The sequence below is a fragment of the Kitasatospora sp. NPDC036934 genome (assembly GCF_055608425.1).
On sequence record NZ_JBVJQR010000020.1, the window covers coordinates 1 to 57,671 of the forward strand.

The following is a 57,671-nucleotide window of genomic DNA, read 5'->3' on the forward strand; positions in this document are numbered from 1 at the left end:
AAGGTCGTTGTGTTGGGGATGAGCCTCTCCTCCCTTCTCCGGGTCGTCGACTCCCAAAAGCGCCGTCGCTCCGCCGCTCTTCCCCAAGACGATGCCGGCCCCCGGCCCCGGGACCGGCGGCCGGGACGGCCACTCCTCAGCCCGCTCCCCGCGGACCCGGGTGCGCCGGGAGGTCCTCATGGCCGCTCCGAGGGCTCGGGGTGGGGGCGTCGACGATGACGACGACCAGGGCCCGCGGACCGTGCACGCCCTCGACCCGGGTGAGTTCGATGTCGCTGGTCGCGGACGGGCCGGAGACGAAGGTCAACGGCCGGCGCGGGTCGAGGCGGGCGAGTGCCCCGGGGACGTCGTCCACGATCTGCTCCGCGCGCACGATGCACAGGTGGTAGTCGGGCACGAGGGTCAGGGCGCGCCGGCCCTGGCCCGGGCCGGTGTCCAGGACGACGGTGCCGGTGACGGCGATGCCGACGGCGGCGAGGGTGACGGCGCCGTCCAGGGCGTCCAGCGCGGGGACGTCCAGGGGCTCCCGGTGCCACTCCCGGTCGCCGGAGGGCAGCAGGCCGTCCGGAAAGCCGTCGGGCACCGCCAGCCGCAGGGCGCCGCCTGCGGTGAGGGCGGCGTCGATCGCTCCGGGCAGTCCGGCCGGGTCGGTCCGGACGACGGTGGCGCGGTAATCGGCGACCCGCTCGGCGAACAGCGCCACCAGGTCCTCGCCGTCGGCGTGACCGCGCCGGTAGTCGCGCGGGACGGGCAGGTCCTCCGGGCCCTCCTCGGCGGGGACGTCGGCGAGCGCGGCGCGGATGCGGCCGAGGACGGCGTCCCGGGTGTTCGCCGCTTTCGTGTTCGTCACTGCCCCTCCCGGTTCTTGCGCCACCAGGAGCGGAAGGACTCGGCGGGTGGCGCCGGGGTGTCCCGCGCCGCGGACCAGCCGCTCAGCGGGCCCGGCAGCCGGCCGATCCGGCCGCCCCGGGCCAGCGCCCGGCCGCCGAGCGAGGCCGCCCGCTGGGCGGCACCGAGCAGGGCGGGGGAGCCGAGGACGGCGGCGGCGGCCCTCATCGCCAGTGCCTCGCCGGTGGGCAGGCCGCCCGGTCCGCGCTTGGCCTCGACGGCCGAGGACCGCAGGTGCACCAGCAGCTTCGGGATGTCGATCTTCACCGGGCAGGCGTCGTAGCAGGCCCCGCACAGGGTGGAGGCGAAGGGAAGGGAGGCCGCACTGCTTTCGACGTCACTGGCCACACCGACGAGTTGTGGGGTGAGCACGGCGCCGATCGGCCCGGGGTAGACCGAGCCGTAGGCGTGTCCGCCGGTGCGCTCGAAGACCGGGCAGACGTTGAGGCAGGCGGAGCAGCGGATGCAGGCCAGGGCCTGGCGGCCGACGGTGTCGGCGAGGGTGTCCGTGCGCCCGTTGTCGAGCAGGACGAGGTGGAACTCAGACGGTCCGTCGGCCTCCGTGGTGCCGCTCCAGGTGGAGGTGTAGGGGTTCATCCGCTCGCCGGTGGAGGAGCGGGGGAGCAGCTGGAGGAACACCTCCAGGTCCGCCCAGGTGGGGACGACCTTCTCGATGCCCATCACGGTGATCAGGGTCTCGGGCAGGGTGAGGCACATCCGGCCGTTGCCCTCGGACTCCACCAGGACGACGGTGCCGGTGTCGGCGACCGCGAAGTTGGCGCCGGAGACGGCGACCTTGGCGCGCAGGAACTTCTGCCGCAGGTGCCGCCGGGCGGCCTCGGCGAGCGCGGCGGGGTCGTCGGTCAGCCCCTCGGGGGCCGGCTGCCCCCAGTCGCCCATCCGCTCGGCGAACAGCTCGCGGATCTCGGTCCGGTTGCGGTGGATCGCCGGGACCAGGATGTGCGAGGGGCGGTCGTCGCCGAGCTGGACGATGAGCTCGGCGAGGTCGGTCTCGTAAGCGGTGATGCCGGCCTCGGCGAGCGCCTCGTTGAGGCCGATCTCCTGGGTCGCCATGGACTTGACCTTGACCACCTCCGCCTCGCCGGTGGCCCGCACCAGTTCGGTGACGATGCGGTTGGCCTCGGCGGCGTCGGCGGCCCAGTGGACCGTCCCGCCGGCCGCGGTGACCTCCTCCTCCAGGCGCACCAGGTGCCGGTCGAGGTGGCGCAGGGTCCGGGTCTTGATCGCGTCGGCGGCGGTGCGCAGGGCCTCCCAGTCGTCCAGCTCCGAGGCGACGGCCAGGCGCTTGTCGCGGATGACGGTCGTGGCGTGTTTCAGGTTGGCCCGCAGCCGGGTGTTCCCGAGGGCCTCGCGGGCGGCGTCGGGGAAGGACGGCGAGCCCAGCCAGACCACCCCGCGTCCGGCCGGGGCGGTCACGGCCGCACTCCTTCGGTGGCGGCGAGGATCTCGGCCAGGTGCATCGTCCGTACCCCGGCGGCCTGCCGGGAGAGCCCGCCGCCGATGTGCATCAGACAGGAGTTGTCGACCGTGCACAGCACCTCGGCCTCCGTCTCCCGCACCGCCCCGACCTTGTCGGCGAGCATCGCGCCGGAGGTCGCGGCGTTCTTGAGGGCGAAGGTGCCGCCGAAGCCGCAGCAGGAGTCGGCGGCCGGGAGCTCGACCAGGTCGAGGCCCTCGACCGCGCGCAGCAGCCGCCGCGGCCGGTCGCCGAGCCGCAGTCCGCGCAGCGAGTGGCAGGTGGGGTGGTAGGTGACGCGGTGCGGGAACCGGGCGCCGACGTCCGTGACACCGAGGACGTCGGTCAGGAACTCGGTGAACTCGTGGATCCGGGGAGCCAGTTCGGCGACCTGGCGGCGCAGCTTCGGGGGGCTGTACTGCTCCGCGAGGACGGGGTGGTGCTCCCGGACCAGCCCGGCGCAGGACGCGGACGGGGTGACGACCGCGTCGTAGTCGGCGAAGGTCCGGGTGAACCGGGCCATCATCGGGACGGCCTCGGTACGGTAGCCGGTGTTGACGTGCATCTGCCCGCAGCAGGTCTGCTCCTGCGGGAAGTCCACGGTGTGGCCGAGCCGTTCGAGGACGGTCACCACGGCGCGGCCGGTCTCGGGGAACATGGTGTCGTTGAAGCAGGTGATGAACAGCGCGATGCGCATCAGTGCGCCTCCTGCGGGGCCGGGACGTCCGGCGGCAGCAGCCCGCGCTCCTTGAGGTCCGCCCACAGCGCGTCCGGCACGCGGTGCCGGAGCATGGTGGCGGCGTCCCGCGCCTCGGCGGCGCTGCGGGTGCCGACCAGGACGCTCGCCACGGCGGGGTGCCCGAACGGGAAGCGCAGCGCCGCGGCGCGCAGCGGTACGCCGTGCTCCTCGCAGACGGCCTTGAGGTCGAGGGCGCGGGTGAGCAGTTCCTCGGGCGCGGCGGCGTAGTCGAAGGTCGCGCCGGGGCGGGGGTCGGCGAGCAGACCGGAGTTGAAGACGCCGCCGATCACGACGCCGACGCCGCGTTCGGCGGCCAGTGGCAGCAGGTCGGTGAGTCCGCGCTGGTCGAGCAGGCTGTAGCGGCCGGCCAGGAGGACGGTGTCGAGGTCGGTTTCGCGGATGAACCGGGCGAGCAGCTCCGCCTGGTTCATTCCGACACCGATCGCGCCTACCGTCCCTTCGGCGCGCAGCCGGGCCAGCTCCGGATAGGCCTCGGAGATCGCCTGGTCCGCGTGCTCGTCGGGGTCGTGCAGGTAGACGACGTCGATCCGGTCCAGCCCGAGCCGTTCGAGGCTGTCCTCGATCGAGCGGCGGACGCCCACGGCGCTGAAATCCCAGACCCGGCGGTGGGTGGCGGGGACGGCGAAGCCGTCGGCGAGGTCGTCGCCCTCGGGCTCCGGGACCGGTCGCAGCAGTCGGCCGACCTTGGTGGAGAGGACGTACTCGTCCCTGGGGCGGCCGCGCAGGGCCTGTCCGAGCCGACGCTCGGACAGGCCCAGGCCGTAGTGCGGGGCGGTGTCGAAGTAGCGCACCCCCGACTGCCAGGCGGTGGCGACGGCTGCTTCGGCTTCGGCGTCGGTGACCGGGGTGAACAGGTTGCCGATGCCCGCCGCACCGAAGGCGAGTTCACCGACCTCCACCTTGCTGCGCCCCAGGGGACGACGGCGGCGCGAGGTCATGATCCAGCCTCCGTCCGCAGCCGCAGGTTCGCCATTCCGCCGTCGACCTGGAGGGTCGCGCCGGTGGTGCTGCCGGCGGCCGGGGAAACCAGGTAGGCGATGGCGGCCGCCACCTCGTGGGGGGTGACCAGGCGTCCGTGCGGCTGACGGGCGTTCAGCGCGGCACGTTCGGCGGCCGGGTCGTCGGCGGCGTCCAGCAGCCGGCCGACCCACGGGGTGTCCACGGTACCGGGGCTGACGCAGTTGACCCGGATGCCCTCGCGGACGTAGTCGGCGGCCATGTGCAGGGAGAGCGAGTGCACGGCGCCCTTGCTCGCCGCGTACAGCGCGCGCTGCGGCAGACCGGTGGTGACGCAGATCGAGCCGAGGTTGACCACCGAGGCCCGGGCCGACCGGCGCAGGTGCGGGAGGGCGGCCCGGGTGGTGCGGACGACACCGAGCAGGTTGACGTCGAGGACGCGGTGCCACTGCTCGTCCGGATTGTCCTCGATGGTCCCGATCGCGCCGATGCCCGCGTTGTTGACCAGGACGTCTATCCCGCCGAGGGCCTCGGCCGCCGCCCCGACGGCACCGGACACCGAGGTGTCGTCGGAGACGTCGGCGGTGAAGCCGAGCAGCGGCTCCGGCACCGCCGACGGGTCGAGGTCCAGGACGGCCACCCGGGCGCCGCGTTCGGCGAGCAGGGTGGCCGTGGCCAGCCCGATGCCGGAGCCGCCGCCGGTGACGACCGCGGTGAGTCCGTCGAGTTCCGGGACCGTCATGCGGTCGCCTCCTTCAGTGCCGGCTCCTCGGTCGGGAAGGAGCCGTGGTGGTGGGTGTCCGGGGAGACCCGGTCGTCGTAGGTGTCGACTGCGTTCATCCGCGCCGTGGTTGCGGACGAGGAGGCGCCCCTCACGCGTCGCGGAAGGTCTGGCGCTGGGTGCCGAGGCCTTCGATGGTCAGCTCGACGGTGTCGCCCGCGCGCAGGTAGGGAGTGTCGGGCAGGCCCAGGGCCACGCCGGCCGGTGTGCCGGTGTTGATGACGTCGCAGGGGCGCAGCACCATGTACTGGCTCAGGTACCAGACCAGGTAGTGGACGTCGAAGACCATGTTCTTGGTGCTGCCGTCCTGGCGCGGCTCGCCGTTGACGGTCAGGCGCAGTCCCAGGTTCTGCGGGTCACCCACCTCGTCCGGGGTGACCAGCCAGGGGCCGAGCGGGTTGAAGCTCTCGCAGGACTTGCCGATGTCCCACTGGGCGGAGAACTCCAGTTGGAACTCGCGCTCGGAGACGTCGTTGCTGATCGCGTAACCGGCGATGCACTCCGCCGCCTCCGCGGGGTCGGTGAGGTAGCGGGCCTCCCGGCCGATGACGACGGCGAGTTCCACCTCCCAGTCGGTCTTCACCGAGCCGCGCGGGATCAGCACGGGGTCCAGCGGGCCGACGACGGTGGACGGGTCCTTCATGAAGACCACCGGTCGCTCGGGGACGGCCGCGCCGGTCTCCTCGGCGTGGTCGCGGTAGTTGAGGCCGATGCAGACCACCTTGCCCGGACGGGCGACGGGTGCCCCGACCCGAAGACCGGCCGGGTCGATGGCCGACAGTGAACCCTCCGTCAGCGCGGCGCGGACCCGGTCGATCCCGCCGGAGGCGAGGAAGGGGCCGTCGATGTCGTCGGTCAGGCCGGTGAGGCCGAAGGTCGTGCCCTCCTCGTCGCGGACGGCAGGCGTCTCCGCTCCGGGCTCGCCGAGTCGCAGCAGCTTCATCTGGTGGCTCCCATCAACACATCGGTGTATCCGCGGTGCCATGACCATATGAGGCCCGAACCGGCGCCCGCAAGGATTCCTCCGATGTTTACTCGTCGAACGTGCCGCCGGCAGAGTGCTGGGCCGATCAATTGGCTGGACTTCTCCCGCGTTCGCGAATTCCGGTTCAGAATCGTCCGAGCTTTTTTCGGTCCGGGGATCCCGGTGGAGGCGCGTGCCGGGGCCGGGGGTGAACTGCCGAGTGCGACAGGGGCGTTACGGCAGGCCGAGGGTCTGGGCGCACCAGATCGTCTTGCCGCTGGTGGTGTGCCGGGTGCCCCAGCCCTGGGTGAGCTGGGCGACGAGCATCAGGCCTCGGCCGCCCTCGTCGAAGATGCGCGCCCGGCGAAGGTGCGGGGCGGTGGCGCTGCCGTCGGAGACCTCGCAGATCAGCGAGGTGTCGCGGATCAGGCGCAGCCTGATGGGTGGTTGACCGTACTTGATCGCGTTGGTGACCAGCTCGCTGACGACCAGTTCGGTGACGAACGCCGTCTCCTCCAGGCCCCAGGCGGCCAGTTGGTCGGCGGCCAGCTGCCGGGCGCGCGCCACCTGTGTGGGGTCGGGCTCGATGTCCCAGTCGGCGACGTGGTCGGGGTCCAGCGCGCGGGTGCGGGCGAGCAGCAGGGCCGCGTCGTCGGTGCGGTGCTCCGGCAGCATGGCCTTCATCGCCGTGTCGCAGAGCGCCTCCAGCGAGGCGGCCGGCTCGCCCAGGAGCCGGAGCAGGTCGGCGGCCCCCTGCCCGCCGTCGCGCTCGCGGTTCCGCACCAGGCCGTCGGTGTAGAGCGCGAGCAGACTGCCTTCGGGCACCTCGATCTCGGTCGCCTCGAACGGCAGCCCGCCGACGCCGAGCGGCGGACCCGGCTGCGCTGCGATCGGGGTGCTGGTGCCGTCGGGTGAGATGACCAGCGGCAGCGGATGGCCCGCGCTCGCCAGGGCGCAGCGCCGGGAGACCGGGTCGTACACGGCGTACAGGCAGGTGGCGCCGGTCTCGCCGGTGGGCTCGAAACAGCCTTCGGGTCGGTCGTCGTCGGGGAGGTGGAGGACCAGGTCGTCCAGGTGGGTGAGCAGTTCGTCCGGCGGCAGGTCCACGTCGGCCAGGGTGCGGACCGCCGTGCGGAGCCGGCCCATGCTGGCCGAGGCGTGCACGCCGTGGCCGACGACGTCGCCGACGACCAGGGCGACCCGCGCGCCGGACAGGGCGATGACGTCGAACCAGTCACCGCCCACGCCGACGCCGGCCCCGGCGGGAAGGTAGCCGGAGGCCACCTCGATCGCCCCGTGCTCGGGCAGTCGCTGCGGCAGCAGACTGCGTTGCAGGGTCAGTGCGAGGGCGTGCTCGCGGGTGTACCGGCGGGCGTTGTCGACAGCGACGGCGGCCTTGGCGGCCAGTTCCTCGGCGAGGATCAGGTCGTCGGCGGTGAAGGCCTCCGGCCGGTCGCGGCGGGCGAAGGCGACGACGCCGAGCACGGTGCCGCGGGCCAGCAGCGGCACGGTGATCCGGCCGGTCAACCCCTGCGCGGCGATGGACCGGTCGATCAGCGGAGTACCTGGCGGCCAGTGGGCGGGGTCGGCGGCGAGACCGGGACCGAATGCCCATTCGCCGCCCTCGTCGGGCTCGGCGGCGAGCTGAGCCAGGGACCTGCCGGTGGACATGCAGCGGGCGACGACGGAGCCGGGCGCGTAGCCGACCGGCACCACCGGTGCGAGGGGTCCGTCGGGGTCCTCCTTCGCGCTGTTCCGGGCGGCGCGGACGAGCGTGACGGTGCCGCCGGCGGCGACCGCGGCGGAGGCGGGCGGCTCCTCCCCGCGCAGGACCTCGTCGAAGAGGTCGACGGTGACGAGATCGGCGAAGCCCGGCACGGGGGCTTCGGCCAGTTCGCGGGCGGTGCTGACCACGTCCAGGGCCCGGCCGATGCCCCGGGTGGCCTCGTTGAGGATGAGCAGGCGCTGGCGGGCCCAGTACTCGGCGCTCATGTCGAAGCCCCAGTTGGCGACCGCGCGCACCGTGCCGTCGGCGTCCCGGACGGGCCAGATGCTGGTGGCCCAGGCATTCGCGTAGGCGCTGCCCAACGGCTTGAAGATCGTGATCAGGCGCGCGGGCTCGCCCGTCCTGGCCACCTCGGAGAGCTTGTCGGTGTACGGGACCCCCTCCAGCTCGGGGAACAGTTCGCGGTACTGCTCACCGCGGATCTGCTCCTCCGTGTGCGCGATCACCCGGCACGCGGCGGCGTTCACCCAGAGGAACCGCAGTTCGGGGTCGTAGACCCCCAGGGCGAACGGGCACTGCTCGAAGGCCCGGTCGGCGATCACCGGGCGGCGGTCCCAGCGCTGGAAGGTCAATGCACGACCGAGTGGCCGCCCGTCGGCGCCTCCGAGCAGGTGGGCCGTCACCACGGCGTCCATCCTGGAACCGTCCCGGCGGCGCACCGTGACCGACGTGGAGCCGGGGCCGCCTTCCCCGGGACCGTCGTTCCCGGGGAAGGCGGGCGGGGGATCGATCAGGAAGTCGGCCACCGGGCGGCCGACGGTCTCCTCCGCCGTCCAGCCCAGCAGCAGCACCCCGCCCTCGCTCCAGCCGGTCACCACGCCGTCCGGGTCGACCACGACAACGGCTGTGGGTGCGTCCCGCTCGCCAGTCGTCTCCACGCGCGCCTCCGTCCGGGAAGCCGGGCGCGCCGGACGGGGGGCCGGCGCCTGGCTCCAGGCTATGTCGGGCTTGTACGACCCGCGCCCTCGGCCGGAGGACGGGCGGGGATCACGGCAGGATGACCAGCTTCCCGCGGGTACGGCCGGTACGGCTGGCGTCGAAGGCCTCACCCGTGCGCTCCAGCGGGAACGTCTCGGCGACCTCGACGGTCAGTGCGCCGCGCTCCACCACGGCCGCGAGCTCGGCCAGCTTCGCACCGTCAGGGCGGACCCAGATCCAGTGGCCGCCGTGCTGAGTCACTCCCGGGTCGGCGACGGAGATGTGCCGCCCGCCGTCGGCGAGCACGGCCAGGGTCGTCTCCAACTGGCCGCCGACGAAGTCCGCGACGGTCGAGACGCCGTCGGGTGCCAGCGCGCGCACCCGCTCGGTCAGGCCGTCGCCGTACGTCACCGGTTCGGCGCCCAGCTTGCGGAGATACGCGTGGTTGCGCTCCGAGGCCGTGCCGATCACCCGGGCCCCGAGGTCGCGGCCGAGCTGCACCGCGAGGCTGCCCACGCCGCCGGCGGCCCCGTGCACCAGGAGCACGTCGTCAGGGCCGACCGCGAGCCGCTCCAGGCTGCGCTGGGCGGTGAGGCCGGCCAGCGGCAGCCCGGCGGCCTGGGCCCAGTCGAGCCCGGCGGGCTTGCGGGCCACCGCGGGCGCGGCGACCGCGACGTACTCGGCGAAGGTGCCGGCCTGCACCACGTCCTTGCGGGCGTAGGCCATCACCTCGTCCCCCGGGGCGAACTCGGGCGTGTCGGGGCCGGTGCGGGTGACCACCCCGGCGACGTCCCAGCCCGGGATGGCGGGGAAGACGGTGTCCATCATGGCGTCCAGGCCGCCCGCCATGACCTTCCAGTCGACCGGGTTGACGGAGGCCGCCTTGACCTGGATCAGCACCTGGCCGGGGCCGACCTTCGGTTCGGGCACCTCGCCGTACTGGAGTCGGGAGTTGTCCGGGGCGTACGAGTCATAGGTCACCGCGCGCATGAATCGACCTCCATGGATCCGGGTTGCGGCCTCGCGCACCGCCCCCGGGCGGGCGGGCGCCGTCGGCCACGCTATGCCGGGCGCGCGCGCCCGGCACGCCCGCACGGCCGTCGGAGCGGTGCCGTGTCGGGCCGGTGCGGGGCCCGGCACACCCGTGGGTGCGCCGGGCCCCGGCCTCCGCGCGACGTCAGTCCAGTCCGCCGCGACCGATCACCCCTGCGTACCACTGGGCGCTGCTCTTCGGGGTCCGGACCAGGGTGTCGTAGTCGACGTGGACGATGCCGAAGCGCTTGTCGTAGCCGTACGCCCACTCGAAGTTGTCGAGCAGGGACCAGAGGAAGTAGCCGCGGACGTCCGCGCCGGCGGCGATCGCGTCGGCGACGGCGTCGAGGTGGCCGCGCAGGTAGGCGGTGCGCTCGGGGTCGTGGACGGTGCCGTCGGGCGCGACGGTGTCCTGGAAGGCGGCGCCGTTCTCCGAGACCAGCAGGGGCAGGCCGAACTCGCGGTGCATCGCGAGCAGGCAGTCGGACAGCCCGGTCGGGTCGATCGGCCAGTCCATGGCGGTGAGGTCGTCGTTGGCGCGGTGGAAGGCGACGTCCTCGGCGCCCGGCCAGGGCGAGGCCGTGCCGCCGCCGTGCCCGTCGTCCCGGGGGAGCGCCTGGCCGGGCGCCGAGGCGGAGACGACGGTCGGGTTGTAGTAGTTGAGGCCGAGCAGGTCGATCGGGCGGGAGATCTCCGCGAGGTCGCCGTCGTGGACCAGGGCGTCCCAGTCGACCAGGTGGGCGGTGTCCTTGAGGAGGTCGTCGTCGTAGCGGCCCTTGAGCATCGGGCTGGTGAAGATCCGGTTGCCCACGGCGTCGATCCGGCGGACCGCCTCCAGGTCCTCCGGGCGCTCGCTCAACGGCCGCACGACGTGCAGGTTGAGCGAGACGGCCAGCTGGGCGGCGGCGGGCAGCGCGGCCCGCAGGGCGCCGACGGCCAGGCCGTGGCCGAGGTTGAGGTGGTGGGCGGCGCGCAGCGCGTCCGCCGGGTCGGTGCGGCCGGGGGCGTGGACGCCGGCGCCGTAGCCGAGGAAGGCGCTGCACCAGGGCTCGTTGAGGGTGGTCCAGGTGGACACCCGGTCGCCGAGCGCCTCGGCGACGAGTCCCGTGTACTCGGCGAAGCGGTACGGGGTCTCCCGGGCGGGCCAGCCGCCGCCCGCGGCGGAGCCGTCGACCGGCGGGGTCTCCAACGCCTGCGGGAGGTCCCAGTGGTAGAGCGTGGCCACGGGGGTGATGCCGTGGCCGAGCAGCTCGTCCACCAGCTCCCGGTAGAAGTCCAGGCCGCGCTGGTTCGCGGGGCCGCGTCCGGTGGGCTGGACGCGGGGCCAGGCGATGGAGAAGCGGTAGGAGGTGAGGCCGAGGTCGGCCATGATCCGGACGTCCTCGCGGAAGCGGTGGAAGTGGTCCACCGCGGTGTCGCCCGTGTCGCCGTTGGCGACCTTGCCGGGGATGCGGCTGAAGGTGTCCCAGATCGAGGGGGTGCGGCCGCCCTCGGTGACGGCGCCCTCGATCTGGTAGGCGGCGGTGGCGGTGCCCCAGGCGAAGCCCGGCGGGAACGCGCGTCGGGTGCGGTGGTTGTCCGGTGAGACCACGGTCATGACAGAAGGACTCCAATGAATGCGGTGGGGTGGACGGTGGGCATCGACCTGATGGGCCGTCAACCCTTCAGCGCGCCCTGGGTGATGCCGCCGACGATCTGCCGTCCGAAGACGGTGAAGACCAGGAGCAGCGGTACGGTGCCGATGAGCGCGCCGGCCGTGATGACGGACCAGTCGGTCGACCAGCCGGTGCCGAGTCCGGCGAGGGCGACCTGGACCGTGGGGTTGATGGCGCCGTTCATCGCGATGACGGGCCACAGGAAGTCGTTCCACGACTGGACGAAGGTGAGCATGCCCAGGACGGCCATGGCGGGCCGGGCGATCGGCAGGACGACGTGCCAGATGACGCGCAGCGAGTTGGCGCCGTCGACCCTGGCCGCCTCCAGGAGTTCGGTGGGCAGGGCCTGGGTGAGGTACTGGCGCATGAAGAAGACGCCGAAGGCCGTCACCAGGGAGGGCAGGATCAGGGCGCCGAGCTGGTTGCCGAGCCCCAGGTGCCGCATCAGGATGAACAGCGGCACCACGCTGACCTGGGCGGGCACGGCCATGGTGGCGACGACGAGGGCGAGCATGGCGCCCCGGCCGCGGAAGCGCAGCTTGGCGAACGCGAAGCCGGCCAGGACGGCGAACGCCACCGTGCTGACCGCGACGGCGCCGGCGACCAGGGTCGAGTTGAGCAGCGCGACGCCCATGCCGCGCGCCCCGGCGTTGTCCCACGCGTAACCGATGTTGTGGAACAGGTTCGACCCGGGCACCAGCGGCGGGGGTGTGGCGACCACCCGGTGGCCGTCGGTCGACGCCGCCACGAGGGTCCAGTACAGCGGGAACAGCGAGGCGAGGGCGACCAGGGTCAGCGTCGTCAGCGCGAGCGGCCCGGCCCGGTGCTGGTCGCCCGCGCCCGGGGAGCGCAGCCGGCTCCGGCGCGCGATGGCGCGCGGGGCCGGGGAGTCGGGGGCGGGGGTGGTGGTCATGTCGTCGTCCTTCTCGGTCACTTGGCGGAACGCAGGCGGCGGGCGATCAGCGTGTTGGCCAGGCCGACCAGCAGGAGCAGGACGAACATCAGCCAGGCGACGGCTGAGGCGCGGCCGAGCATGCTGTAGTGGAAGCCCTGGTCGTACATGAAGACGCCGAGCGTCTCGTACTGGTGCTGGGTGCCGCCCTGGTGGCCGCTCTGGCCTCCGAACAGGTAGGGCTCGCCGAAGAGTTGGGTCGCTCCGATGAACGAGACGACGACGGTGAACAGGATGGTGGGCCGCAGTTCGGGGATCGTGACGTTGCGGAACTGCTGCCAGCGGTTGGCGCCGTCGATCGCGGCGGCCTCGTACAGCTCGCGGGGGATGGCCTGCATCGCGGCGAGGTAGATCAGCGCGTTGTAACCGGTCCAGCGCCAGATGACGATCACCGAGATGGCGAGCTGGGAGCTCCAGGTGCCGGATTCCCAGCTGACCGGCCCGATGCCCACCAGCCCCAGCAGCCAGTTGGCCATGCCGCCCTCGGGGCTGAAGATCAGGGCGAAGACGAGCGTGGCGGCCGCCACCGAGGTCGCGTACGGCGCCAGCAGCGCCGTGCGGAAGAAACCACGGGCCGGGAGGCGGTAGTTGAGCAGGTGGGCGAGGCCGAGCGCGATCAGCAGCTGCGGGACGGTGGACAGCAGGCCGAGGGTGATCGTGTTGCGCAGGGCGTGCCAGAAGAGTTCGCTCGGCTGCCCGAACAGCAGGTCGGCGTAGTTCTGGAGACCGACCCAGTCCGCCTGGTCCACGTTGTAGAGGCTGACCTGGTGCAGGGAAAGCCAGCCCGTGTAGACCAGAGGGAAGAGCCCGAAGACCGCGAACACCAGGAAGAAGGGCGAGACGAACACGTAGGGCGAGACCTTGTGGTCCCAGCGGTGCAGTCGGCTGCGCAGGCCCGTCGGCTCTCCGGTGCGCTTCGGCGGGCTCGCGCCGGGTGGCGGTTCGGCCGGGTCGCTTCGGTGGGTGCGGGTCGAGGTGGCCACAGGTTCCTCCGTGCCGGGGCGACGGCCGGGCGGGCCGTCGGGTCGCTCTGGACTGGACTTGGGTTCGGTCTCGGCTGCCGGACGCCGGTACGGACCGCGCGGGGATGGAGCTGCCGCGCGGTCCGTACCGGCGTGGCCCGCGGCTACTGGATGGTGCTCGCGATCTGCTTGGTGGTGTCGGCCCAGGCGGCCTCGGAGCTCTCGTGGTTCTGCTCCATCAGCAGCACGCCGTTGCTGAACGCCCCGTGCAGGTCACCGTGGTGCGGGCCGGTCTCGGCCGGCTGGATGGCCTTGGCCGCGGTGGAGAAGATCTGCCCGGTGGGGGCGTTCGGGCCGATGTACGGGTTCTTGAAGTCCATGACGCCCGGGAGCGCGTACGCCTTCTGGTTGGCCGGGATGGTGCCGACCTTCTGGAAGACCTTGGCCTGCTGTTCGGGGGCGGTGAGCCAGACGACCAGTGCCTGGGCCGCGGCCACGTGCTTGCCGGAGGCCGGTACGGCCAGGAACGAGCCGCCCCAGTTGCCCGCGGTGGGGGCCTGCGCGACGTTCCACTTGCCGGCGTTGTCCGGGCCGGAGAACTTCTCGATGTTGGCCTGCTGCCAGGACGGGCAGACGGTGGTGGCGAACGTGGAGTTGGAGAAGGCCGTCTGCCAGGGGGTGTCGAACTCCTTGAGACCCTGGGTCATGCCGCCCTGGACCGCGTCGGAGGCCAGCTTCCAGCCGTTCTTCACACCGGCGGAGTCCTGGTAGTTCATCTTGCCGTTCTTGTAGTACTGCTCCGCGTTGGAGGAGACCACGCCGTTGTAGAGGCCGGTGGCGGTGTCCATGAAGAAGGTGCCCTTGGGGGCCTTGGCCTGGTACTGGCGGCCGACCTCGACGTACTTCGCCCAGTCACCGGCCCACAGGGCACTGACGGCGGCGGGGTCGCCGGGCAGGCCGGCGGCCTGGAAGAGGTCCTGGCGGTAGCAGATCGCCATCGGGCCGACGTCGGTGCCGAGGCCGACGGTCTTGCCCTGGGCGTTGGTCGCCTGCTTCCACTTCCAGGGCAGGTAGGCGTCCTTGTCGACTCCCTGGACCTTCGACAGGTCGGTGAAGGCGCCGCTGAGCTGGTCGGAGGTGGCCAGCGCGATCCGGCTGACCTCCAGCGCCTGGACGTCGTCGAGTCCGCCGCCCGAGAGCCGGGTCTGCAGCGCGGTCCAGTAGTCGCCCTCCTGGGTGGTGGTGTTCTCCTTGATCGTGATGTTCGGGTGCGCCTTCGTGTACTCGTCGAAGAGCCCGGCCTCCTTGTAGCCGAAGGTGCCGAAGTCGCCGACGGTCAGTGTGATCTTCGCGTTCGGGTCGTCCGAGCCGGCCCCTCCCGAGGCGCATCCGGTGGCCAGGGTCGCGGTGGCGACGGCGGCCGACAGGAGGGCGGCGGCTCTGCGGGAACGACGGCGCAGGAACATGAGGTTCTCCAGGGAGGCGGTAGCGGGGTGCGCGGGTGGGACGCGCGCGGGCGCGGCGCTCTCGCGGTGCCGGGGACTGGGCCGGGCGGTTGCGACGAGGGCGTGGGACCCGGTGTGTGAGAGGCGGGGCGGGATCGGCCCCAGGAGCGCCTCCGTGAACTGGAAGCGCTTCCAGTTCAGCAAACCCTGCTGCCTCGGACGGGAGGATGTCAAGAGGTGTTCCGCCGACGGCCGTTCGAGCCGGTTCGCCGGTCGTCGGCAGGTCGTCGGCAGGTCGGAGGTGAGGCGGTCCGGCGGGCGAGGGGGCGGCGGGGTGGCCCGGAAGCAACTTCGGGGGGCGCCCCGGGGCTCGGAAGCGTGTCCAGGGCGGCCCCGGTGCGCCGCGGAATCAGCCGGTCGTCAGGGGGGCGGACTCCCGGATCGTCAGGCGGGTCGGCAGGACGAGCGGGCTCGGGTCCTGGCCCTCGACGGCCGCCACGAGCATCCGGGCCATCTCCAGCCCGAGCGCGCGCACCGGCTGGTGCACGGTCGTCAGCGGCGGGTCGGCGTACAGGGCGCCGGCCAGGTCGTCGAAGCCGACGACCGCGACGTCCCCGGGGACGTGTCGGCCGTGTCGGCGCAGGGCGCGCAGCGCTCCCAGGGCCATGCCGTCATTGGCCGCGAACACCGCGTCGACGTCCGGGCGGTCCGCGAGCAGCCGCTCCATCGCGGCCTCGCCGCCGCCCTGGGTGAAGTCGCCCGGGACCAGGCCGGCGGGGGACAGTCCGGCCAGGACGAGTGCCTCGCGGAAGCCCTGTTCACGGGCGACGGCGGCCTGGAGGTCGACCTGCCCGGTGATCATCGCGATGTTCCGGCGTCCGCTGCCGACCAGGTGCTCGACGGCCAGGCGCGCGCCGCCCCGGTTGTCCGGGTCCACGTACCACCGGGGCGGGGTGCCGGTGAGCGGCAGACCGCCGAAGACCACGGGCAGGTCCGTCCGCTCGGCCAGCCGGCCCAGGGGGTCGTCGCCGCGCACCGCCATCAGCATCACGCCGTCCGCCCGCTGGGAGCTCAGGATGCGCCGTAGGCGCTCCTTGCCGCGGGGCGTGTTGGCCAGCAGCAGGACCAGCTCCAGGTCCGTCTGGTCGAGGAAGGAGCTGACGCCCACCGTCACCTCGGCGAAGAACGGGTCGGCGAACAGGCCGGGTTCGTCGCTGGACACCGCCAGGACGACCGTGCCCGCGCGCCGGGTCGCCAGTGCTCGCGCGGTCGGGTTCGGCACGTAGCCGAGCTCGCGGACCGCCCGTTCCACCGCGGCGCGCTTGGCCGCGCTCACGTGCGGCACGTTGTTGATGACGCGGGAAGCCGCCGTGCGTGAGACGCCGGCCCGGGCGGCGACCTCGTCCAGCGTCGGCTGGCGTCGTGGAGACGTCTCCATCGCGATCGTTGATCCTCCTGTTGCCGACGGACGTTGCCCGGGCCATGGTTCCACGGACATCCCGTGCCGCCAGGGCGACCGACCAACGCAATGCCTCCGCTGGTCGGAAGCGCTTCCACACTCTACGGCCAGGCGGGTCGGTTGTGTGGGGAGAGCGGCCACTCCGGCGGTTCCCGCTGGATATTGAGAATTGAACGAACTTGCTGCAGGCGTCTTGACACCGGGTTCGACCGGGCCCAATCATCCTCGCATCTGGAAGCGCTTCCAGAGCTCACTTCCACCCACCCCCACCCAGTGGAGGAAGCCCATGCGCAGCTCGCTTCGCCGGCTGTCCCTGCTCCTGGCCCCCGCCCTGACCGCGCTGCTGGTCGCGGTCAACCCCGGAGCCGCCCACGCCACCCCCACCACCCTGACCAGCGGCTTCTACGTCGACCCCGACTCCAGCGCCCAGCAGTGGCTCAACGCCAACCCCGGTGACGGCCGCGCGGCCGCCATCCGGTCGTCGATCGCCGCCGTGCCGACGGCGCGCTGGTTCGGCAACTGGAGCGGCACCATCGGGACGGCGACCGGCGCCTACGTCGGCGCCGCCGCCGCCACGGGCCGGCTGCCGATCCTGGTCGCCTACAACATCCCCAACCGGGACATCTGCGCCGGTCAGTCCGGTGGCGGCGCCGGGTCCGCCGCCGAGTACGCCACCTGGATCGCCGCCTTCGCCAGTGGCATCGGCAACCGGCCGGCGGTCGTCATCCTCGAACCCGACGCGCTCGGTGACCAGAGCTGCATGAGCACGAGTCAGATCACCGAACGCAACGCGATGCTGCGCAACGCCATCGCGCAGTTCAACGCCAAGGCTCCCAACACCAACCTCTACCTGGACGCCGGGAACCCCGCCTGGATGAGCGCCCAGACCATGGCCCAGCACCTGGCCGCGGCCGGGGTGAGCGGCGCGCACGGGTTCTCGCTGAACGTGTCGAACTACATCGGCACCGGGCAGAACACGGCCTACGGCGACGCCGTCAACGCCGCCCTTCAGTCGTCCAACGGCTTCACCAAGCCGTACGTCGTCGACACCAGCCGCAACGGCAACGGATCGAACGGCGCCTGGTGCAACCCGCCCGGGCGCAGGATCGGCACCCCCACGCAGTACGGCGGCGGAGCCGAGATGCTGCTGTGGATCAAGGCGCCCGGCGAGTCCGACGGCAACTGCGGTGTGGGCGCCGGGTCGACGGCGGGGCAGTTCCTGCCGCAGGTCGCCTACAACATGATCTTCGGCTACTGAGCCGAGAACCCGACCGGAGGACCCACCTGTGAGACCACGCATTCCCCGTGCGCTGATCCCCGTCGGCGTGGCCGCGCTGTTGACGGGGATCGCCGCTCCGGCTCAGGCCCAGGGCCACCAGGCCACGGGCCACACGCTGGCGGCCGACACCCGTTTCTACGTGGAACCGGACCGCGACGCCGAGCAGCAGGTCGCCACCGACCTGCTGAACGGCGACCTCGCCGGCGCCACCGCCATGGCGAAGCTCGCCAGTTGGCCCGGAGCCCACTGGTACACCGACGGCACCCCGGACGAGGTGCAGCGCCAGACGCACACCCTGGTCCGCCGGGCGGCCCGCACCGGAACCGTCCCGGTCCTGGTCGCCTACAACGTCCCGGGGCGGGACTGCTCCCAGTACTCCAGCGGCGGCGCCCAGTCGGACGCGGACTACCGGGCCTGGATCGCCGGGCTGGCCGAGGGCATCGGGCGCGACAAGGCGGTGATCGTCCTCGAACCCGACGCCCTGGCCAACCTGCCCCGGGACTGTTCCCCGACCACCGACCCGACGGGCGCTCTCACCGCGGGGCGCATCGCCGATCTCCGGTACGCGATCGACGTCCTGGAGAAGCAGCCCAACACCACCGTCTACCTGGACGCGGGCAACAGCCACTGGCAGAGCGTGGGCGCCATGACGCAGCGCCTGATGGACGCGGGGGTCGAGCGCGCCCAGGGATTCTCCCTGAACGTCTCCAACTTCTTCTCCACCGACCGGTCCGACCGCTACGGCACGTGGGTGTCCGACTGCCTCTGGTACGCCACCAAGGGCCCGGCGGCGGCCCGGGGGCACGCCGAGCAGTGCGCGAGCCAGTTCTACTCCCCGGCCGCTCCCAACGACGGCGGGGCGGGCAACTCCGTCAACGTGGACGACCCCGCCACCTGGCACTGGACCGACCTGTGGTTCCAGCAGAACGTCGGCTCGCGGCCCGCGGAGGAGCTCACCCACTTCATCGTCGACACCAGCCGCAACGGGAAGGGCGACTGGACGCCGCCGGCGGGCAAGTACGCCGGTGACCCGCAGGTCTGGTGCAACCCGCCCGGGCGCGGCATCGGCAACCGTCCCACGGCCGACACCGGCACCCCGCTCGCGGACGCCTACCTGTGGATCAAGACGGTCGGCCAGTCCGACGGACAGTGCAACCGCAGCATCCCCGGTGGAACGGCGGACCCGGAGTACGGCTCCGTCGATCCACCGGCCGGCACCTGGTGGCCCGAGCAGGCCCGCGCCCTGGTGCGGAACGCCGACCCGGCGCTGACCTTCAACGGCTGGGGCTGACCTCGCGGGTCGCTCCGCCTCGGGGAGGTGCTGGAAGAACAATCTGTTAACGCTAACAAAACCTTTGCGGAGAATCTGGCATGGCCTCATAAACGCCCAGTTCAGAGGCCATGTGAGAGCGCATCAGCGGTGTTGACGCGCTCATGGTTCGCCCATACGCTCCGGGCACCGGATCCCGTGGCCGTACTCCGATCGGAGCACTGATGTCCAAGTCCCGCCCCCGACCGTCCTTCGCCCGTGCCGCCCTGGTGGGCGCGCTCACGGCGGCCACCGCGCTGGGCGGCCTGCTCGGCGCGCCGTCCGCGCAGGCCTCGGCCGGTGCGCCGGTCGCGCCGTCCGCGGTCGGGGGCGGGTCGTTCTCCGCGCTGACCTACAACGTCGCCGGCCTTCCGCAGGTGGTGAACAGCTCCGACACCGAGCGGCAGAGCAGCACCACCGCCATCGGCGGCCGGCTCGCGCCGTACGACATCGTGCACGTCCAGGAGGACTTCAACTACCACGCCTTCCTGTACGCCGCCGACTCCCACCCGAACCGCACCGCGACCAGCGGCGGGGCGGGCATCGGCAGCGGGCTCAACACCCTGTCCGGTCTCGCCTACGACGGCGACGACTTCGAGCGGGTCAAGTGGAACGACTGCCAGCTGGACTCCGGTGACTGCCTCACCCCCAAGGGCTTCACCTTCATGCGGACCCGGCTGGCCGAGGGCGTGTACGTCGATTTCTACAACCTCCACGCCAACGCGGGCACCAACCCCGGCGACGAGACCGCCCGGGCCGCCAACCTGGCTCAGCTCACCGGCTACATCAAGACCCACTCGGCGGGGAACGCCGTCGTGGTGATGGGCGACACCAACACCCGCTACACCCGCGCCGACGACACCATCGGCGCCTTCGCCGCCGACAACAAGCTGACCGACGCGTGGGTGCAGTTGGAGCGCGGCGGTGTGGCGCCGGCCCGTGGCGCCGACCCGCTGCTGTGCGACCAGAACGCGCCCACCGACACCTGCGAGATCGTCGACAAGGTGCTCTACCGCAGCAGCGCGCTGGTGTCGCTGACCGCGACCTCGTACGCCAACAAGCACGCCGACTTCCTGGACGCCGCGGGCAAGATGCTCTCCGACCACGACCCGGTCGCCGTGGGCTTCACCTGGAGCCGGAACCAGGCCTACCTGGCGAGCGAGCAGTTCGGCGGCCCGCACGGCGACTTCTACGACGACATCGACCGCGTCCCGGCCGGTGCCCGGGCCACCACGGTCAGCCTGCGGGCCGGCAGCCGGGTCGACCAGGTCGGACTGACCCTCGCCGACGGCACCTCCCTCACCCACGGCGGCACCGGCGGCACCGCCTCCTCGCTCACCCTGGGCAGTGACGAGTACGTCAACTCGGCGACGCTCTGCCAGGGTTCTTTCAACGGGCACACCCGCATCTTCTCCGCCTCCTTCGGCACCAACCTGGGCCGCACCCTGGCCGGCGGCACCACCACCGGCGACTGCGTGACCCGCACCGCGCCCGACGGCTGGCAGATCGCCGGGTTCCAGGGGCGTGCCGGTGACGAGGTCGACAAGCTCGGCTTCCTGTTCACCCACCGCTGATCCCGCACCCCGAACGTCCCCGGCCCGGGCCGCCATCCGGGCCGGGGACGCCCGAACTCCGCTCGCACACCGTTCCGCCCCCGGCGCACGCAGCAGGAAGACCAGCAATGAACGACCAGCCCGCCCTGCACCGCCGCCGTTTCCTGCGCAGTTCCGCAGCCGCCTCGGTCGGCCTGCTCACCGCGCCCACCGCCATGAGCCTGCTGACCGCCCCGCAGCAGGCCGCCGCCGCGCCCGCGGGCCCCGTCCGGGGCGCCGCCTTCGTGGACTCCTACGCCACCAACACGATGGCCGACCTCACCCCGGAGGGGAACGCCGCCGTGCGCATCCTCACCGGGATGAACCGGATCTGGCACACCGGCCAGTCCTGGAACGACGGTTCGCCGCTGATGGCCGACGTGCTGCGCGCCAACGTGCGCTACTGCGTGGAGGTCACCACCGAGCGCACGGCGGATCAGGCCAAGGAGGCGTTCATCTACGACCGCCAGCACCAGGGCTACTCGGTCATCGCAGGCCTCGGCCCGCTCGCCGACCTGTACCGCACGGGTGCCAAGGCCGTCACCTCGATCACCACGGCGCCCGACTCCACCCCGCCCGCGAAGATCGACGACGCCGTCCCGGCCGGCGCGCCCGCCGGATCCGCGATCGGCCCCGGGACCGTCGACTCGGAGCTGGGGCAGGTGGTCACCCTGGTCAACACGCTGCGCGGGCCGTACGCCTCCGGCAACCCCTCCAAGTACGCGTACCGCTACCCGCGCCCGTGGCGGATGAACGAGGACAGCGCGGTGGTCGACACCGGCGCCACGGACGCCCTCGGCTTCCCGGTCTACGCCTCCGACGTCGTGGTCGCCCCGCAGCTGCTGCGCCAGCGCAGCACCTCGCCGGCGGACGACGGCGGCTTCGTGAGCGGTCACACCAACGCCTTCCACCTGTCCGCGCTGGCCCTGGCCTACGCGGTGCCCGAGCGCTTCCAGGAGCTGATCACCCGGGCCTTCGAGCTCAGCCACACCCGGATCGCCGCGGGCATGCACTCCCCGCTCGACGTCATCGGCGGCCGGACGCTCGCCACCGCCCTCGCCGCCGCCGCCCTCGCGGATCCGCGCAACGCCGCCCTCAAGGCCGCCGCCCGGAGCCAGGCCGCCGCGTACTTCCGGGCGAAGACCGGCAGCACCGCCGACACCCTGTACGCCTACGCCCACCGGGCCGGCCTGGCCGAGGACCCGTACGCCGACCGCGAGGCCAACGCCGAGCTGGTCACCCCGAAGCTGACGTACGTCCTGCGACGCAGCGGCCGGAACGTCCCGATGACGGTGCCCAAGGGCGCCGAGGTGCTGCTGGAGACCCGCCTGCCGTACCTGGACGCCGCCCAGCGCCGCGAGGTGCTGCGCACCACCGCGCTGCCCCCGGGCTACGTCCTGCTGGACGGGCCGGAGCTGTGGGGCAGGCTCGACCTGTTCGCCGCGGCCGACGGTTACGGCTCCTTCGAGCGGGACGTGACGGTCGAACTGAACGCCGCCGACGGCGGGTTCTGCGCGGCAGACGCCTGGCGCAACGACATCGCCGGCCCGGGCGGCCTCACCAAGCGCGGCACCGGCACGCTGACCTTGACCGGCACCAACCGCTACACCGGTGCCACCGTGGTGGCGGGCGGGGTCCTGGTGGCCGGCTCCCGCGACGCCCTCGGCCGCGGCGACGTCCAGGTCCGCGGCGGCACGCTGCGGGTGGACGCCGAGCGGGGAGCCGTCCGGCTGCACGGCGACCTCCTCCAGTCGGCCGGGACGCACCTGGAGCTGGCGCTCCACCACTGCCACTCGCCGGCGCTGACGGTCGACGGTCGGATGACGATCAGTCAGAAAGTGGGGCTCGTCCTGGAGTTGGCTGACTCGGTCGGGCTGGCCGACGACCTGGTGCTACCGGTTTTGAGGGGGCGTACGCTGCAGGGCGGGTTCAGCAGCGTCACCGTCGACGTGGACGGCTACGAGGCGACGCCGCAGTACACCCACGACGGCCTCTCGGTGCGACTGACCCGCTGCTGAACGGACCGTCCGTTCCCGGCTCCTAGGAGAAAACGCCCATGACCGTGGCCGCGACCAACTGGGCCGGGAACGTCAGGTTCCGGGCCGAGCGCTTCCACGCGCCCCGCTCCGTCGACGAGTTGCGGCGGATCGTCGCGGCAGGCCGGTCGGTGCGGGTGCTCGGGAGCGGGCACTCGTTCAACCCGATCGCGGACACCACGGGTGACTTGGTGTCCGTGGCCGGCCTGCCCCGCACGGTCGAGCCGGACGGGCGGGCCGGCACGGTCAGGGTGAGCGCCGGGATGCGGTACGGCGAACTCGCCGCGGTGCTGGACCGGGCGGGGCTCGCGCTGCACAACCTCGGATCGCTGCCGCACATCTCGGTCGCGGGCGCCTGCGCCACCGCGACGCACGGCTCGGGGGTCGCCAACGGCAACCTCGCCACGGCCGTCCGGGCCGTCGAACTGGTCACGGCGGACGGTGACCTGGTGGCGATCGACCGGGGCGCCGCGGAGTTCCCCGGCACCGTCGTGTCCCTGGGCGGCCTCGGCGTGGTCACCGGGCTGACCCTGGACGTGGTGCCGGCGTTCGAGGTCCGGCAGTGGGTCTACGAGGGCCTGCCGACGGCCGCGCTGCGGGAGCGGTTCGACGAGATCATGGCGGCCGCGTACAGCGTCAGCCTCTTCACCGGCTGGCGGACGGACCGGATCGACCAGGTGTGGCTCAAGCAGCGGGGCGGCGGCTCCGACGCCCCCGGGACGTGGTTCGGCGCGGTGCTCGCCGACGGCCCGCGCCACCCCGTGCCGGGGTGTGCGCCCGAACCCTGCACCGGGCAGATGGGCGTGCCGGGGCGCTGGCACGACCGGCTCCCGCACTTCCGGCTCGACTTCACGCCCAGCAGCGGCGACGAGCTCCAGTCGGAGTACTTCGTGGCCCGCGCGGACGCCGTCGCCGCCTTCGACGCACTGGACGCCGGGCGGGAGCGGATCGCGCCCGCCCTGCAGATCAGCGAGATCCGTACGGTGGCGGCCGACGGGCTGTGGCTCAGCCCGGCCTTCCAACGCGACTGCGTGGCCTTCCACTTCACCTGGCACCCCGACGCGGCGGCCGTGGCGGAGGCCGTCGCCGCAGTCGAGGGGGCGCTGTCCGGCTTCGCCGCCCGGCCGCACTGGGGCAAGGTCTTCGCCATGGCGCCCGAGGCGGTCCGGGAGTCCTACCCGCGCTGGGAGGACTTCCGCAGGCTGCTGGGCGAGTTCGATCCGGCGGGCACGTTCCGCAACGAGTTCGTGGCCCGCCACTTCGGCGCCGGGTAGCAACTGCCGGGCATCCCGACTCCTTCTTCCGTTAGCGCTAACATGATCCTTGACTATTCAACTACACCAAGTTTGACTGGGGCACATCACGTCGGCGCACATCGCCTCCAAGCGGAACAGCGCCGACGAGATCCCAGGACAGGAAACCCCAACTCCCATGCTGGAAGAGACCGATGCCGTCGTGACCACGCTCCACGCCACCATCACCCCGGGCGAGGCGGTCCGCGGCGGCAGTGAGCGGGTCTACCGCAGGCTCGTCGCCGCGCCGGGTGAGCCCCACCTCCTGCGGGACGATCTGACCGGCCACCGGCCGGAAGCGCCGGACTCCCTGCTGCGCTTCGTGCACGTCACCGACTACCAGCTGGCCGACCCCGCCTCGCCGGGCCGGATCGACTTCGTCCAGCGGTACGCCGACCGGCCGGAATGGGCCGGGATGGTGCCGGCATACCGTCCGCAGGAGATCGTCGCCACCCACGCGTTCGAGGCGATGGCCCGCACCGTGGCCGGGCTGGCGGCGGACCCGGCGGCGCCCGTCCGCTTCGTGCTCACCACCGGGGACAACGCCGACAGCGCCCAACTCAACGAACTGCGCGGTTTCCTGGCACTGATGAACGGCGGTGACACCGTCGACCCGACCTTCGGCGCCGCCGACAGCGGGGACAGCGCGGCGATCCCCTCGTACGCGGTGTCCGGCGACTACTACAACCCGGAGCCGCGGTCGCGGGACCGGTACAAGCGCCGGTACGGATTCCCCGACCGACCGAGCCTGTTGGCGGCGGCGGCCGTTCCGTTTCCCGCCCAGGGCTTCGGCGTCGACTGGCTGGCCTGCTTCGGCAACCACGACTGCCTGGCCCAGGGGCGGGCACCCCTCACCCCGGAGTTCCAGGGCCTGCTCACCGGTGGAGAGCGGCCGGTCGCCGCACCTGCGGCGCTGCCCGGGAAGCCGGGCGACGCGTACCTGGCGGACCCCACGGTGCTGGCGGGCGGGTCGACGCGGTGGATCCGACCGCGGGCGGACCGGCGCCCGATCAGCAAGGCGGAGTACATCCGGGCGCACCTGGACAGCCCGGGCACACCCCGGGGGCACGGGTTCAGCGAGGCCGACCTCGCCGAGGGCCGGGGGTACTACTGCTACGACGAGATCCCCGGTGTGCGGGTGATCGTCCTCGACTCCACCAACCCGGCCGGCCACGTCACCGGCAGCATCGGGCGGCGTCAGCGGGACTGGCTGGAGCAGCGCCTGGTCGAGGTGCACTCCGGTCACCGGGACGCGGCCGGGGCCGAGGTGCGCACGGGCCACCAGGACCGGGTGGTCATCCTGGCCTCGCACCACGGGCTGGAGCTGTTCGACAACACCGTCGAGCGGCCGGACGAGGCTGCCCGGCCCGACGCGGACCTGCCCCGGGTGCTGGGCGAGGAGGTCGAGGCCCTGCTGCACCGCTTCGGCAACGTGGTGCTCTGGCTGGCGGGGCACCAGCACCTCAACTCGGTCACCCCGAAGGGGCGTCCCGGCGGCGGCTTCTGGCACGTCATCACCTCGGGGCTGTGCGAGTGGCCGTCACAGGCGCGTCTGCTCGAACTCCTCGTGGGTACGGACACCCTGGTGATCCGCTCCACGATGATCGACCACGCCGCGCCGCTCCGGCCGGGCGCCGACCTCGGCCTCTGGGACCTGGCCGCCGTCCACCGGGAGCTGAGCGCCAACGAGCCGACCAGGGTCGGCGGTCCGGACTCCGCGGGCACCGTTCGGGACCGGAACGTCGATCTCCTCGTCCCGATCGGCCCCGCCCTCGCCGCCGCCCTGCGGGCCGGCGTCGACGGACGCTGATCAGCAGGTCTTCCTGTGGCGTGCCGCAGTCCTGCGGTAACGACTCGGTCCGTGATTGCTGATGTGGGTACAGTTCCTTGAAGGGAAGGGTTGGGGAATGCTGCTCGTTGACCAGCAACCGCCCCCGGCTCGGAGGTGCCCCTTCCGTGACCGGGCGGCCCCGGCCAGCGGGCAGGCTGAAGGCCACACAAGGAGGACGCATAGATTCCGATGAGCCGATGTACCAGTTCCGGCGCGACGTCACGCGGCAGAAAAGCCCCCCGAACCTTCTGGACGTGACAGGGGCGCACGGTCTGGCCCAAGCCGCCGGCATCGCGAGCTTCTGGATCCGCAAGGGCATCGCTGACCGCGTTGAGGTACTCAACCGGCAACGACTAGTCCTTGCGATCTCACGGTTCGACGTCCGCGTGCTCGATGAGCCGCACGGGCAGAACACCTATCAGGTCCGGACGCTGGACAAACAGCACGCCTTGATCTGCCTCGGCCACGCGGCCCAGCTGCGAGACGCGTTGGTCGTCGCCGACGAGCAGTTGCTGTCCCGAAGTGCGGCCGCTGTGGTGGAGATTCGCAGAAGCCGCTCCATCATCGCACTTCTGACCCGGGCGGACCTGGGCTGGGTGTGGCCCGGACGCGGCGTTCGCACGTGTACGGGGGACGCCAGCGCTGGACTGACAGCTCCTTCGTGACTGCCGTGACGTGACACTGGCCGCACGGGTTCTTCGAGTGTGACCAAGAAGTGGGCCCGTGCGGCCTTGACCCATCCTGCCTTCTGCGGCGTCTCGCGCACACATCTCGGCGATTTGATCGAAGAGTTGGCCGACCCGTGGCTCGCCCGTTGCGAATCGGAGCTCCGTGAGCGCCGTGGTGCCGAGCGGCAACGCGAGGCCGGTGCTGGGCCGAAGCACGACCTGGTCTTCACCGACCGCCTGCTGGTCACCCTGGTCCACCTGCGCACCTGGCTCCCGCACGCCGCGCTCGCCGAACTGTACGGCACCGCCCGCTCCACGATCTCCCGCGCCATCGGCGAGATCCGCCTGCTGCTCGCGGAGCGCGGCTTCGCCGTCCCCGACCGCCCCGGCATCCGACTGCGCACCCTGGCTGACGTGTTCGCCTACGCTGAGGCCGAGGGGATCCGGCTGCGGATCGACGGCGCCGAGACCCAGGTCCGCCGCCCGAAGGCCAACCGGCCCGGGCGGCGGGCCTTCGCCTCCGGCAAGAAGAAGAAGCAGAACACCATCAAGACCACCACCATCAGCGACGGCCAGGGCCGCCTGCTGTGGTCGGGTGCGGACCGCCCTGGCCGTATGCACGACCAGACCGCGATGCGCACCGAGGGCATCGCTGAGCAGTTCCGTTTCCGCCCGAACGTGACAGCCGAGGTCGACGAGGGCTACCGGGGCCTGGCCGACGAGTTCCCCGACCAGATCAGCGCCCCGCCCAAGAAGCCGAAGGACGACGCGCCGCTCGGCGAGCAGTACGCCTGGCGGGAGATGCGCCGACGGCAGTCCTCGGAGCGGATCTGCGTCGAGCACGCCAACGCCGAATTGCGGCAGTGGCGCCCACTCCAGCGCTACACCGGCCGACGCGAGGACTACGCCGAGACCCACCAGGCGATCGCCTCACCGGTCTCGGACCGCTCAGCCCGCCGGCCGACCAGCCGCAAGCCGAGCACTGAACTCGTGCTCGCTCGGCAGACCGCCTGCTGATCATTCACCAGCCGACCCGCCAGGCCGGCACGTCCGGACCCCAATCGCGGACCGAGTCGTAAGCCCGACGTGGGTCGCTTCGGCGCCCGGCCGTACCTGGCGGGCCGGCAGCGGCTGACGGCGAACCGGCACGTGCGGAGCAAGTGGAAGGCCGCCCCCCGGCCACGGTCTACCGGGGAGGAGCTGCTCCGCAGGACTTCCCGACCCTCTTCAATGACGTCCACGCCGCCTACCAGAACACCCTGCGCCGGTGGATCAGCCGTGACGGGGCCCACGGCGATGCCGCCCGGGACATCCTCGACGCCCGGTCGGCGACGGCTGACGAAGGTCGATCGGTCCGCGACGCAAGGGTGCCCCAGCCGACCGGTCGGCTGGGGCACCCCGGGGTGGATCGAGGGGGCGGGTCAGCGCTGGAGGGTCAGCAGGCCCGGCCGCCAGGGCAGTTGGTCGTAGGGGCCGCCCGCACCGGGGTTCTTGCCCTGGTAGAGGAACTGGAGGTTGCACGGGTCGATGGTCATGGTCTGGTCGGGGTTGTTGCGGACCAGGTCGCCGTGGCTGATGTCGTTGGTCCAGGTGGCGCCGCTGTTTGCCTTGCCGGCGAAGGGGTTGCCCTCGGTGGCGGCCTGCGGGGTCCAGGAGCCGTTGAGGCTGGTGGCGGTGAAGGAGCGGAAGTAGCGCTGCTCGTTCGCGCCGCGGGCCTCGACGATCATGAGGTACTGGTTCCGGTCCTTGACCTTGTAGACCTGCGGGGCCTCGAAGAGGTTCTTCACGTCGTCGGTCATGACGGTGGTGTAGGAGGAGCCGAAGTTGCCGGGGAAGTTCCCGATCGGCATGCTCGCCCGGTAGATGCTGCCGTTGTCACCGGCGAAGAACAGGTACATGTTCTGGCCGTCGCCGATCAGGGTCTGGTCGATCGGGCCGGTGCCGGAGCCCGGGACGCTGCCGGTGAACAGTGGCTGGGGTGCGGACCAGCCATTGGGGTTGGTCGGGTCGTTCGACGTGCGGTAGACGAAGGGCCACTGGCCCCACTGGTAGGCCAGAACCCAGATGTTCTTCGGTGCGAAGTAGAACAGCGTGGGCGCCACCGCGTTCTGGTTCATCCCGGTCTGGGGGGCCGAGGCCATGTCCGACCAGTTGGTGAAGGGGGCGAAGGCCATCGAGCCGTACGAGGAGCCGTTCACGTTCGAGGCGTAGACCAGGTGCTTGCCGTTGTAGACGACGTCGGTGAAGTCCTTCACCGAGGCCCACCCGTTCGCAGGCTGGGCCAACGCGCCGCTCGAGGACCAGCGGTAGCTCGACGGCAGGGCGCAGCTGCCGCCACCGTTGCCGCCGCCCGGCGGGGTCGGTGCGGAGGACAGGCCGGTCCACTTCTGGTTGGCGCCGCCGTTGCACGGCCAGATCTCCACCGCAGTGCCGTTGGCGGTGCCGCCGCCCGTGACGTCCAGGCACAGCCCGGACTCCGTGCCGACCACCGTGCCGTCGGAGTTGAGCTGCCACTGCTGGTTGGTGCCGCCGCTGCAGCTCCAGATCTGTACCCGGGTGCCGGCCGCGGTGGCGTGGCCCGGCACGTCCAGGCACTTGTCGCCGTAGACCGTCAGCTGGTTGCCGGACGTCGACGTCCACTGCTGGTTCGCGCCGTTGGAGCAGTCGTATATCTGGAGGGAGGCGCCGTCGCTCTGGGCGGCGTTCTGCACATCGAGGCACCGGCCGGAACCCGAGCCGCGCAGGGCGCCGCTGGTGGCGGCCTGGGCCGTGGTGGTGGCGCCGAGCATGGCCGCGAGGGCTGCCACGGTCGCGAGCAGGGCGGTGAGCACCGTGGGCAGCTGCCCACGGCTGGACGTTCGTTGACGCATGGGGAACTCCTTCAAGACCGGGTGGAGTCGTCGGATGGTGTTGTGAGCGCTCACACGAGGCGCCCGCCGGGGCGCCTCGTGCCCCGCGGCTCAGCTCAACCGAAGTTCCAGTGCTGGTTGGTGCCACCGTTGGAGTCCCAGACCTGGACGGGAGTGCCGTTGCCGGTCTGACCGCCGGGGATCTCCAGGGCCTTGCCGCTGGCGACGTTGGTCAGGGTGTAGGAGCCGTCGTCGTTCCGGGCGGCCCGCCCGTGCTGGTTGGCGGCGCCGCTGGCGTCCCAGACCTGCGTCCGTGTCCCGTTGCTCAGCTGGTTGTTCGGCTCGTCCAGGGCCCTGCCGCTGGCGACGTTGGTGAGCGTGTAGGAGCCGTCGTCGTTCTGATCGGCCCGCCAGCGCTGGTTGGCGGCGCCGCCGCCGTCCCAGACCTGGAGTTGGGTGCCGTTGCCGTTCTGCCCCGAGGGCTCGTCGAGGACCCGGCCGGCCGCCGCGTCGGTGAGGGTGTAGACGGCGCCGGAGGTGATGCCCCCACTCGGCGTGCCGCCGCCCCCGCCGCCCCCGCCGGAGGAGGCGCCCACCGTGATGTTGGAGCTGCCACTGCTCTGGTAGCCCTCGGTGGCCAGGACCTCGTAGTTCATGGTGCCGAGGTTCATGCCGGACCTGGACCACGCGTCGAAGTGGTTCCCGACGGTGATGGTTCCACCGGTGCGCCCGCCCCGACGGACGCTCCAGTACTGGTTGAAGGTCCTGATGCCCTCGATCGAGGGTGCGTTGTACCGCGTCGTCTCGTAGATGTCGTAGGTGCCGCCGTCACTGGTGACGGTGCCCTTGTACGAACCGGTGGGCCGGTAGGAGCCGTAGTTGTCGACGATGTAGTACTCGACGAGCGGGTTGGTGCTCCAGCCGTAGAGCGACAGGTAGGCGTTGCCGTTGGTGCTCCAGGTGCCCGAGTAGCTCACCGGGTTGCGCGAGCCGGTGCTCCAGCCCTTGCCGGCGACGAAGTTGCCGGCGTTGGACCAGGAGGTGCCGTAGTTGCCGCCGCCGTTCAGCGACATCGATACCGCGCCGCTGCCCTCGGTCCAGAACGAGTAGAAGTAGCCGCCGTCGGTGCCGGTCTGATTCGTGGTCACGGTCGCGGCGTCGGCGGTGCCGGGCAAGATCAGGACGACCGCGAGGGCCGGTGCGAGGACGTGCGCCTTGCCGACGAGCCGCCGGAGGCGGCCGGCCTTGCGGCTCTTGGGGTGGGAGGAGTTCACGGGGGTGGTCCATCCTGCCGATGGGTGGGGGTGGGGGTGCGCCCCTGCGCAACCGAGGGCCGCGAGCGGACGGGTGGGCCGAACGAAGGCTCATGGCGGCGCAGGGGTGCGATACTCCGCCAACATCGCTCTGCCCGGAGTGAGTTGACGTCATGTGGCCCGGATTCGGATCCGGGCCACGGCCGTTCGCACGTGTCGACGGCGACAGTGTTGGTCTGGACTCGACAAGGTGTCAACTGTTGCGGCAGAAACAGCGAAAGTGTCGGCTGTGGCCCGGTCTTGTCTCTTCCCGCAAAAGCACCAGGTCAGCTGCCCGACGGCCGATCCGGCCGGCGGGGTTGCGCCGATCTGCCGCAAGGGAAGGCTGTAAATTTCACGAGCGGATCTTCCGAAAGTTTCGCGAACGCGGCGGCGCCGCGGAGGCCCGCTGCGGTGTGGGCGGAGGCGGGGCGAGTCGCTCGCAGGACGACTTCCCGAGCCGAGAGTGCCGCACCGTCGGCCGACGACCGGTGAGGTCGGCAGCACTCGACCCGTGATCATCCCGTCGAACCGCCGGGACTCGTCGAGGACCGCCGTGACCGTCGGGGTACGTGGACCGGCAACGGGCCGACGAGCACGGCTCCCCGGGCGCTACCGGCCCCGGGCCGGCCGGGTGGCCCGGATGAGCCAGAGCGTCGCGGCCAGGCAGAGCGCGGAGACCGCCCCGAGCACCAGGGGCACCGAGCGGACTCCCACCGATTCGATGGCCCTGCCGAGGGTCGGCCCGGCGACGACCCCGCCCAGCATCGAGGCCGCGATCACCAGGGCCCCGGCCCGGCGGGCCCGCGGCGCGGCGCGGTGGAGCCAGGGCAGCCCGGTGGGGAAGATCGGTGCGATGAACAGGCCGACCCCCGCGTAGGCGTACGGGGCGATGCCCGGTACGGCAGCGAGCAGCAGGCAGGCCGTCATCCCCGTGCAGGACACCGTGATGATCGACTCGACGGAGAACCGGAGCGTGATCGGGGCCACCAGGAAGCGCCCGACCGTCATCATCAGCCAGTACACGGAGGTGGCGGTTGCGGCGAGCCCGGCGCCGTAGCCGACGGTCTCCAGGTGGGTGGGCTCCCAGCCGCCGACCCCCGCCTCGATTCCGACGTGCAGGACGTACAGGGCGACGAAGACGGCCAGCACCGAGCCCAGGCTCCGGCCGAGGGCGCTCCCGGTGGCCTCGGCCGGGCCGCTGCCGCCGGGGGCCCGCCCGCCGGCCCCGTCCCGCACGCCGGCCCCGTCCCGCACGCCGCGCAGGCACAGCAGCAGCGGCAGGTCGGCCGCCGCGAAGACCAGGAAGAGCGCGGGGTAGTGCTCGGCGCCGACCGCGCCCACGAGGGCGGGGCCGAGGATGGCGCCGATGCCGAAGTGGGCGTTGAGGACGTTCAGCATCGCCGTCGAGCGGCGGCCGAAGCCGATGGCGAAGAGCTGGTTGAGGCCGTAGTCGATGCCGCCGAAGCCGAGGCCGGCGAGCAGTGCCATCGCCAGGGCGGCCGACCAGTCGGGGGAGAGGGCGAAACCCGCCGCGCCGACCGCCATCAGCAGGTAGGAGACGCCGAGCAACCGGCGGTTGCCGATGCACCCGAACAGCCGGTCGAAGAGCAGGACACCGGCCACCCCGCCGACGAAGTGGGCGCTGAGGCCCAGTCCGGCGGCCGCGGGGGAGAGCTGGAAGTCGTCCCGGAACGCGGGGATCGCCGGCCCGTACAGCGCCTGGAGCGCTCCGATGAGCACGAAGCCGACACAGGACGCGACCGTCGCCGCCGGGCTGAACATCCGGACGTCGGGGGCGGCGGAGGCCGCAGCGACGCGCCGGGCGGTCGGTTGGTCGGTCACGGGCTCTCCAGCGGGCGGGCCGAGGTCGATTGACGGCGGATCAGGACATGCCTTCAGCGGGCCCGTTAACGCTCTCACCGTCGTCGCCGGTGATGCAAGGGGATGGCGAAGGGGCTTGCGAACGGCCCGAGCGGGGCGGGACGGGGGTGGCGCGGTCAGCCCGAGGCCCGGACGACCAGCCGGGTGGGGAGCACCACCGATTCGCCGTGCGCCGGGTTGCGCAGCAGCAACTCCAGGGCACGGGAGCCGAGCTCCTCCACCGGTTGGCGGACCGTGGTCAGCCCCGGGCGGCACCGCGCCGCGACGGGGGCGTCGTCGAAGCCGATCAGAGCCACGTCCTCGGGCACCCGCAGGCCGCGCCGCCGCAGAGCCCGGAGGGCTCCTGCGGCCATCTGGTCGGAGGCGGCGAACACCGCGTCCAGCTCGGGGCGCTGGTCCAGCAGCCACTGCATCGCGTGCTCACCTGAGGCGCTGCTGAAGTCGCCGTACGCCACGGCGGGGCGGCAGGCGAGCACCGCGGCCATCGCCTGGTGGTAGCCGGCCAGGCGGTCCGCGCCGGCGGCGGTGTCCGGGGGCCCGGCGATGGTGGCCACCGAGCGGCGGCCGGACGCGCACAGCCGCCGCACCGCCTCCCTGGCGCCGGTCAGGTTGTCCGCGTCCACGAACGCCACCGTGCCCGGCTCCGGTGGCCGGCCCAGCGACACCACGGGGACCCTGGCCGCGTCCAGCAGCCGGATGAGCGCGGTGTCACCCCAGGGGCCGACCAGCAGCACGCCGTCGACGTGGCCGCCGCACAGGTAGCGCACCAGGGGCGGCCGCCGGGAGCGCCGGGGCACCGTGAAGACGGCCAACTCCCTTTCCACGCCCGGCAGAGAGCGCCGCAGCCCGGCCAGCAGCCGTACCGGGAAGGCGTCCGCGTGGTACTGCAGCGGATCGGCGAACACCACGACGGCCACCACGCCGGTCCCGCGGGTGCTGGGCGCCCGGCGGCGGACGTACGACAGCTCGCGCGCCGCCCGTTCCACCCGGGCCGCCACCTCGGTGGAGACCCGGGCGGAACGATTCAGCACTCGCGAGGCGGAGGCGATGGAGACACCGGCCCGACGGGCGACCTCGGCCAAGGTCGGAGCAGGGTCGGTGCCGGGGAAGGGCTGGGACATGGGGGCCGTCCTGGATCGATGCTCGATACGGGAACTGCACCCCGAACTCAGAATGCGCCGCGAACTCCTCGCGCGCCGCTCCACCCACCGCTGTCAGCTTCGTCGGTCGCGGGACCGGCGTCAAGGGATCCGACGCGTTCACAGACCCAGGTCAGGCAGCGTGCCCCGGCGGATCACCTCCGCGTACCAGCGGGCGCTGTCCTTGGCGATCCGCTCCTGGGTGTCGTAGTCCACGTAGTACAGGCCGAACCGCTTGCCGTAGCCGTACGCCCACTCGAAGTTGTCCATCAGCGACCAGAGGAAGTAGCCCCGCACGTCCACCCCGGCGGCGATCGCCCGCCGGACGGCGTCGAGGTGTCCGCGGAGGTAGTCGATGCGCTGCGGGTCGTGCACCGCACCCTCCGGTGTCACCCGGTCGTCGAAGGCGGCACCGTTCTCGGTGACCATCAGCGGCAGCCCGGGGTGTTCGCGGTGGAGACGCAGCAGCAGGTCGGTCAGGCCGGTCGGGTCGATCGGCCAGCCCATGGCGGTGCGCTCGCCGGGCGCGCGGTGGAAGAGCACGTCCGCGCAGCCGGGGAAGGGGGACTGGGCGCCGTCGCCGTGGCCCGCCTCGCTCGCGGCCGCGGCGCCCGGGGCCGATCCGTCCGGCAGGGCCGAAGTCACCGTGGGGTTGTAGTAGTTGACACCCAGCAGGTCGATCGGCCGGGCGATGGTGTCGAGGTCGCCGTCGTGGATCAGCGCCGACCAGTCGACCAGGTGCGCCGTGTCGACGAGCAGGTCGACGGGGTAGGCGCCGTTCAGCATCGGCCCGGTGAAGACCCGGTTGCCCACCGCGTCGATCCGGCGGGCGGCCTCGCGGTCGGCGGCGGACTCGGTGAGCGGCCGCACCGCGTGGAGGTTGAGCGACACGGCGATCCGAGCGTCCCGGGGCAGCGTCGCGCGCAGCGCCTCGACCGCGCGGCCGTGGCCGAGGTTGAGGTGGTGGGCCGCGCGCAGGGCGGCCGTCCAGTCGGCCCGGCCCGGGGCGTGCACCCCGGAGCCGTAGCCGAGGAAGGCCGAGCACCAGGGTTCGTTGAGGGTGGTCCAGATGCCCACCCGGTCGCCGAGCGCGTCGGCCACCAGTGCGGCGTAGTCCGCGAACCGCTCCGCGGTGTTGCGGTTCGGCCAGCCCCCGACGTCCTCCAAGTCCTGGGGGAGGTCCCAGTGGTAGAGCGTGACCGCGGGCTCGATGCCGTGCTCCAGCAGCTCGTCCACCAGCCGCCGGTAGAAGTCCAGGCCCCGTTCGACGGCCGGCCCGCGTCCGGTCGGCTGCACCCGGGGCCAGGACACCGAGAACCGGTAGGCGCCCAGGCCCAGTTCGCTCATCAGCCGGACGTCCTGGTGGTAGCGGTGGTAGTGCTCGGTGGCGCGGTCGCCGGTGTCGCCGTCCGCCGTCCGCCCCGGGGTGCGGCTGAAGGTGTCCCAGATCGAAGGGGTGCGGCCGTCCACGTCGACGGCCCCCTCGATCTGGTAGGCGGCCGTCGCGGCTCCCCAGAGGAAGCCGGCGGGGAAGGCCGGGGCGGCGGTGGCGGCGGTGGCGGCCGGGGTGGGCTCGGTCCGTGGGGGAGTCATGGCTGGATGTCTCCTGTTCCGATGAGGAATATTGACGGTCCGTCAGGTCCCGTCGGTTTCTGATCAATCTGATGAAACGTCAGTTCTTGACGGCGCCAGCGGTGATCCCGCCGACGACCTGCCTGCCCAGCAGGGCGAACACCAGCAGCAGCGGTGCCGTCCCGAGCAGCGAGCCGGTGAGGATGACGGCCTGGTCGGAGTCGTACGAGCCGCCACCGAGGCCGGCCAGTGCCACCTGGACGGTGGGATTGCTCTGGCTCAGCGCGATCATCGGCCAGAAGAAGTCGTTCCAGGACTGCACGAAGACCAGCATGCCGAGCACGGCCATGCCGGGCCGGGCGATCGGCAGCACCACGCTCCACAGGATTCGCAGGCTGCTGGCGCCGTCCATCCGGGCCGCCTCGACCAGGTCGATCGGCAGTGCCTCGGCCAGGAACTGCCGCATGAAGAACACCCCGAACGCGGCGACCAGATTGGGCAGGATCACCGACTGGAGCTGGTCGGTCCAGTGCAGCTTCGCCATGATCTGGTACAGCGGGATGACGCTCAGTTGGGCGGGCACGGTCATGGTCGCCACCACCAGGCTCAGCAGGGCGTTGCGACCCCGGAACGGCAGTTTGGCGAAGGCGAAGCCGGCCAGGGTCGCGAACAGCACCGTGCTGGCGGTCACGCAGCCGGCCACCACCGTCGAGTTGAGCAGCGCCCGGCCCATGTGGACCTGGTTCCAGGCGATGTCGAGGTTGTGCCACAGGTTGTCGCCGGGCAACAGTGGCGGCGGGGTCCGGGCGATCCGGCCGCCGGAGGTCGAGGCGCCGACCACGGTCCAGTACAGCGGGAACAGGGACAGCACGGCGACGACGATCAGCACCGCATAGGTGAACGGTCCGGCCCCGGTGAGGCCCCGCGCTCCCGAGCGTCGTCCGGGCTTGACGGTCATCGGTGATCAACTCCCGTTCCGGGTACGGCGGATGCGAACCAGAAGGAGGTTGAGCGCGCCCACGGCCAGCAGGATCAGCAGCATCGTCCAGGCCACGGCGGCGGCCCGGCCGAGGTGGAAGGCGTACCAGCCCTGGTCGTACAGGTACAGCCCGAGGGTCTGGTACTGGTGGGCCGAGCCGCCGCTGTGGCCGGTCGCGCCGCCGCCGAACAGCAGTGGTTCGCCGAAGAGTTGGGTGGCCCCGATGCTGGAGACCACGACGGTGAACAGGATGGTGGGCCGGATGGACGGCACCGTGACGTGCCGGAACTGCTGCCACCGGTTGGCGCCGTCGAGCGCCGCCGCCTCGTAGAGGTCGTGCGGGACGGCCTGCATGGCGGCGAGGTAGATCAGGGCGTTGTAGCCGGTCCAGCGCCAGGTGACGATCGTGGAGACGGCGATCTGGGAGCTCCAGGTGCCGCCCTCCCAGTCGACGGGGCCCAGGCCCAGGTGGCCCAGCAGCCAGTTGATCATCCCGTAGTCCCGCCCGAACAGCAGCGTGAACACCAGGGTCGCCGCCGCGATCGAGGTCGCGTAGGGCGCGAGCATCGCGATCCGGAAGAAACCCCGTCCGCGCAGGCGGTAGTTGAGCAGGTGCGCCAGGCCGAGGGCCATCAGAAGCTGGGGCACGGTGGACAGCACGCCGATGGTGACGGTGTTGCGCAGGGCGTTGCGGAACAGGTCGTCGTGGAACAGCCGGGTGTAGTTGTCGAAGCCGCGCCACTGCATCTGGTCGGAGGTCTGGAGGTCCACGCTGTGCAGCGACACCCAGCCGGTGTAGATCAGCGGGAACAGCCCGAACGCCACGAAGCAGACGAAGAACGGCGCGACGTACAGGTACGGCGAGGCCTTGAGGTCCCAGCGGTAGAGACGGGTGCGCCAGGGGCGAGGCGGCGGGGGAGCGGTGCGGCGCGGGCCGGGGGCGGTGCCCGGGACGGCCTCGTCGAGCATGATGGCGGTGTCCTCTCCGGAGAACGGGCCCGTCCCGGCCGGCTGGCTGGGACGGGCGGACGTAGGGCGGGGCCTGGACGGGCCCCGGTCGGTCGCTAGTCGCTGACCTTGTCGTCGATCTCCTTGACCGCGTTGCTCCACGCCTTGGCAGGGTCGCTCTGGTGCTGCTCGATGCTGAGCAGGGCGCCGTTGGTGAGGGTGTCCTTGACCAGGCCGTCCCACTCGCCGATCACGGTCGGCTTGATGGACTGCGCGGTGGCGGCGTAGAGCTGGCCGGTGGGGGTGTCGCCGAAGAAGTCGAGCTTGGCGTTCTGCACCTCCGGCTGGGCCAGTGCCTTGACGTTGGAGGGCAGGTTGCCGACCTTGGTGAAGACCTTGGCCTGCTGCTCGGGTGCGGTGAGCCAGGCGGCGAGCGCCACGGCCTCCTTCTGGTGCTTGCCGGCCTTCGGCACGGAGAGGAAGGAGCCGCCCCAGTTGCCGGCGGCCGGGGCGGTGGCGATGTCCCACTTGCCCTTGTTGGCGGGCCCGGACTTGTCGGAGACGATGGCCGTCATCCAGGACGGGCAGGCCACCGTGGCGAACTTGGAGTTGGCGAAGGCCTGGTACCAGGGGGTGTCGAACTGCTTGAGGCCGGCGCTGATCCCGGCCTCGATCGCGCCGGTCGACAGGGTCCAGGCGGTCTTGACGGTGGGGTTGTCCTTGTAGTTCAGCTTCCCGCTGCTGTCGACGTACTGCGTCGTGCTGGAGGACACCACGGCGTTGAACAGGCCGCCGGCGGAGTCGGTGAAGAAGGTGCCGGCGGGCGCCTTGGCCTGGTACTGCTTGCCGGTCTCGACGAACTTGGCCCAGTCACCCTGCCACAGCTTGGCCACCTGCTCGCGGTCGGTGGGCAGCCCGGCCTGCTGGAAGAGGTCCTTGCGGTAGCAGATCGCCATCGGGCCGATGTCGCTGCCCAGCCCGATGGTGCGGCCGTCCGAGGTGGTGGCCTGCTGCGACTTCCACGGCAGGAAGGCGCCCTTGTCGACCCCGTCGGCCTTGCCGAGGTCGACGAACTTGGCCGACTGCTTCTTGACGACCTGGGCGATCCGGCCGACCTCGATCGCCTGGATGTCGTCCAGGCCGCTGCCGGAGGCGAGGTGGGTCTGCAGGGAGGGGTAGTAGTCGGTCTCCTGCTGGACGGTGTGCTCCACGATCGTGATGTCGGGGTGCTCTTTCATGTACGCGTCGAAGAGGCCGGCCTCCTTGTAGCCGAAGGTGCCGTAGTCGCCGACGGTCAGGGTGATCTTGCCGCCTGGGGCCGCGCCGGTGGCGGATCCGGAGCTGTCGCAGCCGGCGACCAGCAGGGCGCACAGGGCTGCGGTCGCGGCGATAGGCAGCGGCCCGCGTGTCCTGCGGGTGCCGCGGGCGATGGGTGCGGTGCGGGCGTTGCGTCCGGGGAGGGTGGCGGTGGCTCTGCCGCCGTGGGTGGTGCCGGGGTTCCGCATGGCCGAATCTCCTTGTCCAGGCTGGTCCATGGCTGCGGCGCGCGACTGGCGGCCGAAGGTGCTCGGAAACTGGGTGGAGCATGAGTGGGAGCGCTCCCACTACGATGTGGGAAGATTGCTTCGCCGCGCAAGGCGTGTCAAGGGCGTGCAACGGCTCCGTTACCGGACCGTGTCGTCCGGCCACACTGGCCGCGGTTGCCGTATCCGCCGCCGTCCACCGTCCGTCCGGGAGATCGATCATGAACCGAGCCGCGCAGCAGCAGCCCGCTGCCCGCCCCACCCTGGAGGCGGTGGCAGCGCGGGCCGGGGTGGGCCGGGGCACGGTGTCCCGAGTCGTCAACGGCTCGCCGAAGGTGAGCGCCAAGGCCCGTGCGGCGGTCGAGCAGGCCATCGAGGAGCTCGGCTACGTCCCCAATCAGGCGGCCCGCTCCCTGGTCACCTCCCGGACCGACGCGATCGCGCTGGTCATCCCGGAGAACGTCGCCAAACTGAGCTCGGAACCCTACTTCTCCGACATCATCACCGGTGTCTCGGCCGAACTCGCCCATTCCGACCTGCAGTTGCTGCTGGTGCTGGTGCGGGACGAACGCGAGCGGGAGCGGCTGACCCGCTACCTCACCGCCCGCCGGGTGGACGGCGTGCTGCTGGTCTCGGTGCACCAGGACGATCCGCTCCCCGAGCTGCTGGAACGGCTCGAACTGCCCGCCGTGCTCGGCGGCCGCCGCTCGGCGCAGGAGTCGCTGAGCTACGTGCACGCCGACAACGCGGGCGGCGCGCGCGTGGCCGTCCGGCACCTGTTGGCGAGGGGCCGGACGGCCGTCGCGACCATCACCGGGCCGCTCGACATGGAGGGCGCCGCGGCGCGCCTGGCCGGGTACCGCCAGGCGCTCGCCGAGGCCGGGATGCCGGCCGACGAAGGGCTCGTCGCCCACGGGGACTTCACCGAGCGCGGCGGGCGTGAGGGCATGCGGGAACTGCTCGCCCGCCGGCCCGGCCTGGATGCGGTGTTCTGCGCCTCGGACCTGACGGCGGCGGGCGCGCTGCAGGCGCTGCGGGAGGTGGGCCGACGGGTGCCGCAGGACGTCGCGGTGATCGGCTTCGACGACTCCGTGGTGGCCCGGTACACCGAGCCGCCGCTCACCAGCGTGCGCCAACCGACCGAGGAGATGGGGAAGTTGATGGTCCAGTTGCTGCTTGAGGAGATCGCCCAGCCGGGCCGGTTCCGGCGGCAGACGGTGCTGCCGACGGAACTGGTGGTGCGGGAGTCGGCCTGAACCCCGCCCGAACCCCGTCAGAAGCCCGGCCGGACCCCGCTCGGACCCCGGCCTGACCAGGGTCCGAGCGGGGTCCGAGCGGGGTCCGGCCGGGCTCTTCGAGCACGGCCCTACCCGCCGGCCCTACCCGCCGGCCAGGTGGGCGCGGTAGCCCGCGCCGAAGGCCGTCGGGGTGCCGTCGTAGGAGCTGATCAGCGCGGGGCCGCTGCCGCAGTCCCAGGTGTTCCAGGCCCAGGCGAGGTAGGAGACGCCGTGCTGGTCCAGCCAGGGCAGCAGGGTATCCAGGTAGCCGTGCGCGCAGTCGCTCTCGCCCAGTTCCCCGGTCACCACGGGGACGCGGGTCGCGAGCGGGCCGAGCTGGGCGTCCCAGCAGGAACTGGTGCTGCAGGCGTTGAAGTTGTACGAGTGCCACGAGGCGGCCAGGTTGTGCAGCGGATCGGCCGGCTGGTACGCGGCCCACTGGGTGAGGTCGTTGGCGTACTCCAGGCCGCCCAGCAGCAGGACGTTGTCCGCGCCGGTCGAACGCACCGCGTCGACCATCGCCTGCATGCCGGCGACCCGGAAGCCGATACCGGGGCAGCTCCCGCCGTCCCGCCAGCAGGCCCAGCCGCTGGCCTCGCTCCCGGTGGCGCGGGAGGGGTAGGGCTCGTTGAACAGGTCGAAGACGGTGGCGTCGTCGCCCTTGAAGGCCTGCGCCACCGAGGTCCAGAACGGGAGCGCCCCGGCGGCGTCCGGCATGGGCTTCTGGCAGGTGGCGTTGGCGTCGGAGCAGCCGGCGGACGGTCCGGTGTACGCCCCGTCGGTCCAGTGCAGGTCCAGGACGGCCACCAGGCCGTTGCGGTGCAGCAGGTCGACGTAGCCGCGCACCGCGCTGACGTAGGCCGCACCGGCGTAGGCGGGGTCGACGTTGGAGTGGCCCAGCCAGCAGTCCTCGTTGAGCGGAACGCGGACGGCGTTGATCCGCCAGGACTTCATCGCGGTGACGGAGGCCTGGTCGACCGGGCCGTCGAAGAGGCCGTGGCCCTGGACGCACATGAACTCGGCCCCGGAGCGGTTCACCCCGTGCAGGGTGATCGGGGTGCCGTCGGCCTTCGCCAGCGTGCTGCCCGAGACGTGCACGGCGGGGGCGGGCCCGCTCGGCGGCGGAGTGGTCGGCGGCGTCGGGCTCGGGCTCGGGGACGAGCTCGGCGATGAGCTCGGTGACGGGCTCGACTGCGGCCTGCAGGGGGTGCCGTTGACGGTGAAGGCGGTGGGGGCGGTGTTGGCGCCGCTGTAGGAGAAGTTGGCGCTGGTGGTGTAGGTGGCGCCGGGGTTGATGGTGGCGGCGTAGTCGGGGCTGGTGACGGTGACGGCGTGTCCGGTCTGGGTCCAGGTGCCGTTCCAGCCGTTCTGGAGGGTCTGGTTGCCGGAGTAGGTGTAGCCGAGGGTCCAGCCGTTGATGGGGGAGGTGCCGGTGTCGGTGATGGTGAGGTTGGCGGTGAAGCCGCTGCCCCAGTCGTTGCCGACGGCGTAGCTCACGCCGCAGGACGGACCGGTGGCCGCCGTGGGGGCGGCCGAGGCGGTGAGCGGCAGGACCGCCAGGGCGGCGCACCCGGCGGTGGCGGCCGCGAGAGCCGCCATGCGGGGGCGGAGGGAGCGGGGGCGGGGTGAGAGCGGGCGGGGAGGTGCGGTGCGGGGCATGCCGAGCTCCTCGGGGGGTGGGGGCCGGGGCCGCCGGCGCGGCCCCGGCCGGGTGAGGTCAGCTCGCGGTGCAGGTCAGCGACGGGGCGGTGTTGCCGCCCGAGTAGGTCGCCTGGAAGCCGAAGCTGGTGGTGGAGCTCGGTGCCAGGGCGCCGTTGTAGCCCTGGCTGGCGGCCGTCACGGCGGCGCCGCTCTGGGCGGTGGTGGCGTTCCAGCTGTTGGTGATCTGCTGGTTGCCGCCCCAGCTCCAGGTGACGGTCCAGGACTTGGTGGCCGTGGTGCCGGTGTTGGCGACGGTCACGTTGGCGGTGAAGCCGCTGCCCCAGTCATTGGCGACCGCGTAGGTGGCGGAGCAGCCGCTGCTGCCCCCGCCGCCCGGCGTCGCGGCCGTGGTGGCGGTCACCGCGGCGGAGGCGGGGGAGGCGTTCCCGGCCGCGTCCTGCGCGGTGACGGTGTACTGGTAGGCGGTGGCGGGGGAGAGCCCGGAGTCGGTGTAGCTCGTGCCGGTCACGGTCGCGACCTTGGTCCCGTTCCGGTACACCGAGTAACCGGTCACGCCGGCCGGGTCGGTGGAGGCGGTCCAGCTGAGTGCGACGCTGGTGCTGGTGGTGCCGGTGACGGTCAGTGCGCCCGGCGCGGTCGGGCCGGTGGGGGTGCCGCCGGAGCCGTCGAACGCGGGATAGGCGTTCTGGACCAGCTGCCGGAACTGGGCCGGGTACCACTGGCCCGCCGGAATGTTGGCGTCGGGCATGGAGTCGGTGGGGTAGGTGTTGCCGTTCCCGTCGGTCTGCGTGCCGTTCGGGTCGCAGTGCGGGTCGCCGTGGGGGTGGGTGGCGGACGGGTAGTCGCCGTCCGACTCACCCGGCGGCTTGACCCACAGGAACGCGATGATCGGGCTGCCCGCGCCGTACGGCAGGGCCTGCGGGCGGGCCCCGATGCCGGCGCCGACGATGTTGCACCAGTCGCCGCGGAAGGGCTTCTTGTCGACCTTGTTGGCCGCGACGTACGCGTCCACCGTGGTGGGGCTGGAGTCGAGCGCGGTGGGCCGGGCCGGGCCGCCCCAGCCGTTGCGCGAGGTGTCGACCAGCATGCCGATGGTGCTCGGGAACCCGTTGGCCACCAGGGTGGAGTGCATCGCAGTGGCGAAGTGGTACTCGTCGAACACCGGGTTGTACTGGTAGAAGTTCGCCGATTTGAGCGGCTGCCCGCCGACCGTGAGGTCCGGGTTGCTGAGGAAGGGCTCGTTGAGCGGCGTGGTGTTGGCGGTGTCGCTGACGAAGCCGTCGATGCTGGCGAACCCGGCGGTGGTGGCCTGGGCGACCTTGGCGTACTCCTTGCCCGCCGGGACCATGTTGGTGGACCAGCCGAGCCAGCCCGCGTGGCCGATGTCCAGGTAGTCGTACACGTTGGGGATCGCGTGCAGCTTGTTGAGCGTGTACTCGATGCCCGTCTCGTAGTACGGGGTGGCGGTGGCGCAGGCCGGCTTGGACTGGTTGGTCACCGCGTTGGGCAGCGAGTCCGGCTCGATGATGGCCGCGACCCGGAGCCCGGCGTACTTCGGGTTGGCCAGGACGGCCGCGATCGGGTCGATGTACTGCGTCTTGTACGTGGCCAACCCGGCATCGGTGGCCGGGAGTTCGCCGTTGGAGGCGATGGCGGCGCAGTCCCGACCGGGCAGGTCGTAGATGACGACCTGGAAGACGACCGGCGTGCCCCCCTGCTGCTGCTGGGCGAGCGCGTGGTCCAGGTGGGCCTGGAGGCCGAGGCGGCCGCCGTCCCCGGCGATCGCGCCGATGTGGTCCATCCAGACGGCGGTGGGGTTGGCGGCGACCTGGGTTTCGAGCGGGCCCAGGGCGCTGCCGTCGGCGGTGGCCTGGGCCTTGACCTCGGCGGTGTAGTCGGGGTTGAGGTAGCCGGTCGCACCGGCGAACGGGTTGGTGACGTGCTCGGCGGCCGCAGGGACGGGGGCGGCCTGGGCGGGGGCGGCGGCTCCGATGCTCGGCAACAGGCCGGTGGCGCCGAGCAGCGTGGCGGCTGCTGCCGTGCGCAGGCGACGCAGGACGGTATGGGACACGTCCGGGTCCTTTCGGATGGGTGGGTTCCTGACGGGGATCGCTGAGATCGGGTGGGAACGCGCCCAGTCGGGGCGCGGCGATCCCGTTCACATGAAGCCAGGGCATGAGAAACGCCGTCAATAGATGCGGGAGCGCTCCCACGGGCCCGCTGTAAGTTACAGCGCGCCGGGCCGGGCGGCCCGCTGCCCCGGGCCGGGACTCCGCGCTGGTCGCCGCCGGTGCGCCGCCCCGGCGGGCCCGCCGGCCGGTGCCGCCGGGCCCCGGGGCCGCTTCCCAAGCCGGGTACGCCACCCCACCATGACGCCACACCTCCGTCCACCGTGCACCCATCCGCGCGGCGGAACCCCACCCCTCTGGAGGACGTGCGATGCGAGGCAGAACCCTTCGGGCCGGGGGCAACCGGCTCACCATCACCGCGACGGCGACCGCGCTCGCGCTGGTCGGCGCGGCGGGCGGCACCCTCGCGGTACCCACCGCCACGGCGGCCACCGGTCCGTCCTGCGGCGTGAGCTACGCCGTCGGCAACGACTGGGGCAGCGGCTTCACCGCCAACCTCACCATCACCGACACCGGCACCGCCCCCATCAACGGCTGGACCCTCGGCTACACCTACTCCGGCAACCAGACCCTCCAGAACGGCTGGAACGGCACCTGGACCCAGACCGGACACGCCGTCACCGTCACCAGCCCCGACTACGCCGCCACCATCAACCCCGGCGCCACCTACACCACCAGCGCCAACTTCTCCTACAGCGGCGCCAACACCGCCCCCACCGCCTTCACCGTCAACGGCACCCCCTGCCGCGGCGCGAACCAGCCCCCGACCGTCTCGCTCACCTCCCCGGCCGCCGGGCAGACCTTCACCCCGGGCTCCACCGTGAAGCTGGCCGCCACGGCGGCCGACACGGACGGCACCGTCGCGAAGGTCGACTTCTACGCCTCGACCGGTGCGGGCAACAACACCCTGATCGGCAGCGCCACCACCGCGCCCTACGCCGTCGACTGGGCGAACGTGGCGGCGGGTGACTACTCGGTCACCGCCGTCGCCACCGACGACGCCGGCGCCACCACGACCTCCGCTCCGGTCGCGATCAAGGTGGCCGGTCCGAGCGTCCTGGTCAGCCCGGCCACGCTCGCCGTCCAGCAGGGGAGCACCGGCACCTTCACCGTCGCGCTCTCCCAGGCGCCGACCGCCGACACCAAGGTGACGGTGGCGCGTTCGGGCAGCGACACGGACCTCGGCGTCACGTCCGGGGCCGCCCTCACCTTCACCCCCGGCAACTGGAACGTCCCGCAGACCGTCACAGTAGCGGCCGGTACCGACAACAGCCAGGTCGGCGGCACCGCCACCTTCACCGCCACCGCGGCCGGCTTCGGCTCCGCCGTCGTCACGGTGACCGAGGCGGCGAAGACCTCGGGCTACGACCAGTACTTCCTGGACCTCTACAGCAAGATGAAGAATCCGGCGAACGGGTACTTCAGTCCCCAGGGCATCCCGTACCACTCGGTGGAGACCCTGATCGTGGAGGCCCCCGACTACGGCCACGAGACCACCTCCGAGACCTACAGCTACTGGTTGTGGCTGGAAGCCGACTACGGACGGGTCACCGGCGACTGGACGCCCTTCAACAACGCCTGGACCAGTCTGGAGACCAACCTGATCCCCAGCCACTCCCAGCAGCCCGGCCAGAGCACCTACAACCCGTCCAAGCCCGCCACCTACGGCCCCGAGAAGGCCCAACCCGACCAGTACCCGATCAAGTTGAACAGCAGCGCGCCGGTCGGCACCGACCCGCTCTCCGGCGAGCTGAAGAGCACCTACGGCACCCCGGACGTGTACGCCCCGGCCTGGCTGCTGGACACCGACAACAAGTACGGCTTCGGCCAGTGCGAGGACGGCACCAGCAAGCCCAGCCTGATCAACACCTTCCAGCGCGGCCCGGAGGAGTCGGTCTGGGAGACCGTGCCGCAGCCCGACTGCGACGTGTTCAAGTACGGCAGCAGCGGCTCCGGCTTCCTCAGCCTGTACAACGACGGCGGCGGCAACTACAGCAAGCAGTACAAGTTCACCGACGCGCCCGACGCCGACGCCCGACTGGTCCAGGCCGCCTACTGGGCGGAGCAGTTCGCCAAGTCGCAGGGCAAGAGCGCGGCCGTCACCGCGACCCTCGCCAAGGCCGCCAAACTCGGCGACTACCTGCGCTACTCGCTCTACGACAAGTACTTCAAGCAGGCCGGCAACTGCCTCGGCGCCACCACCTGCCCGGGCGGCAGCTCGAAGGCGAACGAGCAACTCGGCCTGCTCACCTGGTACTTCGCCTGGGGCGGGGCGGCCGACGGCACCTGGTCCTGGCGGATCTCCGGTTCCGCCGCCCACCAGGGCTACCAGAACCCGATGGCCGCCTGGGTGCTCGCCAACGACCCCGGCCTGAAGCCGCTCTCGCCGAGCGGGGCCACCGACTGGGCGGGCAGCCTGGACAAGCAGCTCCAGTTCTTCCAGTGGCTGCAGTCCACCGAGGGCGGAATCGCCGGCGGCGCCACCAACAGCTGGGGCGGCAACTACGGCGACGACGCCGCCCCGCCGGCCGGCGACCCGACCTTCTACGGCCTGTACTACGACTGGCAGCCCGAGTACCACGACCCGGCCTCCAACCAGTGGTTCGGGTTCCAGACCTGGTCGATGGAGCGGTTCGCCGAGTACTACTACTCCACCGGCGACACCCGGGCGAAGGCCATCCTGGACAAGTGGGTCCCGTGGGCGATGTCGGTCTCCAAGGCCGACCCGTCCACCGGCACCCTGACCACGCCCGACAAGCTCACCTGGACCGGCGCGCCCGACACCTGGAGCGCCACCAGCCCCGGCGGCAACGCGGGCCTGCACGTCACCGCGAGCGGCACCGCCACCGACGTCGGCGTGGCCGGCTCGCTCGCCAAGACCCTCGCGTACTACGCGGCCAAGTCCGGCGACAGCGGTGCCCGGAAGTTCGCCCAGTCCATCCTGGACACCCTGCACGCCAAGTACACCGACGGCCTGGGCTACTCGGCCGCCGAGACCCGCACCGACTACAGCCGCTTCACCCAGGCGTACTCGCCCACCACCCACGCGGGCCTGTACGTGCCGTCCGGCTGGACCGGCACCTACCCGGACGGCACGAAGATCAGCTCGGCCAGCAACACCTTCCTGTCCATCCGGCCCTGGTACACCAGCGACCCGCAGTGGTCCAAGGTGCAGAGCTACCTCGACGGCGGCGCCGCGCCGAGCTTCAACTACCACCGGTTCTGGGCCGAGGCGGACATCGCCACCGCCTTCGACGCCTTCGCCCAGCTGTTCCCGACGGTGAACCCGGGCAGCTGAGCCCCGGCCCCCGACCGGGCCGGCCCCGGCTCCGCGTACGCACGCGGAGCCGGGGCCGGAAGCCGTGCCAGGGCCCTAGGACAGGCACCAGGAGACGTCGGCGACCTCCAGCTCCGCCGTGCCGTCCGTGTAGAGCATGAACGGCACGGCGACGTACCTCAGGTCCGTGCCGACCGCGGCCAGTTCGGTCAGCGGGACGGAGACGGTGGTCCAGGCCTCCGCCCCGGCCGCGCGCAGCCGGTCCGTCAGGTCGACGCCGGGCTGGGCCGGGAAGTCGTCGTGGCAGGCCAGGTAGAGCGGGGCGGAGGGTTGCCGGAGCACGCGCACGGCGAACCGCACGTGCGCCCCGCGTTCCAGGTACCCGCGCAGGTCGGCGGGGAGCCCGGACGGGGACTCGGCGTAGACGAAGGCCGGGTTGCCCTTGAAGCGCAGCCGCAGGGCCGTGCCGTCCGGGGTGGGGAACGGCGTCGCCTGGACGATCAGGCAGTCCATCGGCTTGTCGAGGCCGACGTCCTCCCGGGACCAGGTGTTGTGCCCGCCGACCCGCAGGCGGTAGGGGGTGCCCTCGGCGTCGAGGACGCGCAGGGGGCCGCTCACCCGCGGTGCAGGGGGCGCGGCGGCCGGGACGTGCAGCGGCAGCGGCTCGCCGGGCGGCGCCGGGTCGTGCAGGGACAGGCCGTGGCCCAGCGGGAACAGCGGGGTGCGGCCGCCCTCCGGCGGGGTCTCCTCCTTCGGCACGCGGTAGTCCGGCAGGTGCGCGGGGAGGGCGTTGACGGCGCTGGCGTCGCGCGTCCTCGGCCAGGAGGACGGCAGCCGGCCCTGGAAGTCGTGGGAGGGCGCACCGTCCTCCGCGGCGAACAACACGTCCGTCACCCCCTGGGCGTACGGGCCCGGCAGCCAGGCGACCACGAAGGCGTCCGAGAGGTTGATCTCCTCGGTGCAGTACAGCGGACGGCCGGTGAACAGCACGGTGACCGTGGGCACGCCCGCCGCGCGCAGCCGGCGGAGCAGCTCCAGGTCCCGTGCGTAGCTCTGCTTGAGGTCGGCGTAGCCGATCGAGCGCCACGGCTTGACGGTGCCGCGCATCTCCGCGTAGGCGTCCTCGCCGATGCAGACGATCGCGACGTCGTGCTCCTCCGGATCGGTGAGGGCCGGGGCCGGGTCCACCGTGCAGGCAGCCGGGCCGACGACCGCGCGGACGGCGTCGGCCATGGTGGTGCCGCCGGGCAGGTCGGGGCGGTCCAGGTCGTCGCCCTGCCAGGTGAGCGTCCAGCCGCCGCACTGCTTGCCCAGGTCGTCGGCCGCGCTGCCGGTGACGAGCACCCGGCCGGCCCGGGGCAGCGGCAGCAGCCCCGGGGTGTGCTTGAGCAGCACCAGGGACTTCCTGGCCGCCTCGCGGGCCAGCGCCCGGTGGTCCGGCGAGCCGATCACCACCGGGGCGCCCGGGCGGGTCAGTGACCGCTCGGCGGGCCGGGGCTTGTCCCACAGGCCGGCGCGCAGCTTGACCCGCAGGACGCGGGAGACCGCGTCGTCGATCCGCTCCTGCGGGATCACACCGGCCCGGACCTGTGCCACGGTCGTGCGGTGGACGCTCTGCCAGGCCTCACGGCCCGCCACCATGAGCACGTCGAGGCCCGCGTTGATCGCGTACCCGGCGTCCCCGGCCGAGCAGCGCGAGACCTCGGCGTGCGCGTCCCAGTCGCTGATCACGATGCCGTCGAAGCCCAGGGCGTCCTTGAGCACGTCGGTGACCAGGTACCGGCTGCCGTGCACCTTGTGGTTGTAGGGCTCGCCGCCGTCCGGGGTGTGGTCGTAGTTGGCCGGGGCCTCCCAGCTGCTGAAGGAGACCATCACGCTCTGCGCCCCGGCCCGGATGCCGGCCAGGAACCCCTGGGCGTGGATGTCCCGCAGGACCTGCTCCGAGCAGTGCGCGGTGCCGCGGTCGCGGCCGTCCGCCGTGCCGCCGTCGGCGATCCAGTGCTTGAGCGTGGCCAGCACCCGGTGGTCGGTGCGGAGCGCGGCGGCGTCGCCCTGCAGTCCCTCGACCATGGCCCGGCCGTAGGCGTGGCCGAGCGCAGGGTCCTCGCCGTAGCCCTCGTAGTAGCGGCCCCAGCGGCGGTCGCGCGGATTGGTCACGGTGGGGGCGAAGATCCAGTCCATCCCGGTGGCGGCGACCTCGCGGGCCGTGGCGGTGCCGATCCGGCGGATCAGGTCCGGGTCACCCGCCGCACCGAGGCCGATGTTGTGCGGGAAGACGGTGGCGCCGTGGACGTTGTTGTGGCCGTGGACGGCGTCGGTGGCCCACATGAACGGGATCCGGAACGGCCGGTCCTGCCAGGCCTGCTCCGCGGCTGTCCAGAAGTGGTCCACCAGGTCGACCCAGTCCCGGACGGTGGCGTGCCGACGGCCGTGCGGCCAGATCCCGGCTCCGTTGAGGGCTGAGCCGATCTTGTACTCGCGGATGTCCTCGGCGGTGAGCTGGGCGAGTTCGGGCTGGACCAGTTGTCCGACCTTCTCCTCCAAGGTCAACTGGGCGACCATCGACATGATCTGGTGCTCGATCACCGGATCGGGCGCGATGGCGGACGTCAGGCGGGGCCAGGCCGGCAGCGGTGCGAGTGCCGGGAGCGGGCTCCGTCCGCCGGGCGGTACCGTCCCCGGCGTGCTCTCTGGCATCGTTTCTGGCACGGTGTCACTCCGTTTCCGGCCGGGCGGGTGCCGGCGCGCTGATCCAGAACTCCTCGGTACGGGCCGCCAGTACGCGCTCCTGGAACGGCTCCGGGACGACCGGCCGGGTCTGCCCCGGGGCGAACAGTTCGACCTGGGTGCGGTGTTCGCGGAGGGCGGCCCGCTTGATCGGCAGTTGCTCGGTGATGTCGACGGCGACCAGTTGCTCGGGCGCGCCGCTGCCGCCGGACGCCGGGTTCCGGTTGACGAAGGCGAACTCCTGCTCCGTCCGCTCGTCCCAGACCACGTAGCGGTAGACGGTCGGCGAGAGTTCGCGTTCGGCCAGGCAGCCGAGCACGGTCTCGCCGGTCAGCCGGTGGTCGGCGTTGAGTTCCCGCACCTCGTGCGGGAGGTAGACCTCGGCTGCCCCCGGATGGGTGTCGAGCACCTCCAGGACCTTGCTGCGGAACGCCGTCAGGTGGTCGGCGAGCCGGGTGTCCGGGAAGTCGAGGAACCGTACGGCGTCCTCCGGCAGGCCCAGTGCCCGGGCAGCCGCCCGGGCCTCCCGGCGGCGGATCTCGCGCAGCTCGGCCGGGGTGGGGTCGGTGTGGATGCCGAGCACCGCGGAGTGCGACATGGCGCCGTCCGTGGCGAAGACCACGTGCACCCGGGTGCCCCCGGCGACCAGCCGGGCGATGGTGCCGCCGCAGGCGATCACCTCGTCGTCGGGGTGCGGCGCGAAGACCAGTGCGGCGCCCTCGGAGCGCTTGGCGCGCAGGTGCCATTCGGTCCAGGCGCCCAGGAGTGGCGGGGTCATCTGCTGCTCCCCTCGGCGGCGGCCTGATCGATCGCGCGGGTGACCGTCCCGAAGCGGTCGGTCACCGCTCCGTCGGCGAGCCCGCGGGAGCGCAGGAGGTCCTCGATCTCCTCGAAGTGGTTGCCGGGCACGAGTCTGGCCACCGGGGTGTCGAACTTCTCGGCGAAGTAGCGGTAGTTGGCGGCCGCCGAGGCCATGTTGGACTGGTAGCTCTTGGGGTGGGGCACGTGCAGCGAGGCGGCGTCACGGCGCAGGACGAACCGGGCGCCGGCGCTGTGCAGGCGGTAGCCGAGGTCGACGTCCTCGGCTCCCCAGGAGCGGTACGCCTCGTCGAAGCCGCCGACCCGACGCAGTTGGGCCGTGTTCGCGGACACGTGGCACGTCCACCACATGAGCCAGGGCGCGGTGAGCGCGCCGAGCTCCTCGCCGTAGCGCTCGTAGTAGCTCTCCCGGAGGTCCGGCCACCGCCGCTGCTCGGTGAACCGGCGGAGGGAGGCGTCCGGGTCGGTGAAGTCGATCTCCCGGAGGATCTGCTCGCCGTCCTCGTTGCCCTCGTTGAAGCAGTGGACGTAGCCCATGACGGCGACCGGGTGCTCGGACCCGCCGTGGGCGGCGAGGTGCGCGGCGAGCGCACCGGAGTGCAGCAGGACGCCGGAGTCGACGAAGACGCAGACCTTGCCGCGGGCGTGGTGGATGCCGACGTTGCGGGCCGTGGCCACCCGGTAGCCCTGGTCCTCCTGGAAGAAGTAGCGCAGGTCGAGCCGGTCGTGCTGGTCGGCGACGACCTCGGCGGTGTCGTCGGCGGAGCCGTCGTCGACGACGATCACCTCGAAGGTCCCGCCCGGGGCGAGGCGTTGGCGGGCCAGTGAGTCCAGGGTGTGCCGCAGTAGTTCGGAGCGGTTGTAGGTGGGCACGATCACCGTGCAGTCGGGCGGCGCGGTCATCGGACGCTCCCTTCGGTGGGTTCGGAGCTGCCCGGGCTCCCGGGCAGGAGGATCAGCAGCCCGGCGAGGGCGGTGAGGCCGGCGCACACCCAGAAGACCTGTCCGTAGCCGGTCCAGGTCGCGACCGTGCCGACCACCAGGCCGCCGAGGAACATGCCGGTCTTGAACGCGCTGGCGTAGAGCGAGGAGGCGGTGCCGGGGCGCCCGGGCAGGGAGTCCTGGAGCATCACGACGGGGATGTTCATCACCACCGCCGTCCAGAAGGCGTTGGGCAGTTGGAGGAGCAGGAGCAGGGTGCGGCCGTGCACCAGCGGCAGGACCGCGAAGAAGAGCGTGGCGCAGAGCGTGGCCAGGAGCAGCAGCCTGTTCTTGCCGATCCGGTCGGCCCAGACCCCGACCCCGATCATCAGCGGGATCTCCAGCACCGCGCCCAGCCCGAGCAGCAGGCCGGCGAAGGCGGTGCTCTGGTGGAGTTCGACGGTGATGCGCAGGGAGAGGTCGATCTGGTACATCATGTTGGCGCCCAGCAGCAGGACGATCGCCGCGAGCAGCAGGCCGGAGCGCGGACTGAGTCCGGCGAGGAGCCCGCGCAGCCCGGGAGCGGTGTCGGCGGACCGGTCGTCCGCCGCCGGGCGGGGGAGCGCGGGCAGGCCCCAGCGGCAGATCGCCGCGGCGAGCAGGGACAGGCCGGCCGCGCTCGCGTAGAGCACCGTGAAGGACCACTGGGCGACCAGCCAGAAGGCGACCGGCGGGCCGACCACCCAGGCCAGCGAGGTGATCGAGCGCTGGAAGCCGTTGAAGAACGGTGCGTCGACCTGTCGTTCCTCGGCCAACTCCCTGGTGTAGGCGAAGAGTTGTCCGAAGCAGGCACCGCCGAGGCCGAAGCACACCAGGCCGGCCGGCAGCAGCAGGTAGTAGTCGCGAAGGACGGAGTAGCAGAGCGCCCCGGCCGCGTTGCACAGCGCCGTCAGCACGAGCACCGTACGGCGGTCGCGCAGCCGGTCGGAGACGACGCCCATGGCCAGGTCGGTGCCGATCTCCCCGATCGACCGGACGGCGAAGAACAGGCCGATCATCAGCGGGGTCGCCTGGACGGCGTCCGCCAGGAAGAGGCTGACGGTGGGGATCACGAAGGCGCCGGCCAGCCCGACCACGCCGTTGGCGGCGATCAGGCTCTGCACCGACCGGTCGGTGAGCAGGTGCCATCGGCCGACAGCCCGGGCCGGGGCGACGGGTGCGGAGCTCCCGACGGATTCCTGGGTCACGGCGTCGCCCCCTTCGGCCCGCTCTCCCGTTGCCGGTACGGCAGCCAGGGGGCCAGCTCGCGGCCGGCCGGGACGCGGGCGGCGGCGGCCAGGTCGTCCCGGTCGATCTCGGCCTCGGCGAGCAGGCGTGCGCGGACGTGCGCCGGCAGGGCCGCCAGGATGCGGTGCCGCAGGCCGGCGAGGTCGAGCCGGCCGTCGAGCTCGGCCGGGAGCGCGGTCGCTCGGCCGGGCCCCAGATTGGCGGGGTCCACCTGGCTGGAGACCACCGTCCAGTACGCGGCGAAGTCGACGGCCGGGTCCGGCAGGCTTCCGCTGAGCAGACCCAGTCGGACGGTCTCCAGCCAGCAGTCGAGGTAGCGGCGGTCCTCCAGCGCGCCCATGTGGCGCTCGCACCAGTCGGCGCGGGCGCGGGCGTCGGGCAGCGTCGCCTTTCCGGTCAGGACGGAGACGACCCAGCCGGCCACCGCCTCGAAGTACGGGCAGGCCGTGCCGAAGGCCTCGGTGTCCACCGGCGTGTTGACCACGGCCAGGGTCGGGTCGTGGCGCCAGAAGTGGTGCTCGTAGAGGTCCTGGCGGCGCAGCCCCTCGATGAAGCCGTAGTCGGGCATCTGGTAGCCGAGGCACAGCACCACGGCGTCGTAGTCGCGGCGGGAGCCGTCCGTGAACTCCACCGTGCCGTCCTCGGCGAAGCGCTCGAAGGCCGGCACCGGGTGCACGTCGCCGGCGTGGACCCGGGGGACGATCCGGTCGTTGACGTGCACCGCGCCGTGGAAGCCCGCCTCCGGCAGCAGACCGGTGGCCCGGTACATCGCCATGTACTCGGGGAGGAGCTCGGCCAGCCAGTCGAGGTAGACGGGGTACGGCAGTTCCTCGACGGCGACGCGGCCCGCGTACGAGAAGAGCGCGTCGTTGTAGGCGCCGCCGATCATGCGGGGCAGGAAGAGCTGGCGGCGGCGCACCGACCAGTCGACGTGCGCGGCGGCGGTGCCGAGGTCGGCGGCGATGTCCGCGCCGCTCACGCCGCCGCCGACCACCAGCACCCGCCGGCCGGCGAAGCCCGCCGAGCCGGGGTACTCGGCCGCGGTGAGCACCTGGACGGGCGCTCCGGGGGCCGGCAGACGGTCCGGCAGCCGGGGGTGCCAGAGTTCGCCGTTGGCGACCAGGACGGCGTCGGCCCGCTCGGTGTGCTGCCGGCCGTCCGTCGTCCGGGTGGTGACCTGCCAGGAGCCTTCCGCCTTGACGACCTTGACGACCTCGCTGCCGAAGGTGACGGCGTCGAGCAGGCCGAACCGGGCGGCGTACGAGCGCAGGTACTCCTGGACTTCGTGCTGCGCCGGGAAGGCGCCGGCGAAGCCGGGCGGGTGGTCGCTGAACGGCATGCTCATGCGTGAGCTCTGCATGCGCACTCCCGGGTAGGCGCCGCCGCCCGAGGGGTTCCAGATGCCGCCGAGATCCTCGCGCTTCTCGTGGCAGCTGACGTCGAGGCCGGCGGCGCGGGCCTGCCGTATGCAGGTGAGCCCTGCGGGACCGGCTCCGATCACGACTGTTCTCATCGCGTCTCCAGTCTCATGGGTGTCGATGGCCAGCGGAGTTGACGTCCCATCAGATGAAAGGGTCGAAGTCGTCGCACATCTCGCGCTCCGCTCCGCTCGCCAGGGCGGCGATCTCCTGGTTGGAGCCGTGCCGCGCGCAGACGAACCTGCAGTCCTGGCCGGGGTCGATGACGCCGGTGTCGGCGGCGGCCCACATCTCGGCGAAGGTCTGCTGACTGATGTCGCCGATCCGGCCCTTGGGGTTGCCCCGGTGGTACGGGCAGACGAAGACGCCGGTCGGGGTGACGGTGGTGCGCAGTTCGGCGATCGAGCACCGGTGGTAGTCCTTCTCCTGGACGGTGTCCGATCTACGGCGCACGGCCTGCCAGTTGGAGGAGTGCAGGATGTGGAAGCCGTCGTCCTCCAGCTCGCGCAGCCGGGCGATCTGCTCCTCGACGAGCGCGATGGACTCGGGGCTCTGGTTGACGGTGTAGTGGTCCTCGTCGAGCATGGCCTTGACCTCGAAGTAGTCGCAGCCGATCTCCTTGGCGAGCACGCCGGCCTGGTAGACCTCGGCGTAGTTGGAGTCGGTGACCTTGCCGTCCTGGTCGAAGCGCTGCATCAGCAGGAACGAGTAGCCGAGCCGGCCGGTCTTGCGGGCGGCCAGCGCCCGCATGTTCTCGATGACTTGGGGGAACGCGCTGTGCTTGCCCCGGCTGGGGCGGAAGGCGGAGTAGGTCTCGGCGGTGCCGGCGTCGATCGACACCCGCACCCAGGAGAGCATGTCGGCGAGTTGGCCGAGGTAGCGGTGGATCTGGGTGCCGTTGGTCACCAGGCCGAGCTTGATGCCCGCCTCGTGGAGCACCTCGATCACCCGACCGACGGAGCGGTGCAGCAGCGGCTCGCCGCCGCCGATCAGGATCACGGCGAGGACCTTGGAGTCCGCGAGTTCGTGGGCGAGTTGCACGACTCGGTCCTGGCCGATCTGCCCGTGGTGCAGCACTTGGGAGGAGATGCACTCCGGGCAGGCCAGGTCGCAGACGGTGGTCGGGTCGAGGTCGACCACGAGGGGGGAGGCCAGTCGCCGTCCCTGCGCGACGTCGATGACGGCGGGGAGGACGGATCGTTGGTGGAGCTTGCCGACGAGGTCGAGATTGCGCTCGACGAAGCGGGTGCCGACGGTGTCGCCCAGCTGGGTGCGTGGCTCGTCCATAGGGATTCATCTCCTGTCCAGAGCCGATTGGGAGCGCTCCCACTCCGAGGTGTGAGGATGCCGTGTGGAAACTGGAAGCGCGTCCGGTGAAGCTAGCCCGGCCCGGGGTGCCGAGTCAACGAATCTGGCCGTGAGCATTCCGCATGCTGGACTCGGTGCGGGAACCCAGAAGTTTCCGAAACATCGTCGAAACATTCAACCGCGTATTGACGCGTCCCATACACGGCGAGTTACCTAGCGGCGGGAGCGCAATCCACTGCTGCGAGGCTCCCGCCCCCCCGAACCGACGGCCCCACCACCGTCCTCACCCGTGCGGCAAGGTCCGCTGGCTACGCGGGTGTTCACACCCCACCCCCCACGGAGCGACCCCGGAGGTCGACCATGCCTCTTCGCAGGATCCTGATCGGAATGCACCGCGCCTGGACAGCCGCCCTGGTCCTGGCGCTGGTGCTCGCGACCGGCGCGCTGGCCGTGGCCACCCCGGCCGCGGCGGCCGACGGCACTCTGAGGGCGGCCGCGGAAGCGAAGGGCCGCTACTTCGGCACCGCGATCGAGCGCGGCGACCTCAACGTCCCCGGCGAGGTCGCCGTCGCCGGAGCGCAGTTCGACATGCTCACCCCGGCCAACGAGATGAAGTGGGACACCGTCGAACCGTCCCGCGGCTCGTTCAACTTCGGGCCGGGCGACCAGCTCGTGCAGTTCGCCCGGTCGAAGGGCATGCGGGTGCGCGGCCACAACCTGGTGTGGCAGAACCAGCTCCCGGCCTGGGTCTCGAACCTGCCGCAGAACCAGGTGCGCTCCGCGATGGAGTCCCACATCGCCGGCGAGGTCGGCCACTACAAGGGCCAGCTCTACGCCTGGGACGTCGTCAACGAGCCCTTCAACGAGGACGGTTCCTTCGTCCAGCACGCGTTCTACCGGGCGATGGGCAGCGACTACTTCGCCTACGCGCTGCGTGCCGCGCACGCCGCCGACCCGGGCGCCAAGCTCTACATCAACGACTACAACATCGAGGGCGTCAACGCGAAGAGCGACGCCCTCTACCGCCTGGCGCAGTCGCTGCTCGCCCAGGGGGTGCCGCTGGGCGGCATCGGGCTGGAGAGCCACTTCATCCTCGGCCAGGTGCCCTCCTCCCTCCAGGCCAACATCCAGCGGTTCGCCGACCTGGGCCTGGACGTGGCCGTCACCGAGCTCGACGACCGGATCCAGCTCCCGGCCTCCAGCGCGGCCCTGCAGCAGCAGGGCAACGACTACGCCGCAGTGGTGCGGGCCTGCCTGGCCGTCTCCCGCTGTGTGGGCGTGAGCCAGTGGGGCGTGGACGACGCCCATTCCTGGATCCCCGGCACCTTCCCCGGGACAGGCGCGGCCACCATGTACGACGGCAACGACCAGCCCAAGCCGGCCTTCTACTCGGCGCTCTCCGCGCTCGGTGGTTCGGGCACCCCCACGCCCGGCGGCGGTGGCACCGGCACCACGGGCGCCCTGCGGGCGACCGGCGCCGGCAAGTGCCTCGACGTGCCGAACAGCTCCACCACGTTGGGCACCCAGGTGCAGATCTACAGCTGCTGGGGCGGGAGCAACCAGGTCTGGACCCACACCTCGGACAACCAGCTCAGCGTCTACGACGGCACCAGCCGGCTGTGCCTGGACGCCTCCGGGCAGGGTACGGCCAACGGCACCAAGGCGGTCCTCTGGACGTGCAACGGCCAGGCCAACCAGCAGTGGCGCCTCAACACCGACGGCACCGTCACCGGCGTCCAGTCCGGCCTCTGCCTGGACGTGACCGGCGCCTCCACCGCCGACGGCGCCCTGGTCCAGCTGTGGAGCTGCAGCGGCGGCAGCAACCAGAAGTGGACCCTCGGCTGACGACACGGAAGGCATGACAGCACGGTCGTCGTGCGGCCGGACGGCACCGGGTCTCCCGGGCCGTCCGGCCGTGCCGTCGTCCTCAGGGTTCTCGGGGTTCGCTCGCAGCCCGGAGCCAGCGCTCGACCTGGCGGGTCGAGCGCAGCCGCACCACCCGGGCCGGGCGGCACTCCGGTCGGCTCAGCAGCTCCGGAACCGCGACCCGGAATTGGCCGGGGGCGCGCCACGCCGAGCCGAGCAGGCCGTCCCGCCAGACCGCGCGCAGCGACTGGTGGCACCCCGGGAGCACCTCCTCGCCGCGCAGCAGCTGACGCGCCGTCCGGCGGACCACCCGGGCGAACGACACTCGGCGCGGCAGGTCCAGCCACACCAGCACCTCCGCCCGGGGCCAGAGCACGTCCGCGACCTGCGGCAGGTAGCTGCCCGCCACCACCCACCGCCCGCCCGCAGCCAGGCGGCCGACCTCGGCCCGGAACTCCGCCGTCGGCCGGCGGCTCCACCCGGGCCCCCAGAACAGCGGATCGAGGTCGGTCAGCCGGGCCCCGGCCCGGGCGGCCAACTCCCCGGCCAGCGTGGTCTTGCCCGCACCGGCCGCTCCCACCACCACGGTTCGCCCTGCCATGCGGCCACCCTGCCGAGCTGCCCCCGGCCGCGCAATCGCTTTCCGCCGCGAGGCCGTCCTCTGCCGCGCGACCGTGCCTCGCCCACCGCGCGACCGTGCCTCGCCCGCCGGGCGGACGGGCACGTGGCCGCCTTCCGCCCGGTCCGCCCG

At 72.2% G+C, this 57,671-nt stretch carries 41 protein-coding genes; 11 read left to right on the top strand and 30 right to left on the bottom strand.

Annotated elements, in window-relative coordinates; all coding sequences use genetic code 11:
• Positions 1–136 precede the first annotated feature (136 nt).
• From ACZ7BZ_RS27370 to ACZ7BZ_RS27430, 13 genes are all read right to left on the bottom strand, one after another.
• Complete coding sequence (locus ACZ7BZ_RS27370; protein ID WP_470360648.1) at positions 137–850, bottom strand: LutC/YkgG family protein; 714 nt, start codon at positions 848–850, stop codon at positions 137–139.
• Positions 847–2,325 (bottom strand): LutB/LldF family L-lactate oxidation iron-sulfur protein, encoded by a 1,479-nt coding sequence (locus ACZ7BZ_RS27375; protein WP_470360649.1) that lies wholly within the window; start codon positions 2,323–2,325, stop codon positions 847–849. Before ACZ7BZ_RS27375 ends, ACZ7BZ_RS27370 begins: the two co-directional genes overlap by 4 nt.
• Complete coding sequence (locus ACZ7BZ_RS27380) at positions 2,322–3,062, bottom strand: (Fe-S)-binding protein (RefSeq protein ID WP_470360650.1); 741 nt, start codon at positions 3,060–3,062, stop codon at positions 2,322–2,324. The genes ACZ7BZ_RS27375 and ACZ7BZ_RS27380 overlap by 4 nt, the downstream gene beginning before the upstream one ends.
• On the bottom strand, positions 3,062–4,063 hold the full coding sequence (locus tag ACZ7BZ_RS27385; protein ID WP_470360651.1) for an aldo/keto reductase: 1,002 nt from the start codon (positions 4,061–4,063) through the stop codon (positions 3,062–3,064). The genes ACZ7BZ_RS27380 and ACZ7BZ_RS27385 overlap by 1 nt, the downstream gene beginning before the upstream one ends.
• Positions 4,060–4,824 (bottom strand): SDR family NAD(P)-dependent oxidoreductase, encoded by a 765-nt coding sequence (locus tag ACZ7BZ_RS27390; protein WP_470360652.1) that lies wholly within the window; start codon positions 4,822–4,824, stop codon positions 4,060–4,062. The genes ACZ7BZ_RS27385 and ACZ7BZ_RS27390 overlap by 4 nt, the downstream gene beginning before the upstream one ends.
• Positions 4,825–4,954: 130 nt before the next feature.
• Entirely contained in the window at positions 4,955–5,806 is an 852-nt protein-coding gene (locus ACZ7BZ_RS27395; RefSeq protein WP_470360653.1) for a fumarylacetoacetate hydrolase family protein, read from the bottom strand.
• A 255-nt stretch (positions 5,807–6,061) separates the two neighbouring features.
• Positions 6,062–8,491, bottom strand: a complete 2,430-nt coding sequence (locus tag ACZ7BZ_RS27400; protein WP_470360654.1) for a SpoIIE family protein phosphatase — start codon at positions 8,489–8,491, stop codon at positions 6,062–6,064.
• A 109-nt stretch (positions 8,492–8,600) separates the two neighbouring features.
• Positions 8,601–9,521 (bottom strand): NADP-dependent oxidoreductase, encoded by a 921-nt coding sequence (locus tag ACZ7BZ_RS27405; RefSeq protein WP_470360655.1) that lies wholly within the window; start codon positions 9,519–9,521, stop codon positions 8,601–8,603.
• A 187-nt stretch (positions 9,522–9,708) separates the two neighbouring features.
• Complete coding sequence (locus ACZ7BZ_RS27410) at positions 9,709–11,160, bottom strand: GH1 family beta-glucosidase (RefSeq protein WP_470360656.1); 1,452 nt, start codon at positions 11,158–11,160, stop codon at positions 9,709–9,711.
• Between the two features lie 59 nt (positions 11,161–11,219).
• Positions 11,220–12,131 (bottom strand): carbohydrate ABC transporter permease, encoded by a 912-nt coding sequence (locus ACZ7BZ_RS27415; RefSeq protein WP_380453573.1) that lies wholly within the window; start codon positions 12,129–12,131, stop codon positions 11,220–11,222.
• A 17-nt stretch (positions 12,132–12,148) separates the two neighbouring features.
• Positions 12,149–13,153: a carbohydrate ABC transporter permease gene (locus ACZ7BZ_RS27420; protein ID WP_470360657.1), complete on the bottom strand. Its 1,005-nt coding sequence runs from the start codon at positions 13,151–13,153 to the stop codon at positions 12,149–12,151.
• A 143-nt stretch (positions 13,154–13,296) separates the two neighbouring features.
• Positions 13,297–14,598 carry an ABC transporter substrate-binding protein gene (locus ACZ7BZ_RS27425; RefSeq protein ID WP_380453578.1) on the bottom strand — a complete coding sequence of 434 codons (1,302 nt, stop codon included), beginning with the start codon at positions 14,596–14,598 and terminating at the stop codon, positions 13,297–13,299.
• Positions 14,599–14,986: 388 nt separating this feature from the next.
• Positions 14,987–16,015, bottom strand: a complete 1,029-nt coding sequence (locus tag ACZ7BZ_RS27430) for a LacI family DNA-binding transcriptional regulator (protein ID WP_380453581.1) — start codon at positions 16,013–16,015, stop codon at positions 14,987–14,989.
• Between the two features lie 307 nt (positions 16,016–16,322).
• Here ACZ7BZ_RS27430 and ACZ7BZ_RS27435 point away from each other — a divergent pair, with 307 nt between their 5' ends.
• The 8 genes from ACZ7BZ_RS27435 (at position 16,323) to ACZ7BZ_RS27470 (ending at position 27,060) form a co-directional block, all read left to right on the top strand.
• On the top strand, positions 16,323–17,294 hold the full coding sequence (locus tag ACZ7BZ_RS27435; protein ID WP_470360658.1) for a glycoside hydrolase family 6 protein: 972 nt from the start codon (positions 16,323–16,325) through the stop codon (positions 17,292–17,294).
• Between the two features lie 28 nt (positions 17,295–17,322).
• The gene (locus ACZ7BZ_RS27440) at positions 17,323–18,606 is read left to right on the top strand and encodes a glycoside hydrolase family 6 protein (RefSeq protein ID WP_470360659.1); all 1,284 of its coding nucleotides are present in this window, start codon (positions 17,323–17,325) and stop codon (positions 18,604–18,606) included.
• A 203-nt stretch (positions 18,607–18,809) separates the two neighbouring features.
• Positions 18,810–20,198, top strand: a complete 1,389-nt coding sequence (locus ACZ7BZ_RS27445) for a jacalin-like lectin (RefSeq protein ID WP_470360660.1) — start codon at positions 18,810–18,812, stop codon at positions 20,196–20,198.
• Positions 20,199–20,305: 107 nt separating this feature from the next.
• A complete protein-coding gene (locus ACZ7BZ_RS27450; protein WP_470360661.1) occupies positions 20,306–22,234 on the top strand; it encodes a phosphatase PAP2 family protein in 1,929 nt (642 codons plus the stop codon).
• Positions 22,235–22,272: 38 nt separating this feature from the next.
• Positions 22,273–23,526 (top strand): FAD-binding protein, encoded by a 1,254-nt coding sequence (locus tag ACZ7BZ_RS27455; protein ID WP_470360662.1) that lies wholly within the window; start codon positions 22,273–22,275, stop codon positions 23,524–23,526.
• Positions 23,527–23,683: 157 nt separating this feature from the next.
• Positions 23,684–25,354, top strand: coding sequence for a metallophosphoesterase family protein (locus ACZ7BZ_RS27460; protein WP_470360663.1), 1,671 nt, complete (start codon positions 23,684–23,686; stop codon positions 25,352–25,354).
• A 218-nt stretch (positions 25,355–25,572) separates the two neighbouring features.
• The gene (locus tag ACZ7BZ_RS27465; protein ID WP_470360664.1) at positions 25,573–26,040 is read left to right on the top strand and encodes a hypothetical protein; all 468 of its coding nucleotides are present in this window, start codon (positions 25,573–25,575) and stop codon (positions 26,038–26,040) included.
• 39 nt (positions 26,041–26,079) lie between these two features.
• Entirely contained in the window at positions 26,080–27,060 is a 981-nt protein-coding gene (locus ACZ7BZ_RS27470) for a transposase (RefSeq protein WP_470360665.1), read from the top strand.
• Between the two features lie 404 nt (positions 27,061–27,464).
• Here the strand turns inward: ACZ7BZ_RS27470 and ACZ7BZ_RS27475 are convergent, their stop codons facing one another.
• The 8 genes from ACZ7BZ_RS27475 to ACZ7BZ_RS27510 form a co-directional block, all read right to left on the bottom strand.
• The gene (locus tag ACZ7BZ_RS27475) at positions 27,465–28,913 is read right to left on the bottom strand and encodes a non-reducing end alpha-L-arabinofuranosidase family hydrolase (protein ID WP_470360666.1); all 1,449 of its coding nucleotides are present in this window, start codon (positions 28,911–28,913) and stop codon (positions 27,465–27,467) included.
• Positions 28,914–29,008: 95 nt separating this feature from the next.
• Positions 29,009–30,166 (bottom strand): glycoside hydrolase family 11 protein, encoded by a 1,158-nt coding sequence (locus ACZ7BZ_RS27480; protein ID WP_470360667.1) that lies wholly within the window; start codon positions 30,164–30,166, stop codon positions 29,009–29,011.
• Between the two features lie 630 nt (positions 30,167–30,796).
• Positions 30,797–31,969, bottom strand: a complete 1,173-nt coding sequence (locus tag ACZ7BZ_RS27485; RefSeq protein WP_470360745.1) for an MFS transporter — start codon at positions 31,967–31,969, stop codon at positions 30,797–30,799.
• 215 nt (positions 31,970–32,184) lie between these two features.
• Positions 32,185–33,189: a LacI family DNA-binding transcriptional regulator gene (locus ACZ7BZ_RS27490; protein ID WP_470360668.1), complete on the bottom strand. Its 1,005-nt coding sequence runs from the start codon at positions 33,187–33,189 to the stop codon at positions 32,185–32,187.
• A gap of 138 nt (positions 33,190–33,327) precedes the next feature.
• Positions 33,328–34,800, bottom strand: coding sequence for a glycoside hydrolase family 1 protein (locus tag ACZ7BZ_RS27495; protein WP_470360669.1), 1,473 nt, complete (start codon positions 34,798–34,800; stop codon positions 33,328–33,330).
• Between the two features lie 79 nt (positions 34,801–34,879).
• Positions 34,880–35,737 carry a carbohydrate ABC transporter permease gene (locus ACZ7BZ_RS27500; RefSeq protein ID WP_470360670.1) on the bottom strand — a complete coding sequence of 286 codons (858 nt, stop codon included), beginning with the start codon at positions 35,735–35,737 and terminating at the stop codon, positions 34,880–34,882.
• 6 nt (positions 35,738–35,743) lie between these two features.
• Positions 35,744–36,727 (bottom strand): carbohydrate ABC transporter permease, encoded by a 984-nt coding sequence (locus ACZ7BZ_RS27505; RefSeq protein ID WP_380453609.1) that lies wholly within the window; start codon positions 36,725–36,727, stop codon positions 35,744–35,746.
• 95 nt (positions 36,728–36,822) lie between these two features.
• Positions 36,823–38,211, bottom strand: a complete 1,389-nt coding sequence (locus ACZ7BZ_RS27510; protein WP_470360671.1) for an ABC transporter substrate-binding protein — start codon at positions 38,209–38,211, stop codon at positions 36,823–36,825.
• Positions 38,212–38,450: 239 nt separating this feature from the next.
• Here ACZ7BZ_RS27510 and ACZ7BZ_RS27515 point away from each other — a divergent pair, with 239 nt between their 5' ends.
• Positions 38,451–39,485 carry a LacI family DNA-binding transcriptional regulator gene (locus ACZ7BZ_RS27515; RefSeq protein ID WP_470360672.1) on the top strand — a complete coding sequence of 345 codons (1,035 nt, stop codon included), beginning with the start codon at positions 38,451–38,453 and terminating at the stop codon, positions 39,483–39,485.
• Positions 39,486–39,608: 123 nt separating this feature from the next.
• On the opposite strand, the gene ACZ7BZ_RS27520 is transcribed toward ACZ7BZ_RS27515, so the two are convergent.
• Both ACZ7BZ_RS27520 and ACZ7BZ_RS27525 read right to left on the bottom strand, forming a co-directional pair.
• Positions 39,609–41,165, bottom strand: coding sequence for a cellulase family glycosylhydrolase (locus ACZ7BZ_RS27520; RefSeq protein ID WP_470360673.1), 1,557 nt, complete (start codon positions 41,163–41,165; stop codon positions 39,609–39,611).
• A gap of 58 nt (positions 41,166–41,223) precedes the next feature.
• Positions 41,224–43,239 carry a glycoside hydrolase family 6 protein gene (locus ACZ7BZ_RS27525; RefSeq protein WP_470360674.1) on the bottom strand — a complete coding sequence of 672 codons (2,016 nt, stop codon included), beginning with the start codon at positions 43,237–43,239 and terminating at the stop codon, positions 41,224–41,226.
• Between the two features lie 368 nt (positions 43,240–43,607).
• Between ACZ7BZ_RS27525 and ACZ7BZ_RS27530 the strand changes: the two genes are divergently transcribed.
• Complete coding sequence (locus tag ACZ7BZ_RS27530; RefSeq protein WP_470360675.1) at positions 43,608–46,595, top strand: glycoside hydrolase family 48 protein; 2,988 nt, start codon at positions 43,608–43,610, stop codon at positions 46,593–46,595.
• A gap of 75 nt (positions 46,596–46,670) precedes the next feature.
• On the opposite strand, the gene ACZ7BZ_RS27535 is transcribed toward ACZ7BZ_RS27530, so the two are convergent.
• From ACZ7BZ_RS27535 to ACZ7BZ_RS27560, 6 genes are read right to left on the bottom strand one after another with little or no spacing between them, the layout of a single operon-like run.
• Positions 46,671–49,271, bottom strand: a complete 2,601-nt coding sequence (locus ACZ7BZ_RS27535; RefSeq protein ID WP_470360676.1) for a glycoside hydrolase family 3 protein — start codon at positions 49,269–49,271, stop codon at positions 46,671–46,673.
• 16 nt (positions 49,272–49,287) lie between these two features.
• Positions 49,288–50,079 carry a PIG-L deacetylase family protein gene (locus ACZ7BZ_RS27540; protein WP_470360677.1) on the bottom strand — a complete coding sequence of 264 codons (792 nt, stop codon included), beginning with the start codon at positions 50,077–50,079 and terminating at the stop codon, positions 49,288–49,290.
• Entirely contained in the window at positions 50,076–51,023 is a 948-nt protein-coding gene (locus ACZ7BZ_RS27545; protein ID WP_470360678.1) for a glycosyltransferase, read from the bottom strand. The genes ACZ7BZ_RS27540 and ACZ7BZ_RS27545 overlap by 4 nt, the downstream gene beginning before the upstream one ends.
• Positions 51,020–52,288, bottom strand: coding sequence for a sugar efflux transporter (locus ACZ7BZ_RS27550; protein WP_470360679.1), 1,269 nt, complete (start codon positions 52,286–52,288; stop codon positions 51,020–51,022). The genes ACZ7BZ_RS27545 and ACZ7BZ_RS27550 overlap by 4 nt, the downstream gene beginning before the upstream one ends.
• A complete protein-coding gene (locus ACZ7BZ_RS27555) occupies positions 52,285–53,841 on the bottom strand; it encodes a flavin-containing monooxygenase (RefSeq protein ID WP_470360680.1) in 1,557 nt (518 codons plus the stop codon). The genes ACZ7BZ_RS27550 and ACZ7BZ_RS27555 overlap by 4 nt, the downstream gene beginning before the upstream one ends.
• 49 nt (positions 53,842–53,890) lie before the next feature.
• A complete protein-coding gene (locus ACZ7BZ_RS27560; RefSeq protein ID WP_470360681.1) occupies positions 53,891–55,033 on the bottom strand; it encodes a radical SAM protein in 1,143 nt (380 codons plus the stop codon).
• A 381-nt stretch (positions 55,034–55,414) separates the two neighbouring features.
• Between ACZ7BZ_RS27560 and ACZ7BZ_RS27565 the strand changes: the two genes are divergently transcribed.
• The gene (locus ACZ7BZ_RS27565) at positions 55,415–56,899 is read left to right on the top strand and encodes an endo-1,4-beta-xylanase (RefSeq protein ID WP_470360682.1); all 1,485 of its coding nucleotides are present in this window, start codon (positions 55,415–55,417) and stop codon (positions 56,897–56,899) included.
• 82 nt (positions 56,900–56,981) lie between these two features.
• Here ACZ7BZ_RS27565 and ACZ7BZ_RS27570 read toward each other — a convergent pair whose 3' ends face one another.
• A complete protein-coding gene (locus ACZ7BZ_RS27570) occupies positions 56,982–57,521 on the bottom strand; it encodes a P-loop NTPase family protein (RefSeq protein WP_470360683.1) in 540 nt (179 codons plus the stop codon).
• Between the last annotated feature and the right edge of the window lie 150 nt (positions 57,522–57,671).

Bases quoted from the DNA above. Each gene is read 5' to 3' on its own strand.
- ACZ7BZ_RS27540 (WP_470360677.1), bottom strand. From the start codon at position 50,079: ATGACCCCGCCACTCCTGGGCGCCTGGACCGAATGGCACCTGCGCGCC.
- ACZ7BZ_RS27545 (WP_470360678.1), bottom strand. From the start codon at position 51,023: ATGACCGCGCCGCCCGACTGCACGGTGATCGTGCCCACCTACAACCGC.
- ACZ7BZ_RS27430 (WP_380453581.1), bottom strand. From the start codon at position 16,015: ATGGAGACGTCTCCACGACGCCAGCCGACGCTGGACGAGGTCGCCGCC.
- ACZ7BZ_RS27510 (WP_470360671.1), bottom strand. From the start codon at position 38,211: ATGCGGAACCCCGGCACCACCCACGGCGGCAGAGCCACCGCCACCCTC.
- ACZ7BZ_RS27425 (WP_380453578.1), bottom strand. From the start codon at position 14,598: ATGTTCCTGCGCCGTCGTTCCCGCAGAGCCGCCGCCCTCCTGTCGGCC.
- ACZ7BZ_RS27560 (WP_470360681.1), bottom strand. From the start codon at position 55,033: ATGGACGAGCCACGCACCCAGCTGGGCGACACCGTCGGCACCCGCTTC.
- ACZ7BZ_RS27390 (WP_470360652.1), bottom strand. From the start codon at position 4,824: ATGACGGTCCCGGAACTCGACGGACTCACCGCGGTCGTCACCGGCGGC.
- ACZ7BZ_RS27555 (WP_470360680.1), bottom strand. From the start codon at position 53,841: ATGAGAACAGTCGTGATCGGAGCCGGTCCCGCAGGGCTCACCTGCATA.
- ACZ7BZ_RS27385 (WP_470360651.1), bottom strand. From the start codon at position 4,063: ATGACCTCGCGCCGCCGTCGTCCCCTGGGGCGCAGCAAGGTGGAGGTC.
- ACZ7BZ_RS27455 (WP_470360662.1), top strand. From the start codon at position 22,273: ATGACCGTGGCCGCGACCAACTGGGCCGGGAACGTCAGGTTCCGGGCC.
- ACZ7BZ_RS27505 (WP_380453609.1), bottom strand. From the start codon at position 36,727: ATGCTCGACGAGGCCGTCCCGGGCACCGCCCCCGGCCCGCGCCGCACC.
- ACZ7BZ_RS27445 (WP_470360660.1), top strand. From the start codon at position 18,810: ATGTCCAAGTCCCGCCCCCGACCGTCCTTCGCCCGTGCCGCCCTGGTG.
- ACZ7BZ_RS27380 (WP_470360650.1), bottom strand. From the start codon at position 3,062: ATGCGCATCGCGCTGTTCATCACCTGCTTCAACGACACCATGTTCCCC.
- ACZ7BZ_RS27520 (WP_470360673.1), bottom strand. From the start codon at position 41,165: ATGCCCCGCACCGCACCTCCCCGCCCGCTCTCACCCCGCCCCCGCTCC.
- ACZ7BZ_RS27460 (WP_470360663.1), top strand. From the start codon at position 23,684: ATGCTGGAAGAGACCGATGCCGTCGTGACCACGCTCCACGCCACCATC.
- ACZ7BZ_RS27515 (WP_470360672.1), top strand. From the start codon at position 38,451: ATGAACCGAGCCGCGCAGCAGCAGCCCGCTGCCCGCCCCACCCTGGAG.
- ACZ7BZ_RS27500 (WP_470360670.1), bottom strand. From the start codon at position 35,737: ATGACCGTCAAGCCCGGACGACGCTCGGGAGCGCGGGGCCTCACCGGG.
- ACZ7BZ_RS27485 (WP_470360745.1), bottom strand. From the start codon at position 31,969: ATGTTCAGCCCGGCGGCGACGGTCGCGTCCTGTGTCGGCTTCGTGCTC.
- ACZ7BZ_RS27570 (WP_470360683.1), bottom strand. From the start codon at position 57,521: ATGGCAGGGCGAACCGTGGTGGTGGGAGCGGCCGGTGCGGGCAAGACC.
- ACZ7BZ_RS27565 (WP_470360682.1), top strand. From the start codon at position 55,415: ATGCCTCTTCGCAGGATCCTGATCGGAATGCACCGCGCCTGGACAGCC.
- ACZ7BZ_RS27495 (WP_470360669.1), bottom strand. From the start codon at position 34,800: ATGACTCCCCCACGGACCGAGCCCACCCCGGCCGCCACCGCCGCCACC.
- ACZ7BZ_RS27530 (WP_470360675.1), top strand. From the start codon at position 43,608: ATGCGAGGCAGAACCCTTCGGGCCGGGGGCAACCGGCTCACCATCACC.
- ACZ7BZ_RS27535 (WP_470360676.1), bottom strand. From the start codon at position 49,271: ATGCCAGAGAGCACGCCGGGGACGGTACCGCCCGGCGGACGGAGCCCG.
- ACZ7BZ_RS27490 (WP_470360668.1), bottom strand. From the start codon at position 33,189: ATGTCCCAGCCCTTCCCCGGCACCGACCCTGCTCCGACCTTGGCCGAG.
- ACZ7BZ_RS27415 (WP_380453573.1), bottom strand. From the start codon at position 12,131: ATGACCACCACCCCCGCCCCCGACTCCCCGGCCCCGCGCGCCATCGCG.
- ACZ7BZ_RS27450 (WP_470360661.1), top strand. From the start codon at position 20,306: ATGAACGACCAGCCCGCCCTGCACCGCCGCCGTTTCCTGCGCAGTTCC.
- ACZ7BZ_RS27465 (WP_470360664.1), top strand. From the start codon at position 25,573: ATGTACCAGTTCCGGCGCGACGTCACGCGGCAGAAAAGCCCCCCGAAC.
- ACZ7BZ_RS27405 (WP_470360655.1), bottom strand. From the start codon at position 9,521: ATGCGCGCGGTGACCTATGACTCGTACGCCCCGGACAACTCCCGACTC.
- ACZ7BZ_RS27475 (WP_470360666.1), bottom strand. From the start codon at position 28,913: ATGCGTCAACGAACGTCCAGCCGTGGGCAGCTGCCCACGGTGCTCACC.
- ACZ7BZ_RS27435 (WP_470360658.1), top strand. From the start codon at position 16,323: ATGCGCAGCTCGCTTCGCCGGCTGTCCCTGCTCCTGGCCCCCGCCCTG.
- ACZ7BZ_RS27410 (WP_470360656.1), bottom strand. From the start codon at position 11,160: ATGACCGTGGTCTCACCGGACAACCACCGCACCCGACGCGCGTTCCCG.
- ACZ7BZ_RS27395 (WP_470360653.1), bottom strand. From the start codon at position 5,806: ATGAAGCTGCTGCGACTCGGCGAGCCCGGAGCGGAGACGCCTGCCGTC.